Origin of the sequence: Pseudomonas nitroreducens (assembly GCF_014204515.1) — a bacterium.
GTDB classification, from domain to species: Bacteria; Pseudomonadota; Gammaproteobacteria; order Pseudomonadales; family Pseudomonadaceae; genus Pseudomonas; species Pseudomonas nitritireducens_A.
In genome coordinates this window covers 56937-113870 of the sequence record NZ_JACHLI010000002.1, presented here as the reverse complement: position 1 = coordinate 113870, position 56934 = coordinate 56937, and the positions used below count along the sequence as shown (strand labels likewise).

The window sequence follows — 56934 nt, the reverse complement described above, 5'->3', positions numbered from 1 at the left end:
TCGGCGGCTTCTCCACCCACGACGCCAGCATCGACTATTTCGACAGTCCGCTGATCGAGCTGATCTGCATGACCTTCCTGGTGATCTCCGGGATCAACTTCAGCCTGCACTTCCTCGCCTGGCGCCAGCGCAGGCTCAGCCACTACCTGAAGGACCCGGAGTGCCGCGCCTACCTGAGCATCCTGCTGGCGCTGTTCCTGATCACCGTCACCACGCTGGTCCTCAAGCACCACTACGACTCGCCCTGGCAGTCGATCCGCTATGCGGCGTTCATGGTCATCTCGGTGGCCACCACCACCGGCTTCGGCCTCGCCGACTTCAGCACCTGGCCGACGCTGCTGCCCTACCTGCTGCTCTACAGCACCTTCATCGGCGCCTGCGCCGGCTCCACCGGCGGCGGCATGAAGGTGATGCGCATGCTGCTGGTCTACCGCCAGGGCATGCGCGAATTCCTCCGCCTGCTGCACCCCAACGGCGTGTTCCTGGTCAAGCTGGGGCGACGCACCGTGCCGGACCGGGTGGTGGAATCGGTGTGGGCGTTCTTCTCGATCTACCTGCTGACCTTCGTCAGCCTGATGCTGGTGCTGCTGGCGCTGGGCGTGGACCAGCTCACCGCCTTCTCCACCCTCGCTTCCTGCCTGAACAACCTCGGCCCGGCGCTGGGCGAGGCGGCCGTGCACTACGGCAACCTGCCGGCCAGCGCCAAGCTGGTGCTGAGCCTGGCAATGGTGCTGGGGCGGCTGGAGGTGTTCTCCCTGCTGATCCTGCTGACCCCCGCGTTCTGGCGCACTTGAGCCGTCCTTGCGCTTGAAACATCGCTAATGGGGCACAATGGCGACCCGCTGACGGAGACTCGCCATGATCGATTCGCTGGAAAAGATGCTCGCCAAGGGCGTGGACAACTCGCTGCTGCGCTTCGGCCTGGGCAAGGGCTACCTGGACGCCGGCGATGCTGCCAGGGCCGCCGAGCACCTGCGCCGCTGCGTGGAGCAGGACCCGAAGTACTCCGCCGCCTGGAAGCTGCTGGGCAAGGCGCTGCAGACCCAAGGTGACATCGACGGCGCCCGCACCGCCTGGACCGCCGGCCTCACCGCCGCCCAGGCCCATGGCGACAAGCAGGCGGAGAAGGAAATGACGGTGTTCCTGCGCAAGCTGGACAAGACCAAGGGCGCGTAGGCGCTCTCTTTCATCACCGCTTCCGCAGCGGCAAGGTGCGTAGGAGCGGACTTCGTCCGCGATCGACTCCCGGCCGCTCCGAGCTGGCCGGTGGCACATCGCGGATGAATCCGCTCCTACGACAGTCCTTACAAGACCTCGGCCGCCACCGCATCCACCGCCGCCCTGGCGATGCCGACAATCTCGTCCGCCTCGGCGCGGGTCAGCACCAGCGGCGGGGCGAAGCCGAGGATGTCGCCGTGGGGCATGGCGCGGGCGATCATGCCGCGCTCCAGGCACGCCGCCGACACCTTCGGGCCGACTTTCAGCGCCGCATCGAATGGCGTGCGCGCCTCGCGGTCGGCCATGAACTCCAGCGCCGCCAGCATGCCGTCGCCGCGCACCTCGCCCACCAGAGGATGGCCCTCGAAGGTCTGGCGCAGCTGCTGGTTGAGGTAGCTGCCAACTTCCGCCGCATTGGCGGTGATGTTCTCCCGTTCGAGGATGTCCAGGTTGGCCAGCGCCGCCGCTGCGCAGATGGGGTGGCCGGAGTAGGTCCAGCCGTGACCCATGGCGCCCTCGCGGCTCGACGCGCTGTCGATCACATCCCAGACCTTTTCGCCGACGATCACCGCCGACAGCGGCGCGTAAGCGCTGGTCAGGCCCTTGGCGGTGGTGATCAGGTCCGGGCGCATGCCGTAGCGCTGGCTGCCCATCCTGTCGCCCACGCGACCGAAGGCGCAGACCACCTCGTCGGCGATCAGCAGCACGTCGTACTTCGCCAGCACCGCCTGGATCGCCTCCCAGTAGCCCTTGGGCGGGACGATGATGCCGCCGGTGCCCATCACCGGTTCACCGATGAACGCCGCCACGCTGTCCGGCCCTTCGGCGAGGATCAGGTCTTCCAGTTCCTGGGCGCAGTGGCGGACGAAGGTGGCCTCGTCCATGCCGGCCGGGGCCTTGTAGAAGTGCGGGCAAAGCGTGTGCCTGACCCCTTCCACCGGCAGGTCGAAGTGCTGGTGGAAGCTGGCAAGACCCGTGAGGCTGCCGGTGACGATGCCCGAGCCGTGGTAGCCGCGCTGGCGGGAGATGATCTTCTTCTTCTGCGGGCGGCCCAGCACGTTGTTGTAGTAGCGCACCAGCTTGACCTGGGTCTCGTTGGCGTCGGAGCCGGAGAGGCCGTAGTAGACCTTCTTCATGCCCGCCGGCGCCCAGTCGCGGATGATCCGCGCGGACAGCTCGATGATCGCCTCGGAGGCATGCCCCACATAGGTGTGGTAGTAGGCCAGCTGCGTGGCCTGTGCATGGATGGCGTCGGCCACTTCGGTGCGGCCGTAGCCGATGTTCACGCAGTACAAACCGGCGAAGGCATCCAGCAGCTCGCGGCCCTGGTGGTCGCGGATGCGCACGCCGGAGGCGCCGGTGATGATCCGCCCCGGCAACGCGCCGCTGGCGTGATCGTGGGCGTGGGTCGAGGGGTGCATGAAGTGTGCGCGGTCTTCCTCGAACAGCTTGGCGTAGTCGGTCATGGCGATGGTCTCCCGGTCAGATGGCGCCGTGGTGCAAGGCGAAGTACTTGGTTTCGACAAAGGGTTCGAAGCCCTCGCTGCCGCCCTCGCGGCCCAGGCCCGAGGCCTTCATGCCGCCGAAGGGAATGGGGTGGCCGGTGAACCTGGCGCCGTTGATCGCCACCATGGCGAACTCCAGGCGCCGCATCAGCGGCCAGAGGTGATCCAGGCGTTGCCCACAAAGGTAGGCGGCCAGGCCGTACTCGGTGTCGTTGGCCAGCCGGACGGCTTGTTCCAGGTCGTCGTAGGCGCTCACCCCGGCGATGGGCGCGAAGTTTTCCTCGCGCCAGATGCGCATCTGCGGGGTGACGTCAGCCAGCACCGTCGGTTGCTGGAACCAGCCGCCCAGCGCATGCGGCTCGCCACCGGCGAGCAGGCGCGCGCCCTGGGCGATGGCGTCGCGCACGCGCTCGCCGGTGACGTCGAAGGCCCCCTGGTGCATCAGCGGGCCGATCTGACTGCGCGAGTCGCTGGCCGGGCCGACGCGCAGTTCGCGCACGGCGCGGGCGAAGCGCTGCAGGAAGGGTTCGTAGAGTTCACGGGCAACCAGGATGCGGTTGGCCGCGCAGCAGTCCTGCCCGGAGGTCTGGAACTTGGCGTCGATGGCGAACTGCACCGCCTGCTCCAGGTCGGCGTCGGGCAGCACGATGAAGGGCGCGTTGCCGCCCAGCTCCAGGGCGACTTTCTTCACGTCCTGCGCGGCGGCCTGCAGCACCAGCTTTCCTACGCGGGTCGAGCCGGTGAAGCTGACGGCGCGCACGCGGCTGTCGCCCACCAGGGTTTCCATGGCCATCTGCGGCTCGCCCAGCACCACGTTGAACACGCCGGCGGGGAAGCCGGCTTCCTCGGCCAGCTGGGCCAGGGCGAAGGCGGAGTAGGGCGTCTCGTGGGCCGGCTTGACCACCACGCTGCAGCCGGCAGCGAGGGCGGCGGCGGCCTTGCGGGTGATCATCGCCGAGGGGAAGTTCCACGGTGTCAGCAGGGCGGCGACGCCGACCGGCTCGACCAGCGTGCCCAGGTGCGCGTTGGGGATGTGGCTGGGGATGTTGCGGCCGTTCAGCCGGCGCGCTTCCTCGGCGAACCAGGGGATGAAGCTGGCGGCGTAGTCGATCTCGCCCAGGGCTTCGGCCAGCGGCTTGCCCTGTTCCAGGCTGAGGATCTGCGCCAGGTCGTCGCGGTGCTGGCGAATGAGATCGGCCCAGCGCCGCAGCAGCGCGCCGCGCTCATCCAGGGTGCGCGCACGCCAGGCCGGAAAGGCGGCCGCAGCGGCATCCACCGCGGCGATGATCTGCTCGCGATCGAGCAGCGGCACATGGCCGATGGCTTCGCGGGTGGCGGGGTTGTCGACGGCGATGCTGGCGCCGCTGGCGCTGTGCAGCCAGTGGCCGTTCACATAGCAGAGCGACTTGAACAGCAGGGGATGGGCAAAGGACATGGCGGCGGCTCCCGGACGGTTGGCATGCAGACCATGCTAGGGGCCGGGAGCGCGCGGTTTTTTCCTAAGCGGGGGCGGGCGACGGCAGATCTTTTTGCAGTTCTGCCGCCGCGGTTGGGCTTTTTCGGGTGGGCTCAGACGGTCGCGGTCTGGCGCCGCAGGTTACGGGTGATGGCGCTGAGCAGCATGCCGTAGAGCGGCACGAAAAGCATCAGCATGACCGCCAGCTTGACGCCGTAGTCGACCCAGGCGATCTCCACCCAGTGCTCGGCCATGAAGGCGTTGTCGCTGTGCCAGAAAGCGATGGAGAAGAAGGTGAAGGTGTCCAGCAGGTTGCCGAACAGGGTCGAGACCACCGGGGCGATCCACCACTGGCGCATGCGCCGCAGGCGGTCGAAGACCTGGATGTCGAGGATCTGGCCGAACACGTAGGCCAGGAAGCTGGCCAGGGAAATCCGCGCGACGAAGGTGTTGAATTCGCCCAGGGAAGCGAAGCCTCTGAAGGCACCTTCCTGGAAGATCACCGAGATGACGTAGGAAGCCAGCAGCGCCGGGATCATCACCCGCGCAATGACCAGCCGCGCCGGGCGTTTGCCGAGCAGGCGCACGGTGAGGTCGGTGGCCAGGAAGATGAACGGGAAGCTGAACGCGCCCCAGGTGGTGTGCCAGCCGAACAGGGTCATGGGCAGCTGCACCAGGTAGTTGCTGGCGATGATGATCAGGATGTGGAACGCGACCAGACCGGCGAGTGCGCCGCGCCTTGCCGCCGGAAGGGATGCCGACATGCTTGGGGCCTTTTTCGTCGATGGGGTGAGGGAACCCATGCCCGGCACCATGCCGAGCGGCGCGCATTGTATACGATCCGGACCGCGAAGTCAGGTTTATTGAGCAAATTTTGTGCAGCGCCGACGTGTGCAATTTCGTAGGAGCGGACTCCGTCCGCGATCGGCCCCGCATCGCGCCAGACTCCATCGCGGACGGAGTCCGCTCCTACGCAGAGCCCGATTCCAGCGCTTCGGCGGGGATCGCCGCTTCCTGGGTCTTGATCACCTTGGTGACGATGTAGGTGAAGTAGCGCTCGATGCCGACATCTTCCAGCAGCAGCTGGTCGATGAAGCGCTGGTAGTGGTCGATGTCGCGCGCCTGGATCATCGCGATGTAGTCCACACCGCCGCCGGTGGCGTAGCAGAAGCCCACTTCCGGCGCCTGCTGCAGGCGCTGTTCGAAGCGCTTCATGTCCTGCGCGGTGTGCCGCGCCAGGGTGATCTCCACCAGCACCTGCTGCTGCTTGAACAGCGCCGGCCAGTCGATCTGTGCGCGGTACCCCTTGATCAGCCCGGCCTCCTCCAGCTTGCGCACGCGCTCCCAGGCCGGGCTGACCGAGAGGTTGATCGCCTCGGCCAGGCTCGACTTGGTGATGCGCCCGTCGCCGGCGAGGATGCGCAGGATCTTCAGGTCGTAGCGGTCGAGCTTGATCATGGCGGGCTCCGTTCAGTCCAGGACCTCGGCGACCACCGCCAGGGTGTCGCCACTCTGCACCAGGCCGGGGAAATGCCGCGCGGCGAGGATGCCGCTGCGCTTGGCGCGGTACTCCACGGGTGCAGCGCCGGTGCGCAGCACGTCGTGCACCCGCGCCAGCACTTCGCCGCGTTCGACCCGCTCGCCCAGGTCGCGGCACATCTCCAGCAGGCCGGCGTGTTCGCTGGCGACGAAGCAGTCGCCATCGGGCATGTCGAGCATCAGCGACGGCGCCGGCTCGGGTTCGCCGCGCAGGATGCCGGCCTGCACCAGCACATTGCGCACGCCGCGCCGGGCGATGGCCACGGTGCGCGCGCTGCTGCTGCCGCCGCCACCCAGTTCGGTGGTGACGAACAGCTTGCCCTGCTCCTCCGCCGCGGTGTCGTACATGCCCACCGCGTCCAGCTCCAGCATGCGCATCGCGTAGGGCGCGGCGAAGGCCCGCATCAGCGCTTCGCTGGCTTCCTGCTGGGCCTTGTCCGGCAGCACGTGGCAGGCGGCGAAGGGCAGGAAGTCGAGGGTGCGCCCACCGGAGTGGATATCCAGCACCACGTCCGCCAGCGGCAGCAGGGTGCGCTGGAAGTAGTCGGCGATCTTCTGCGTCACCGTGCCGTCCGGGCGGCCGGGGAAGCTGCGGTTGAGGTTGCCGGCGTCGATCGGCGAGGTGCGCTTGCCGGCATGGAAGGCCGGCGTGTTCATGAACGGCACGATGATCACCCGGCCGCGCACGTCTTCGGCGCGCAGTTCCTGGGCCAGGCGGCTGAGCGCCACCGGGCCTTCGTACTCGTCGCCATGGTTACCACCGGTGAGCAGCGCGGTGGGGCCGTCGCCGTTCTTCACCACGCACAGCGGGATCATCACCGCGCCCCAGGCCGAATCGTCCCGCGAGTAGGGCAGCTTGAGGTGGCCGTGCTGCACGCCGTCGCGCTGGAAATCGACGCTGGCGGCGATGGGGTTGTCGCGCAGCGGCTTGTCGAGCGAATGGGTCATCGCCTCACTCCTTCACGAACAGCTGGCGCGGGTAGTCGCAGAAGGTCTCCACGCCGCGCTCGGTGATGAGGATGCTTTCGGTGATCTCCAGGCCCCAGTCGTCCATCCACAGGCCGGGCATGAAGTGGAAGGTCATGCCCGGTTCCAGCACGCTGCTGTCGCTGGGGCGCAGGCTCATGGTGCGCTCGCCCCAGTCCGGCGGGTAGCTGATCCCGATGGGATAGCCGCAGCGGCTGTCCTTGTGGATGCCGAACTTCTCCAGCACGCCGAAGAAGGCGCGGGCGATGTCGCCGGTGGTGTTGCCCGGTTTCGCTGCGTCGAGCCCGGCGGCGATGCCTTCGACCACGGCCTTTTCCGCATCGAGAAAGTGCTTGGGCGGTTTGCCGAGGAACACCGTGCGCGACAGCGGGCAGTGGTAGCGCTTGTAGCAGCCGGCGATCTCGAAGAAGGTGCCGGCGCCGCGCTCGAAGGGCGTGTCGTCCCAGGTCAGGTGCGGCGCGCTGGCGTCGGCGCCGGTGGGCAGCAGCGGGACGATGGCCGGGTAGTCACCGCCGTGGCCATCGGCGCCAAGAATGCCGGTGCTGTAGATATCGGCCACCAGTTCGTTCTTGCGCATGCCCGGTTCGATGCGTTCGACGATCTGCGCGTGCATCTTCTCGACGATCCGCGCGGCGATGCGCATGTACTCGATCTCACGCGGGGATTTCACCGCACGCTGCCAGTTGACCAGGGCGGTGGCATCGACGAACTTCGCGCTCGGCAGGTTGGCCTGCAGCGAGCGGAAGGCGGCGGCGCTGAAGTAGTAGTTGTCCATCTCCACACCGATGGACGCACCGGACCAGCCGCGCGCGGTGATCACCTCGCGGGACAGGTAGTCCATCGGGTGGCGCTCGGTGGACTGCACGTAGTGGTCGGGGTAGCCGACGATGTTGTCCGCCTGCATGAACACCGTGCGCCGCGCGCCGTTGGCGTCCTGGCCGCGACCGAACCAGACCGGCTCGCCGTCCAGCGCAAGCAGCACGCCCTGGTGCACGTAGAAGGACCAGCCGTCATAGCCGGTGAGCCAGGCCATGTTCGACGGATCGGTGACCAGCAGCAGCTCGATGCCGCGCTGTTGCATGCTGGCGCGGACCTTGGCGATCCGCTGGGCATATTCCTCCCGGCTGAAGGGGAGGTTGACGACGATTTCGGACATGCGGAAATCCTCTCTGTGGTGTTTGTGCTGGATCACCAACGCCTGCGGCGCTTTCGTAGGATGGGTGGAGCTTGCGATACCCATCAGCCCGTGCTGCGGGCTATCGATGGGTATCGCTTCGCTCCACGCCATCCTACGAATGGTGTTTTCCTGCGACTCTGGTAGCAGAGGCGAAGAGCGCTTTCAGCTGTGGAACTGGAAGCCCTTGCCCATCCGCTGCGCGCGCTGGAAGGCCAGGCCGGCGATGGCGGTGTCCTGCGCGCCGGTGCCGGTGAGGTCGCAGAGGGTGATGTCTGCGGCCCCTCGGCGGCCTTCGCGCTGCCCGGCAATCACCTGGCCCAGCTCGGCGAAATCGGCCTCGGCGCTCACGCTGCCGGCCGCCAGCGCATGGTGCAGTTCGCCCAGCACGCGGGTCTGGCTGAGGCGGTCGGCGACGTAGCTGTCCACCGCCGCCAGGGCCTCAGCGGCGATCTCGTTCTTGTGCTCGGCGTCCGAGCCCATGGCGGTGATGTGCAGGCCGGGGCGCAGATGCTGCGGGTGGATCAGCGGCTCGCGGCTGGGCGTGGTGGTAATGGCGATGTCGGCACCTTCCAGTGCTTCGTCGATGCTGGCGCAGGCTCTGACCGCAATGCCCAGGCTGACGCTCAACTCCTCGGCACACTGGCGCGCCTTGGCGCTGTCCCGCGCCCAGACGCTGGCGGCTTCGATGGGCCGCACCAGACACAGTGCCTTGAGCTGCAGCCGCGCCTGTTCGCCAGCGCCGATCAGCGCGACCTGGCGCGAGTCCTCGCGGGCCAGCCACTTGGCCGCCACCGCGCCGGCGCAGGCGGTGCGCACGGCGGTGAGGTAACCGTTGTCCAGCAGCAGCGCATCAAGCAAACCGGTGCGCGAGGAGAGCAGCATCATCATGCCGTTGAGGCTGGGCAGGCCGAGTCCGGGGTTGTCGAAGAAGCCGGGGCTGACCTTGATGGCGAAGCGCGGCAGGCCCGGCAGGTAGGCGGTTTTCACGTCCACTTCGCCGTTGTGCTCGGGCACGTCCAGGCGAAGGATCGGTGGCATCGCCACCGGCGCGGTGGCAAGCAGGCGGAAGGCCTGCTCGACGGCGTCGAGGCTCTCCCGATCGATCGCCACGCAGGCGCGCAGGTCGGCTTCGCTGAGCAGGGTGACGTCAGCCATGGAGGGACTCCTCGAGGATTTGCTGGTGTTGTTCGATGGCGATGTTGCGGCCGCTGACGATGAGCACCACCGGACCGACCGGGGCGATCAGGCCGTCCAGCAGCGCGGCGATACCGACCGCGGCAGCGCCTTCCACCACCTGCCGTTCCTCGCGGTAGGCGTGGCGGATGCCGGCGGCGATGGCGGGCTCGTCGAGCAGGTGCAGCTGGTCGCAGTACTGGCGGGCCAGGGCGAAGGTGTAGCGGTTGTCCAGTCCGACGCCGCCGCCGAGGGAGTCGGCCAGGGTCGGCAGTTCTTCCACCTCCACCGGGTGGCCAGCGGCCAGGCTGGCCGCCATGGCGGCGCCACGGCGCATGCTGATGCCGTGGACGCGAATGCTCGGGTCGACGTGCTTGAGCGCCAGCGCCACGCCGCCGAACAGGCCGCCACCGGACAGCGGCACCAGCACCTGGCGCACGTCGGGCAGCTGCTCGAGGATTTCCAGGCCGAGGGTGCCCTGGCCGGCGATGATCTGCGGATGGTCGAAGGGCGGCAGCAGTGCGGCACCGTCTTCGCGAGCGATGCGTTCGGCCTCGGCCTGGGCATCGTCCTGGCAGCGACCGACGATGCGTACTTCGGCGCCCAGCTCGCGGATCGCCTGGACCTTGTTCGCCGGCACCAGCTGCGACAGGCAGACCGTGGCGTGTACGCCGAGCGCGCGGGCGGCGTGGGCCAGCGCGCGACCGTGATTGCCGGTGGAGGCGGCGACCACGCCCCTGGCCTTCTGCTCATCGCTGAGCTGGGCGATGGCGTTGCTGGCGCCGCGCAGCTTGAAGCTGCCGGTGATCTGCTGCGATTCGAGCTTGAGGTACACCGGAGCACCGAGCAGACGCGACAGGCTGGGCGAAAGCTCCAGCGGCGTCTGCCGCACCAGGCCCTGGATGCGCTGGCGTGCGCGGTACAGCTCGACGAGGGGAATCGGCTCCATCTCGGCCTCCGGGAATGCAGTGGGGCCGAGTGTAGGGGCGGGAAATTGTCGCGATGAATGTACTAGGACGATGTAGTTCGCGGAGAGGCTTTTCGTAGGAGCGGACTCCGTCCGCGATGGGATCGCAACGCGCCGGAGACCATCGCGGACAAAGTCCGCTCCTAAGGGAAACAGCGGTGCAGGATCGTAGGTCGGATAACCTGGAACAGGTTATCCGCCGCTCATCTCATGGCGGATAACGCTGACGCGTTATGCGCCCTACGAATGCGGGGCTCGGAGACCACCGGGAACTCTGTTCGCGAGCAAGCTCGCTCCTAGCAGGTTGCGGGGAGACCGGTGCGGGATCTAGAAATCGTGGATCTTCGGGTACTGGCCGAACAGTTCGCGCATGTCTTCCAGTGCAGACACCATGCGTTCATCGCTGCATTCGGCCCCCATGCACAGGCGCACCGCGCGTGGCCGGGGCGTGCCGCGGACCATGAACGGATCGGGTGGCGTGACGGCGATATGCCGGTGACGCAATTCACGCACCAGGCTGTCCAGCTCCCAGTGCTCGGGAATGCCGATCCAGGTGCTGAGCGAGTGCGGATCGCAGCCCCGCAGGTAGTCGCCAAGCCACTCGCGTACCAGCGCCTGGCGCTTCTCCAGCACGCGGCGTTGCAGGCCGATCAGCGCCTGGGCGTTGCCGTTGTGGATCCAGCGCGAGGCGACCTCCGCCAGCAGCGGCGTAGCCATCCAGCTGTTAACCCGCAGGATGCTCTCGGTGCGCAGCGCCAGCCGCCGCGGCATGGCCAGGTAGCCGATGCGCAGGCCGGTGAGCACGCTCTTGGTGAAGCTGGTGCAGTAGAACGACAGGTCCGGCAGGTAGTGGCTGATGGGCGGCGGGCGGCGCTCGCCGAGCAGCGGGCCGTAGACGTCGTCCTCGATCACGTACACGCCATAGCGCTGGGCGATGGCGGCGATCTCGCGGCGGCGCGAGTCGGGCATCAGGCAGGAGGTCGGGTTGTTCAGGTTGGGCGTGCACACCAGCGCGGTGATGCGCTCGTTGGCGCAGAGGTCTTCGAAGTGTTCCGGGTCGATGCCCTGCTTGTCGATTTCCACGCCCTTGAGGGTGAAGCCGAGCACCTGGGAATTGCCGATCACGCCGTGATCGGTGAGCTGTTCGCAGAGCACCACGTCGTCCGGCCCGGCCAGGGAGGCGAGGGCGAGGAAGATGCCGTGGGCCGCGCCGTTGGTGATCAGCACGTCGTCGCGTTCGCGCTGCAGGCCCAGTTGCGCCAGCCACTTCACCCCGGCATCGCGGTGCGCGTCGAAGCCGGCCACCGGGCGACAGGCGCGCATCCACGGCTGGTCGGTTTCCTGCGCCAGTTCGCGGCAGCTGTCCTGCCACAGGCGGTCGTGCTCGCGGGTGTGGACGATGCTGGCGATGGAGAAATCCACCAGCGCGCGCTCGGGGTGATCGACCATGTAGTGGGCCATGCCCTCAGTCATGCGCCGCGAGACGAAACTGCCGCGCCCCACCTCGCAACGCACCAGGCCCTGGCGCTCCAGTTCCTTGTAGGCGTTGGTCACGGTCTGCACGCTGATGCCCAGGCCATCGGCCACGTGGCGCTGCGGCGGCAGACGCTGGCCGTCGCTGAGCAGGCCCTGCTCGATGTCGCCGGCAATGGCCTGCACCAGGGTCTTGTACTTGGATTCGCCGACCCGCAGGTCGGCCAGGGCGCGACGCCAGGCTTCCATCTTCAGCGCTCCGTCTGGTCAGGTGTCCAGAGTGACCGACCAGCACACCGGCAGCAATTGTCCTAGTGCAATGTCAGGTAATCAGTCGCTTGCGTATGCTCGGGAGCAGGACACACGCAGGACATCCAGTGCCACGCCAGAGCGCATTGTCAGGCCCACGCAGAAAAAACCTGCGGATGCGTTCATCGCGACGGTGGCTTTTTCCCGCCGCGGGGTGGTCGATCAGGAACTGCCGCAAGGCTCCCGGTCTTAGTCTGGCGTCGAGCTTTTCACTCTCCACGCGGCAAGACAGCCGAGAGAGCCCAGAGCACTTCGGAAGGCCCCGTCCAGGGCCCGACCTACAAGAACAACAGTCGTACGACATTGCTACCTGCCATCCATCGCCGCGCGCCGCCCGCGTTCGGCAAGAGAAGATCAGGAGATCCGAAGATGAGTACCGCCCCTGTTTTCCTGCGCCGCCTGAGTCTTGCCTGCACCCTGCTGGTCGGCGCCGTCGCCAGCGCCGGCAGCTACGCCGAAACCACCCTGGAGCGCATCCAGAGCACCGGCACGGTGCGCATCGGCTACGCCAACGAGGCGCCCTTCGCCTACACCGAGACCTCCGGCAAGGTCACCGGTGAGTCGCCGGAAATCGCCAAGGCCATCTTCACCCAGATGGGCGTGAAGAAGATCGAGCCGGTGCTGACCGAATGGGGCGCGCTGATCCCCGGACTGCGCGCCGGACGCTTCGATGTGATCGCCGCCGGCATGTACATCACCCCGCCCCGTTGCCAGCAGGTGATCTTCACCGATCCGCACTACCAGATTCCCGACTCGCTGCTGGTGAAGAAGGGCAACCCGAAGAACCTGCACAGCTACGCCGACGTGAAGAACAACCCGGACGTGAAGCTGGCGATCATGTCCGGCACCGCCGAGCTGGGCTATGCCCGTGCCGAGGGCGTGGCCGAGGACCAGATCGTCCAGGTCCCCGACACCACCGCCCAGTTGCAGGCGGTGCGCGCCGGCCGCGCGGACGCCAGCGTCGGCACCGCGCTGACCATGAAGGGCCTGGCGGCCAAGGGCGGCGATTCGGTGGAAGCCATCGCCGACTTCAAGGACGACCCCGCGCACATCGGCTACGGCGCGCTGGCCTTCCGCCCGGACGACAAGGACCTGCGCGACGCGGTGAATGCCCAGCTGAAGAAATGGCTGGGCGGTGACGAGCACCTGGCGACGGTCAAGCCGTTCGGCTTCGACCAGTCCAACGTCACCGACAAGACCGCCGCCGAGCTCTGCAAACAGTGACCGGGCGGGGCGCGTCGCTGGCATAGGGCGCGTCGGCCTGGCCGTTGGGTCGAACCTGTCGCTACGGGATACGTACCATGGGTGAATTGCTTCCACTGCTGCTGGAGGGCGCCTGGATCACCGTCCAGGTGACCGTCTTCGGCTCCCTGCTGGCGGTCGCCGCCGCTATCATCGCCGCGCTGGGCCGGCTCGCGCCGTGGGCCGCGGTGCGCTGGGTGTCCATCGCCTACATCGAGCTGTTCCGCGGCACCTCGCTGCTGGTGCAGCTGTTCTGGCTTTACTTCGTGCTGCCGCTGCCGCCGTTCAACCTGGAGATGAGCGCCTACAGCGTGGCGATCATCGGCCTGGGCCTGCATATCGGCGCCTACGGCGCTGAAGTCATGCGCGGCGCCATCGGCTCGGTGCCCAAGGGGCAATACGAGGCGGCGCTGGCGCTGAACATGACGCCCTTCACGCGCTTTCGCCGGATCATCCTGCCGCAGGCGCTGCTCTGCGCGATCCCGCCGGGCACCAACCTGCTGATCGAGCTGCTGAAGAACACCTCACTGGTGTCGCTGATCACGCTGTCGGACCTGACCTTCCGCGCGCGCCAGCTGGACCAGGCAACCTTCGAAACCATGAAGATATTCGTCCTCACCCTGGTGCTGTACTTCGTCATGGCCCAGGTCATCGTCTTCCTCATGCGGCGCCTGGAGCGCTGGCTGGGGCACGGCCGCATCCACGGAGGCCTGTGATGAAATTCTTCGACTGGGATTTCGCCTGGCAGATCCTGCCGCAACTGCTGCACGCCTCGCTGCGCACCATCGCCATCACCCTGGTGGGCTTCGCCCTGGCGGTGGTGTTCGGCCTGCTCTTCGCCATTGGCCGGCGTAGCCGGCACTTCTGGCTGTCATGGCCGGCGGCCTGGCTGATCGAGTTCATCCGCAGCACGCCGCTGCTGATCCAGGTGTACTTCCTGTTCTATGTGCTGCCGCTCTACGGATTGAGCATGACGGCACTGGTGGCCGGCACCCTGGGCATCGCCCTGCACTACGCCTGCTATACCGCCGAGGTCTATCGGGCGGGGCTGGAGGCCGTGCCGCGCGGGCAATGGGAGGTGGTCACCGCGCTGAACTTCTCGCCGTTCAAGGCCTACCGCGAGGTGATCCTGCCCCAGGCGATCCGCCCGGTGCTGCCGGCGCTGGGCAACTACCTGATTGCCATGTTCAAGGACACCCCGGTGCTCTCCGCGATCACCGTGGTGGAGATCATGCAGCAGGCGAAGAACATCGGTTCCGACAGCTTCCGCTACCTGGAACCGATCACCCTGGTCGGGGTGTTCTTCCTGCTCATCTCCATCGGCCTGGCCAGCGTGGTGCGCCAGGTGGAAAAACGTACGGCGCTGCCATGATGGCTTCTTTCATGATTGAGAGCTCTGGAGGTACCCCGATGACCGTTCTTTCGATGTCCCCCCGCGTGGCCAGCCAGGACGCGCCGGCCGCGCGCGCCGAGACCGCCCAACCGATGGTCAGCTTCCGCAACGTGTGCAAGAGCTACGGCAGCTTCAGCGTGCTCAAGGACCTCAACCTGGAGGTCAAGGCTCACGAGAAGGTCGCCATCATCGGCCCCAGCGGCTCGGGCAAGTCGACGCTGCTGCGCGCACTGATGACCCTGGAAACCATCGACAGCGGGCTGATCGAAGTCGACGGCGAACCACTGACTCACCTCAAGCGTAACGACGCTCTGGTGCGCGCGCCGGAGAGCCACGTGCGCAAGGTGCGCAGCAAGATCGGTATGGTCTTCCAGAGCTTCAACCTGTTCCCGCACATGAGCGCTCTGCGCAACGTGATGGAAGCGCCCGTACAGGTACTGGGCATGCGCCGCGACGAGGCCCGCGAGCGCGCGGTGGAGCTGCTGGAAATGGTCGGCCTGGGCAACAAGCTGGAGCACTATCCGTCACAGCTCTCCGGCGGCCAGCAGCAGCGCGTGGCCATCGCCCGTGCCCTGGCGATGCGGCCCAAGGTGATGCTGTTCGACGAGGTGACCTCGGCGCTGGACCCGGAGCTGTGCGGCGAAGTGCTCAACGTGGTGCGCAAGCTGGGCGCCGAGCACAACCTGACCATGCTCATGGTCACCCACCAGATGGGCTTCGCCCGCGAGTTCGCCGACCGCGTGTGCTTCTTCCACCAGGGCAGCATCCTCGAGCAGGGCAGCCCGCAGCAGTTCTTCGGCAACCCGCAGCACGAGCGCACGCGGGCTTTCCTCAGTGCGGTGAACGAGGCGAATTGAAGCCACACGGCCCATGGCTTCGCTGCACCCGTAGGATGGTGTGGAGCGAAGCGATACCCATCGTTCACCCGTGGACATCGCCGATGGGTATCGCAAGCTCCACCCATCCTACGTCCGTGTTCTTCCAGTAAGACTGATCTCAGGCGTTGCCGACGAAGCGGAAACCCGCGCCCTCGGCGTCGGTACGCATCACTTCCATTTCCAGGATCGGCGCATCGAAGGGCATGTCCTGCACCTGGCCGGTGACCCGCGTGCCGGCGGGCAGGGCGGCGAGCACCTCGTGGCGCACGTAGACGCCGCCATCGGACAGGTCACGGGTATGGCCGAACACGTCACCGAAATCGGGATGGCTGATCTTGATCCGGCACTTCATCGGGGTACGCGGGTGTTGCCGTTGGTTCGACATGAAATGGCATCCGTCCTGAATGTCAGCGCCTTAATGGGCCTCAAACCCATCGGTCAGGTCAAGCCAGCAATTGCACCAGCAGCCAGAGATTGGCCGCGCTGATGACGCAGAACAGGGTCCAGGCCAGCACGCGGGTGAGCAGCGAGTTGGCGAACTCGCCCATCAGCGCGCGATCGCTGGTGAAGCGGATCAGCGGCCACAGCGCGAAGGGCAGCTGCAGGCTGAGCACCACCTGGCTCATCACCAGCAACTTGCCCACCGCCTTGTCGCCCAGCATCAGCACGCCGATCAGCGCCGGGATCAGCGCCAGGGCGCGGGTGATCAGGCGGCGCTGCCAGCAGGGGATCTTCATCTGCAGGAAGCCGTCCATGATCACCTGTCCGGCGATGGTGCCGGTGAAGGTGGAACTCTGCCCGGAGGCGAGCAGGGCGACGCCGAACAGGATCGCCGCCAGCCCGGTGCCCACCAGTGGTTCGAGCAGGCGGTAGGCGTCCTGGATTTCGGTGACGCCGGTGTGGCCGGTGTCGTGGAAGGCCGCGGCGGCGAGGATCAGGATCGCCGCGTTGATCAGCAGCGCGAGGCTCAGCGAGACCACGGTGTCGATGCGCGTCAGGCGGATCGCCGCGGCCTTGCCGTTGCTGCCGCTGACCTGCCGGGTCTGCACGATGGAGGAGTGCAGGTAGAGGTTGTGCGGCATCACCGTGGCGCCGAGGATGCCGATCGCCAGGTACAGCGGCTCGCGCTGGGTGACCGCATCCCAGCTGGGCAGGAAGCCGGCGGCGACGTCGGGCCAATAGGGTTTGATCAGGATCAGCTCGACCAGGTAGCAGCCGCCGATGGTGACGATCAGGCCCAGCATGATCGCTTCCAGGTGGCGGAAGCGCTGGCCCTTGAGGCCGAGCACGATGAGCGTGTCGAACGCGGTGAGGATCACGCCGGTGACCAGGTCGACGCCCAGCAGCAGGTGGAAGGCCAGGGCGCAGCCGAGCACTTCGGCGAGGTCCGTGGCGACGATGGAGAGTTCGGCCAGCAGCCATTGCAGGCGCGCCGCACCGAGGCTGTAGCGGCTGCGCGAGAGCTGCGCCAGGTCCTGGCCGGTGACGATGCCCAGGCGCATCGCCAGGCACTGCAGGACCATCCCCGCGAGGCTGGACAGCAGCACCACGAACAGCAGCTGGTAGCCGAAGCCCGAGCCAGCTTCGATGGCAGTGGCCCAGTTGCCCGGGTCCATGTAGCCGATGGACACCAGCAGGCCGGGGCCGGCGAACTGCAGGATGCGTTTCCACAACGGCGCGCCGGCGGCAACTTGGATGCTGCCTTTGACTTCCGAGGGACAGAACGGCGCGGTGGCGGTGGTCGGCAGGCCGAGCATGGGGGTGATTCCTGGCTTCTGAGTGGGCGTCTTGCCCTCTCCCTAACCCTCTCCCTGAAGGGAGAGGGGATTGTTCGGAGTTCATGGACAGTCCGGCGCTGACCGGTTACCTCCGTTACAGCGCTTCGCGCCGAACGGCTCCCTCTCCCTTCATGGGGGGGACGCCTAGTCAGAGGGCTGGGGAGAGGATCTTCCCGGCAAGCACAGAATCATCCTGCGGCTCAGTACCACTTCGCCTCCCCCTCGGGCCGCTTCTTGAAGCGCTTCATGGTCCACATGTACTGGCTCGGATAGGCGCGCACGTACTTGGCCAGCTCGCGGCTGAGGGCGGCGACCGAGACTTCCATATCCTTGTCGTACATGTCCGCTGGGGCGGCTTCAAGGATCACCTTGTAGCCGCTGCCATCGGGCAGGCGCACGGCATGGAAGAACACCCCGCGGGCCTTGCCGCGCGAGAGCAGCGAGGGCACGAACTTGCTGGTCAGCGCGGTGGTGCCCAGGTAGGGCACGAACAGGCCGGAACCCAGGTCCGGCTCCGGGTCGCAGGGAATGCCGACGCAACCGCCGTTCTTCACTTCCTTGATCACGCTCTTGATGCCCTCGGGAGTGGAGGGCGCCACGCGGTTGCCCAGCTGTACGCGCTGCTTCTTCAGCAGGTCGTCCACCGCCTTGAGCTTGGGCGGGCGGTAGAAAATGATCGGCTTGGCGTAGGAGCAGTAGAAGTGGTTGAGCACTTCCCAGTTGCCCAGGTGGCTGGTGATGCCGACCAGGCCATCGCCGGAGGCCAGCGCCTCTTCCAGCACTTCCATGCCTTCGACTTCGCGGATGTACTGCAGGGATTTCTGCGGCGACCACATCCAGGCGCAGGCGCTCTCGGTGAGCGTGCGGCCGATGTCCATCAGGCTTTGGCCGACCAGTTTTTCCAGCTCGGCTTCGGACAGCTCGGGGAAGCAGTGCGACAGGTTGATCCGCACGATCTCGCGGGAGCGGTTGGGCAACTTCCACATCAGCCAGCCGATGCCGGCGCCCAACGCCCCTACCGCGCGCCACGGCAGCATCGCGAACAAGCGCAGGAAGCCCACCACCAGCGCGCCCTTGAATTTCTCCACGGAAAACTCCTTCAAGCAGATGGCGGCCATTGTAGCCGCTCGCGCCGGCAAATCGGGCGCCTTCGAGACTCCACACAATCTCCACCCCGCGAGCACATTGCGCCCACGGCGCGCGCGCAACCTGCGGCCATCCGAACCCTTGGCCCGGAGGCCCGCGATGCGTACCCCAATATTCCTTGCACGGCTGTGCTGCCTGCTGCTGACGCTGGGCACCAGCCTGGCGGCGCTGGCTGCCGACGACAGTCCACAGAACGACAACACGGCCAGCCCCTACTTCTTCGTCGAGAATGCCGACGCTGCCGTCGACGCGCTGCCGCTCAAGGCCACCCACGTGGACGCCCGCGTGCTGGGCAACATCGCCGAAGTGACGGTGACCCAGGAATACCGCAACCAGGGCACGACACCGCTGGAAGCGCGCTACGTGTTCCCCGCCTCGACCCGCGCCGCCGTGCACGGCATGACCGTGCGCCTGGGCGAGCGGGTGATCCAGGCGCAGATTCGCGAGAAGCAGAAGGCCAAGGCCGAGTACCAGCAGGCCAGGAGCGAGGGCAAGACCGCCGCACTGCTGGAACAGGAGCGCGAGAACGTGTTCCAGATGAACGTCGCCAACATCCTCCCCGGCGACGTGGTGCAGGTGGAGCTGCGCTACAGCGAACTACTGGTGCCCAGCGACGGGCGCTTCCAGTTCGTCTTCCCCACCGTGGTGGGCCCGCGCTACAACGGCAAGGGCGCTTCGGGCAGCGGCAAGCAACCGTGGATCTCGACGCCATACCTGGCACAAGGACAAGCCTCGACGACAAGGTTCACCCTGCAGGTGGAACTGCTCGCCCCGGTGCAGATTGGCGAGATCACATCGCCCTCGCACCCCATCGAAATCCAGCGCGGCGGCCAGCGCGCCGCGATCCGCCTGGCTGGCGACGAAAGCGCCGGCAACAACCGAGACTTCATCCTCGATTACCGCCTGGGCGGTGACGCCGTACAGAGCGGCCTGTTGCTGTCGCGCGGCGAAAAGGAAAATTTCTTCCTCGCCATGGTCACGCCACCGCGTGCCCCGCAAGCCAGGCTCATCGTGCCGCGCGACTATGTGCTCATCGTCGATGTGTCCGGCTCCATGAACGGCTTCCCGCTGGACACCACCAAGGCGCTGCTGCGCGACCTGATCGGCCGCCTGCGCCCCAGCGACACCTTCAACCTGCTGCTGTTCTCCGGCGACAACCGCAAGCTCGCCGAGACCTCCCTGGCGGCCACGCCGGCCAACGTTCGGCGCGCCACCGATATGCTCGATGGCGAGCAGGGCGCCGGCGGTACCGAGCTGATGCCGGCGCTGCGCGAGGCGCTGGCGATGCCCACCGACCCGGAGCGTTCGCGCAGCTTCGTGGTGATCACCGACGGCTTCGTCACGGTGGAAAGCAGCGCCTACCAGCTGGTGCGGGAGAACCTGAGCAAGGCCAACCTGTTCGCCTTCGGCATCGGCACCTCGGTGAACCGCAGCCTGATCGAAGGCCTGGCGCGGGCGGGGCAGGGCGAGCCGTTCATCGTCACCGACCAGCGCTCGGCCGGCGAGCAGGCCGAACGCCTGCGGCGCATGATCGACAGCCCACTGCTGCAGGGTATCCACGCCCGTTTCGAAGGCCTCGACGCCTACGACGTGGAGCCGCAGCAACTGCCCGACCTGTTCGCCAATCGTCCGCTGGTGCTGTTCGGCAAATGGAAGGGCGAGCCGCGCGGTGCCTTGCAGATCGACGCACGTGCGGCTGACGGACCGTTCCAGGCGCGCCTGCCGATCAGTAGTGAAAGCCTCACCGACAAGGGCGATGCACTGGCTCATCTGTGGGCCCGCCAACGGGTCGCCAGCCTGATGGACCAGGAAGCGCTCGACGGCGGCTTCGAGTTCAGCTCGCAGATCCTCGACCTCGGCCTGAAGTACCAGCTGCTCACGCCCTACACCTCGTTCATCGCCGTTGACCAGCAGGTGCGCAATCCCGATCCGCAGGCCAGCAAGACAGTCGACCAACCCCTGCCGCTGCCCCAGGGGGTGAACAACAGCGCCATCGGCAGCAGCGTTCCCGGCACGCCGGAGCCGGGCGTGTGGGCGATGCTGCTGCTCGCCGCAGCGGGAGCCTGCTGGTGGCGGAGGAGAGCGGCATGATCCGCCGCCTGCCCGGCTGGAGCTGGCTGCTGCTCTGCGCGCTGGCAGCCTGGCCGAGCTGGCTGTGGGCGGCGCGGCGTCTCGGCGATGGTTCGGATGATCCGCTGGGCATCATCGCCCTGGCCGTTCTGGGACTGTTGCTCTGGCGTGATCGCTGCAGCCTGCGCGGGCAGCCTCGCTGGCGCTGGCTGGGCGTCGCCGCCGTGCTGCTGATCGCCGCTGCAATCTCCCAGCCGATCCTCCCGCCACTGCTGCGCGGACTGCTCTCGGTGCTGGCGCTGATGCTGGCGGTTCTCGGCCTGCGCTCGCCTGGTCAACCCTGGCTGGCCTGGCTGGGGCTGGGCGTGCTGTCGCTGCCGCTGCTTTCGTCGCTGCAGTTCTTTATCGGTTATCCGCTGCGAGTGGTCACCGCCGAGGTCAGTTCCTGGCTGCTGCGCCTGATTAGCGGGTCGGTGGAACGGCAGGGCAGTGCGCTGCTGGTGGACGGCCAGTGGGTGATGGTCGACGCACCCTGCTCGGGTATCCAGATGGCCTGGGTCGGCTACTTCAGCGCCTGCGCACTGGCGGCCTGGCAGCGTCTGCCGGACCGCCTGCTGCTGCGCCGCCTGCCGCTGGTGGGCGCGCTGGTGCTGGGCGGCAATATCCTGCGCAACACGCTGCTGGTTTGGGGCGAGAGCGGGGCGAGCGGGTTTCCCGGCTGGGCTCACGAGGGCATCGGCTTGCTGGTATTCGCCGGGGTCTGCGGGATGATTTTCCGGGTAATGGGACAACGGACTTTTGCGCTGTCGCCTGCCGAACCGGCTCCGCCGATCACTGCAACGCGCCGGGCGAGCGGCCTTCTCGCTGCGCTGTTGCTGGCGGCGCTGTGGCCACTGCTGGCGCCGGTCTCCGCGCCAACGCTTTCGCGGACAGCCCATGAATGGCCGCTGCAGTTCGAAGGTCGCGCCCTGCGTCCGCTGGCGCTGTCGCCGGTCGAGCAGCGCTTCGCCGAGGACTTCCCCGGCCAGCTCGGCCGCTTTACCGATGGCCAGCGCAGCATCGTGCTGCGCCACGTCCTGCGGCCGACGCGCAAGCTGCACCCGGCGGAGGACTGCTTCCGCGCGCTGGGCTATCGCATCGAGCAGACGCAGCTGCGCCAGCGGGTGGCCGCGCCGGGCCTGCAGCGCTGCTTCGTGGTGAGTCGAGAAGGCGTGCGGCTGCAGGTCTGCGACTACATCGAGGACGCCGCCGGCCAGTCCTTCTCCGATACCTCGGCCTGGTACTGGTCGGCGCTCGCCGGCCGCAGCCAGGGCCCCTGGCAGGCGGTCACCCTGGCCAGCCCGCTGCCTTAGGCGCGGGTGAGCTGGGCGTAGCGGTCGCAGTCGACGGTGTGATCCATCACCATGCCGGTGGCCTGCATGAAGGCGTAGCAGATGGTCGGGCCGACGAAGTTGAAACCGGCCTTGCGCAGGGCCTTGCTCATGGCCTCGGCCTCGGGCGTCACCGCCGGCACGTCGCCGCGTTCGCGGAAGTGATTGACCTTGGGCTGGCCGCCGACGAAGGACCAGAGGAAGGTCACCGGATCCTCCAGCTTCAGCCAGGCCTGGGCGTTCTGCCGCGCCGCCTTGAGCTTGGCGAAGTTGCGGATGATGCCGGGGTCCTGCATGCGCTCCTCGATTTCCTCGTCGGTCATGCGCGCCAGGCGTTCGGGGTCGAAGCCGAACAGCACCTCGCGGTAGCGCTCGCGCTTCTTCAGCACGGTGATCCACGACAGCCCGGCCTGGGCGCCCTCGAGGAGGATCATCTCGAACAGCGCCCGCGCGTCGCGCTGTGGCACGCCCCACTCGTTGTCGTGGTAGTCGATGTACAGCGGGTCGTCGTTACACCAGAAGCAGCGAGGCATGGCGGTCGTCCTGACAGGGAAAATCCGACTATAGACAATTCACTGTATGAAAATACAGTCAATCGATCGGTTTTCCTGCCAATCCGTGAACTCCCGCTGGGCGCCCGGAAAGCGCTGTGAGGCCCAAGCGGCAAGCGTCTTGGGGTATACTGCCGGGTTTTAGTCGCATATCCAGCACAGGTGATTTTCGTGAGCCAGACTACGCCCGCCGTGCCCACCTTCCAGGACCTGATCCTCGCCCTGCAAAAATACTGGGCCGATCAGGGCTGCGTGGTGCTGCAGCCCTACGACATGGAAGTAGGCGCCGGCACCTTCCACACCGCCACCTTCCTCCGCGCCGTGGGCCCGGAAACCTGGAACGCGGCCTACGTGCAACCGAGCCGCCGTCCGACCGACGGCCGCTACGGCGAGAACCCCAACCGCCTGCAGCACTACTACCAGTTCCAGGTGGTCCTCAAGCCCAACCCGGAAAACTTCCAGGAACTGTACCTGGGCTCGCTGCAGGCCATCGGCATCGACCCGCTGGTGCACGACATCCGCTTCGTCGAGGACAACTGGGAATCGCCAACTCTTGGCGCGTGGGGCCTGGGCTGGGAAATCTGGCTGAACGGCATGGAAGTCACCCAGTTCACCTACTTCCAGCAGGTGGGCGGCATCGAGTGCTACCCGGTCACCGGTGAGATCACCTACGGCCTGGAACGCCTGGCCATGTACATCCAGGGCGTCGATTCGGTGTACGACCTGGTGTGGGCCGACGGCCCGTTCGGCAAGGTCACCTATGGCGATGTGTTCCATCAGAACGAGGTGGAGCAGTCGACCTACAACTTCGAACACGCCAACGTCGAGAAGCTGTTTGAGCTGTTCGACTTCTACGAAAGCGAAGCCAACCGCCTGATCGAGCTGCAGCTGCCGCTGCCGACCTACGAGATGGTCCTCAAGGCCTCGCATACCTTCAACCTGCTGGACGCCCGCCGCGCCATCTCGGTGACCGAGCGTCAGCGCTACATCCTGCGCGTGCGCACCCTGGCCCGCGCCGTGGCGCAGAGCTACCTGCAGGCGCGCGCCCGCCTCGGCTTCCCGATGGCCACCCCCGAATTGCGTGACGAAGTACTGGCCAAGCTGAAGGAGGCCGAATAATGAGCGCGAAGGATTTCCTCGTCGAACTGGGCACCGAAGAGCTGCCACCCAAGGCGCTGAAAAGTCTCGGTGAAGCCTTCCTGGCCGGCATCGAGAAGGGCCTCAAGGCCGCCGGCCTGACCTACGCCGCCGCGCGCTGCTACGCCGCGCCGCGCCGCCTGGCCGTGCAGATCGACCAGCTCGCCGTGCAGCAGCCCGATCGCACCGTGAACCTCGACGGCCCGCCGCTGCAGGCCGCCTTCGACGCCAGCGGCAACCCGACCCAGGCCGCCCTGGGCTTCGCCAAGAAGTGCGGCGTGGACCTGGAGCAGATCGACAAGAGCGGCCCGAAGCTCAAGTTCAGCCAGACCATCGCCGGCCAACCCGCCGTGGGCCTGCTGCCGGGCATCGTCGAAGCCTCGCTGAACGACCTGCCGATTCCCAAGCGCATGCGCTGGGCGGCCCGCCGTGAAGAGTTCGTGCGTCCGACCCAGTGGCTGGTGATGCTGTTCGGCGATGATGTCGTCGACTGCGAGATCCTCACCAGAAAGGCCGGTCGCGAATCCCGTGGCCACCGTTTCCACAATCCAGCCAACGTGCGCATTTCGGCGCCGGGCAACTACCTGGAAGACCTGCGCAGCGCCTACGTGCTGGCCTACTTCGCCGAGCGCCGGGCGATCATCTCCAAGCGTGTCGCCGAACTGGCTGCCGAGCAGAAGGGCAGCGCCATTGTTCCGGCCGACCTGCTGGACGAAGTGACCGCGCTGGTCGAGTGGCCCGTGCCGCTGGTGTGCTCCTTCGAGGAGCGCTTCCTCGCCGTGCCGCAGGAAGCCCTGATCACCACCATGCAGGACAACCAGAAGTACTTCTGCCTGCTGGACGCCAACGGCAAGCTGCTGCCGCGCTTCATCACCGTGGCCAACGTCGAGAGCAAGGCGCCGGAGCAGATCATTTCCGGCAACGAGAAGGTCGTGCGTCCGCGCCTGACCGACGCCGAGTTCTTCTTCAAGCAGGACCAGAAGCAGCCGCTGGAAGCCTTCAACGCCCGTCTGAAGAACGTGGTGTTCCAGGCCCAGCTCGGCACCGTCTACGAGAAAGCCGAGCGCGTTTCCAAACTGGCCGCCTACATCGCCGCACGCATCGGCGGTGACGCCACCAATGCTGCCCGCGCCGGCATCCTCTCCAAGTGCGACCTGGCCACCGAGATGGTCGGCGAATTCCCGGAAATGCAGGGCATCGCCGGTTACTACTACGCCACTGCCGGTGGTGAGGCCAAGGACGTCGCCCTGGCGCTGAACGAGCAGTACATGCCACGCGGCGCCGGCGCCGAACTGCCGAGTACCCTGACCGGTGCCGCGGTGGCCGTGGCCGACAAGCTCGACACCCTGGTCGGCATCTTCGGTATCGGCATGCTGCCCACCGGCAGCAAGGACCCGTACGCCCTGCGCCGTGCCGCCCTGGGCGTGCTGCGCATCCTCATCGAGAAGCAGCTGGACCTGGACCTGGTCGACGCCATCTGTGTGGCCGTTGCCCAGTACGGCGACAAGGTGAAGGCTGACGGCCTGTCCGAACAGGTGCAGGACTTCGTCTTCGACCGCCTGCGCGCCCGCTACGAGGACGAAGGCGTCGACGTGGCCGTGTACCAGGCCGTACGTGCGCTCAAGCCGACCGCTCCGCTGGACTTCGACCAACGCGTGCAGGCGGTGCAGGCCTTCCGTCAGCTGCCCGAAGCGGCTGCCCTGGCGGCTGCCAACAAGCGCGTGTCGAACATCCTGGCCAAGGCCGAAGGCGACGTACCTGCCGCCGTCGACGCCGGTCTGTTCACCGAGTCCGCCGAGAAGGCCCTTGGCAGCGCCGTAGCAGCAGCCGAAAGCGAAGTGGCTCCGCTGGCCGCAGCTCGCGACTATCGCGCTGCCCTGGCCCGCCTGGCAGCCCTGCGTGCGCCGGTCGATGCCTTCTTCGAGGAAGTGCTGGTCAACGCCGACGACAACGCCGTGAAGGCCAACCGCTACGCGTTGCTGGCGAAGCTGCGCGGGTTGTTCCTCGGCGTCGCCGACATCTCCCTGTTGGGCTAACCGCCCAACGGCTACAGGCTTCAGGCGGCAAGCTGCAGGCGTGCGCTCCGCCTGCAGCCTGTGGCTTGCAGCCTGAAGCCATCTCATGAAACTACTGATCCTCGACCGCGACGGTGTCATCAACCAGGACTCCGACGCCTACATCAAATCCCTCGACGAGTGGATTCCGATCCCCAGCGCGATCACCGCCATCGCCCGCCTGAGCAAGGCCGGCTGGACCGTGGCCGTGGCCACAAACCAATCGGGCATCGCCCGCGGCTACTACGACCTGGCGACGCTGGAAAGCATGCACCAGCGCCTGCGCGAACTGGTGGCGGAGCAGGGCGGTGAACTCGGCGTGGTGGTCTACTGTCCCCATGGTCCCGACGATGGCTGCGACTGCCGCAAGCCGAAACCCGGTATGCTGCGACAGATTGCCCAGTATTACGGCACAGACCTGCAAGGAGTCTGGTTCGTCGGTGACAGTCGGGGTGACCTGGACGCCGCGCTGGCCGTCGATTGTCAGCCCGTGTTGGTAAAGACCGGCAAGGGCGAACGAACCCTGGCCAAGCCGTTGCCCGAAGGCACGCTGGTATTCGACGATCTGGCGGCCGTTGCCGACCAACTTCTTTCCTGAGGACCCATTCCCCATGTCGATAGTGCAGGCCATCAGAACCGTTCTCTTCTACCTGCTGCTGTCGTCCAGCGCCTTCGTCTGGGGCACCCTCAGCCTGCTCATCGCGCCCTTCCTGCCGTACCGTGCGCGCTACCGTTTCATCGCCCAGGCCTGGTGCAAGTTCGCCGTCTGGCTGGCCTCCTGGATGGTCGGCGTGCGCTACGAACTCAAGGGGGCGGAGAATATCCCCGAGCAGCCCTGCGTGATCCTCGCCAAGCATCAGAGCACCTGGGAGACCTTCTTCCTCACGGGCTACTTCGAGCCGGTTGCCCAGGTGCTCAAGCGCGAGCTGCTGTTCGTTCCCTTCTTCGGCTGGGCAATGGCCCTGCTCAGGCCCATTGCCATCGACAGAAGCCAACCCAAGGCCGCGCTCAAGCAACTGGCCCGGATCGGCGATCAGCGCCTCAAGCAGGGCGCCTGGGTGGTGGTCTTCCCGGAAGGCACGCGCATTCCTACCGGCCAGATGGGCAAGTTCTCCCGCGGCGGCGCCGCCCTGGCGGTGAATGCCCAACTGCCGGTGCTGCCGATTGCCCACAACGCCGGGCACTGCTGGCCGAAGAATGGCTGGGCGAAGTATCCCGGCACCATCCAGGTGGTGATCGGCCCGGTCATGTACGCCGAAGGGGAGGGCCCGCGCGCCATCGCCGAACTCAACCAGCGCGCCGAGAACTGGGTTGCGCAGACTCTGCGCGACATGGGCGAGCTGCCAGCCGATGCGACCCCGCAGACGGTCGCCGAAGCGTCCTGAGGCATTCTCAGGAGCAAAAAGAAAGGGCCCCGAAGGGCCCTTTCTTTTTGCCTGGAACTTCCCGGATCAGACGTCCAGGTTGGACACCGCCAGAGCGTTGCTTTCGATGAAGTCGCGGCGCGGCTCCACGGCATCGCCCATCAGGGTGTTGAACAGCTGGTCGGCAGCGATGGCGTCCTCGATGGTTACCTTGAGCATGCGACGCACGTTCGGGTCCATGGTGGTTTCCCAAAGCTGATCCGGGTTCATCTCGCCCAGACCTTTGTATCGCTGGATGCTGTGGCGCTTGGTGCCTTCGGTCATCAGCCATTCCAGCGCTTCCTTGAAGCTGCTGACGTTCTTCTTGCGCTCGCCCTTCTGCACGTAGGCGCCATCTTCCAGCAGGCTGTTCAGCTTGCTGCCCAGCTCGGTCACTGCGCGGTAATCGTTGCTGGCAAAGAAGTCACGGTTGAAGGTGACGTAGCTCGACAGGCCGTGGGCGACCATCTCGACTTCTGGCAGCCACAGGTGACGCTCACGGTCCTCGCGCAGGCTGACCTTGTAGACCAGGCCGGATTTCTCGGCTGCCTTCAGGCGCGCCGAGTATTGCTCCAGCCAGGCCTGCATGGCGGCCTGGTCGCCCAGTTGGTCAACCTCGATGCGCGGCAGGTAGACGAAGTGCTCGGTGAGATCCTGCGGGTACAGGCGGGACAGACGGGCGAGGGTACGCATGACGCCGCGATACTCGTTGACCAGCCCCTCCAGCGCTTCGCCGGACAGGCCCGGGGCGCTTTCATTGACGTGCACGCTGGCATCTTCGAGGGCCGACTGGGTCATGTATTCCTCCATGGCCACGTCGTCCTTGATGTACTGCTCCTGCTTGCCGCGCTTCACCTTGTACAGCGGCGGCTGGGCGATATAGATGTAGCCGCGCTCGACCAGCTCCGGCAGCTGACGGAAGAAGAAGGTCAGCAGCAGGGTGCGGATGTGCGAACCGTCGACGTCAGCATCGGTCATGATGATGATGTTGTGGTAACGCAGCTTGTCGATGTTGTACTCCTCGCGACCGATACCGCAGCCCAGCGCGGTGATCAGCGTGCCGACCTCCTGGGAGGACAGCATCTTGTCGAAGCGAGCCTTCTCGACGTTGAGGATCTTGCCCTTGAGCGGCAGGATCGCCTGGGTCTTGCGGTTACGGCCCTGCTTCGCAGAACCGCCCGCGGAGTCACCTTCCACGATGTACAGTTCGGAGAGGGCGGGGTCCTTCTCCTGGCAGTCGGCGAGCTTGCCCGGCAGGCCGGCGATATCCAGCGCACCCTTGCGGCGGGTCATCTCACGGGCCTTGCGCGCAGCCTCACGGGCACGGGCGGCGTCGATCATCTTGCCGACCACGGCCTTGGCTTCGTTCGGGTTTTCCAGCAGGAAGTCGGCGAAGTACTTGCCCATCTCCTGTTCCACGGCGGTCTTCACCTCCGAGGAAACCAGCTTGTCCTTGGTCTGCGAGCTGAACTTCGGATCCGGCACCTTCACCGAAATGATCGCGGTCAGACCTTCGCGGGCGTCGTCACCGGTGGTGGCGATCTTGAACTTCTTCGCCAGGCCTTCCTGCTCGATGTAGTTGTTCAGGTGGCGGGTGAGGGCGGAGCGGAAGCCCGCCAGGTGGGTACCGCCGTCACGCTGGGGAATGTTGTTGGTGAAGCAGAGGATGTTCTCGTTGAAGCTGTCGTTCCACTGCAGGGCGACTTCCACGCCGACGCCGTCTTCTTCGCGCTGGCAGTTGAAGTGGAAGACCTGGTTCACCGCGGTCTTGTTGGTATTCAAGTATTCGACGAAGGCGCGCAGGCCACCCTCGTACTTGAACAGCTCTTCCTTGCCGGCACGCTCGTCGCGCAGGACGATGCCGACGCCGGAGTTCAGGAAGGACAGCTCACGGATCCGCTTGGCCAGGATGTCCCAGCTGAAGTGGATGTTGTGGAAGGTTTCCGGAGACGGCTTGAAGTGCACCTCGGTACCCGAACCGTCGGTATCGCCTACCGGGCGCAGCGGGAATTGCGGTACGCCGTGGTGGTAGACCTGCTCCCAGACCTTGCCTTCGCGACGGATGGTCAGGCGTAGCTCGTGGGAGAGAGCGTTCACTACCGACACACCCACACCGTGGAGACCACCGGAGACTTTGTAGCTGTTGTCGTCGAACTTACCGCCGGCGTGAAGGACGGTCATGATGACCTCGGCCGCGGAGACCCCTTCTTCCTTGTGGATATCCACCGGAATGCCGCGACCGTTGTCGCGCACGGTGATGGATTCATCGGTGTGAATGGTGATGCTGATCTCGCTGCAATAGCCTGCCAGCGCTTCGTCGATCGAGTTGTCCACGACCTCGAAGACCATGTGGTGCAGGCCAGTGCCGTCGTCGGTATCACCGATGTACATGCCCGGACGCTTACGTACGGCATCCAGCCCCTTCAGTACCTTGATACTGGAAGAGTCGTAGGTGTTCTCGCTCATTCTTCACTCCCGATGGTAGTGTCCTGAGAGACGCGCCCATGTTCCACGTGGAACATCGACACCGGCGTTTCCGTTTGCCAGCCGTCTTTCAATAAGTGCGGATCGACGCAGGTGATGAATACCTGGCAACCCAGATCTTCGAGAAGTCGGCACAACGACAACCGATGCTTCTCATCCAATTCGGAGGGGAGGTCATCCACCAGGTAAACGCACTGTCCGCGCTTGGCCTGGTTGATCAAGTGCCCCTGGGCGATCCGCAGCGCGCAGACCACCAGTTTCTGTTGACCGCGGGACAGTATCTCCGCGGCATTGTGTCCCCCCAGGCGAATTCTCAGATCCGCCCGTTGCGGTCCTGCCTGGGTGTGTCCCATCTGCTGATCGCGCAGCAGACTGGAAGACAGCACATCGGTCAGGTCGCGCTCCTTGTCCCAACCCCGGTAATAGCTGAGCGTCAGATCATCGATCTGGATCAGCTCGGCCAGAGTCCGCTCGAACTGGGGTTTTAGAGCCTGGATATAGGACCGTCGGTAGGCGTCGATTTCGTCGCTCGCCGAGCACAATTCGCGGTCCCACGCGGCCTGCGAAGCACCGTCCAGTTTACCATGTCGGAGCCACGAGTTCCGCTGCCGCAGGGCCTTCTGCAGTCTTTGCCAGGCGACCATGAAGCGTTGTTCCACGTGGAACACTCCCCAGTCGAGGAACTGCCGGCGAATCTTCGGCGCACCTTCCAGCAGGCGGAAGCTGTCCGGATTGATCAGTTGCAGCGGCAGGGTTTCAGCTAACTGCGCGGCACTGCGGGCATTCTGGCCGTCGATGCGAATCTGGAACTCGCCCTGGCGATCGCGGGAAACCCCCAGGCTGCTATCGAAGCCGTTGCCCAGGCGAACCTGTCCGAACACCGTGCAAGCCGGTTCTTCGTACTGGATGACAGGTTGCAGGCGCATGCTGCGGAAGGAACGGGCGAGGCCGAGCAGGTAAATGGCTTCCAGCACGCTGGTCTTGCCGCTGCCGTTTTCGCCGTAGAGGATGTTGATGCGGGGGGAGGGGGAGAAGGTCACCGGGTGCAGGTTGCGCACCGCGGTGACCGAAAGGCGGGTAAGGGACATCGATACGCGTCAGAGGCGCATCGGCATGACGACGTAGGCGGAGTCGTCGTTGTCCGCTTCCTGCACCAGGGCACTGCTGTTGGAATCGGAGAGGATCATGCGCACCTGCTCGGTACCCATCACACCCAGCACATCCAGCAGGTAGCTGACGTTGAAGCCGATTTCCAGATTGCCACCGTTGTAGTCCACCTGTACTTCTTCTTCCGCTTCTTCCTGTTCCGGGTTGTTCGCCTGGATTTTCAGGAGACCGTTGGAGAGTTGCAGGCGAATGCCGCGGTACTTCTCGTTGGACAGGATCGCGGTACGGCTGAACGCTTCACGCAGCACCTGGCGGTCGCCGATGACCAGCTTGTCGCCACCCTTGGGCAGCACGCGCTCGTAATCGGGGAACTTGCCGTCGACCAGCTTGGAGGTGAAGGTGAACTCGCCGGTGGTTGCACGGATGTGGTGTTGGCCAAGGACGATGGACACTTCGCCGTCCTGCTCGGTGAGCAGGCGCGCCAGTTCGAGGATGCCTTTACGCGGCACGATGACCTGATGGCGATCCTGGGCTTCCGGCACGCCATTGCTCAGCGAGCACATGGCCAGACGGTGACCGTCGGTGGCAACCGCGCGCAGGGTGCCGCCGCCCACTTCCAGCAGCATGCCGTTGAGGTAGTAGCGGACGTCCTGCTGCGCCATGGCGAAGCTGGTGCGATCGATCAGGCGACGCAGCTTGCTCTGCACCAGGCTGAAGGTCAGCGAACCCGGGCCTTCTTCCACGGTGGGGAAGTCGTTGGCCGGCAGGGTGGACAGGGTGAAGCGGCTGCGGCCGGCCTTCACCAGGAGCTTCTGCTCGTCGACGCGGATATCGATCACGGCGTCGCTGGGCAGGCTCTTGCAGATGTCCATCAGCTTGCGCGCCGGCACGGTGATCTCGCCCGGTTCGGCGGCATCTTCCAGGGCGACACGACCCACCAGTTCGACTTCCAGGTCGGTACCGGTGAGCGACAGCTGCTGGCCTTCGACGACCAGCAGGACGTTGGAAAGAACCGGCAGCGTCTGGCGGCGCTCGACAACGCCAGCGACCAGTTGCAGGGGTTTCAACAGAGCTTCGCGTTGAATAGTGAAATGCATGGTCTAGTCCCTTGCCTCGTGAGGCTGCGTCAGGTGGTCAGAGTACGCAGCAGGTTCTTGTAGTCCTCGCGGATATCCGCGTCGGATTCCTTGAGTTGAGCGATCTTACGACAGGCGTGCAGCACCGTGGTGTGATCCCGACCGCCGAAGGCCACGCCGATCTCCGGCAGGCTGTGGTTGGTCAGTTCCTTGGAAAGTGCCATGGCTACCTGGCGCGGACGGGCCACCGAGCGCGAGCGGCGCTTGGACAGCAGGTCGGCGATCTTGATCTTGTAGTACTCGGCGACGGTGCGCTGGATGTTGTCGATGCTGACCAGCTTGTCCTGCAGGGCCAGCAGGTCCTTCAGCGACTCGCGGATCAGCTCGATGGTGATCGGCCGGCCCATGAAGTGGGAGTGGGCGATCACGCGCTTGAGCGCACCTTCCAGTTCACGCACGTTGGAGCGGATGCGCTGGGCGATGAAGAACGCAGCGTCGTGCGGCAGCTCAACCTTGGCCTGCTCGGCCTTCTTCATCAGGATCGCCACGCGGGTTTCCAGCTCCGGCGGCTCGACGGCCACCGTCAGGCCCCAACCGAAGCGCGACTTCAGGCGCTCTTCCAGGCCCTCGATCTCCTTCGGGTAGCGGTCGCTGGTCAGGATGACCTGCTGGCCGCCTTCGAGAAGGGCGTTGAAGGTGTGGAAGAACTCTTCCTGGGAACGCTCCTTGCGGGCGAAGAACTGGATGTCGTCGATCAGCAGCGCGTCCACCGAACGGTAGAAGCGCTTGAATTCGTTGATGGCGTTGAGCTGCAGCGCCTTCACCATGTCCGCGACGAAACGCTCCGAATGCAGGTACACGACCTTGGCATTGGGATTCTTCTTCAGCAGGTGGTTACCCACAGCATGCATCAGGTGGGTCTTGCCCAGGCCGACGCCACCATAAAGGAAGAGCGGGTTGTAACCATGCTTGAGGTTGTCCGCCACCTGCCAGGCTGCCGCGCGGGCCAGCTGGTTGGACTTGCCTTCGACAAAATTCTCGAAGGTAAAGGTGCGGTTGAGATAGCTGGTGTGCTTGAGCGCACCTTCCACCTGCACATTGCGTTCGGTACGCACAGCAGTGGCAGGCATGGCCGCGGCCAGCGGATCGATGCCCGGACTCGACTCGTCGAGATCGGCCATGGTCTGCACCGGTGCCGCCTGAACCGGATGTGGCTCGGGCATCGCCTGGGCAACAACCGGCGCCGGCGCAGCCACGGGAACAGGCGCGACTGCCACCGGGGCGGCCTGCACGGTCACCTGGGGCGTCGGCACCAGGGCAGGGCGCGGAGTACGGCTGCGACGGCTGCCGATCAGCAGCGAAATCGCCGGAATCTGGCCATTGCCGCGCTCGCTCAGCAGCTCGAGCATGCGCCCCATGTACTTCTCGTTGACCCAGTCGAGTACGAAGCGGTTGGGTGCGTAGACGCGCAGCTCCTCAGCCTCGGCCTCGACCTGCAGAGGTCGGATCCAGGTATTGAATTGCTGGGACGGCAGCTCGTCGCGCAGAAGCTCCACGCACTGCTGCCAAAGTTCCACGGACACGGATATCCCCCAAAAGAAGTCGCAAAGCGAAACAGACCGCCATTGTATCCCCGCGAGACCAACTTATCCACAGTTAACAGCGCTGAGATGCAAGCAAAATCAAGGTGTTAATGATTTTACCGGCGGTCGGGTTGTAGCGCCTTGAACCTTGTGGATAACCGCTTGATGGGGCAGGGGAAGACTCGGTTGATGGTTCTGTGGAAAAAATCGCTGTGGAAAAAACTCCATTCCATACCCAGCTTTCCAACCGGCCTCACACAAGCCGCCCACGTCTTCCCGACAGGGTTATCATTGCCCCGGAACCGCCAGCGCAAAGACCCGGACTGAGTTATGCACAGGCAAGTGCCCGCCTAAACATAATCATCGCTTCAATCTTTAAAAAAGAGATTTCCTCCCTTTCTATAGATTTTGTATCCGGGCCTGGTTGGAAATTGACCTGACCGCCCGATTTCACTAGAATCGCCGGTCTCTTTAAACGGGGTCACTGCGACCTCATGTCGTCAAACCCAGGTACCGAATCATGAAACGTACTTTCCAACCCAGCACCCTCAAGCGCGCTCGCGTGCACGGCTTCCGCGCTCGTATGGCCACCAAGAACGGTCGTCAGGTTCTGTCGCGTCGTCGCGCCAAAGGCCGTAAGCGTCTGACCGTCTGATTTGTCTGACACAGGTGGTGAGTCGAGATTTCAGCCGGGATAAACGTCTTCTGACAGCCCGGCAATTCACAGCAGTCTTCGACTCCCCCACCTCCAAGGTTCCCGGCAAGCACATCCTGCTGCTGGCGCGCGAAAACGGTCTCGATCATCCCCGTCTGGGCCTGGTGATCGGCAAGAAGAACGTCAAGCTCGCCGTCGAGCGCAACCGCCTCAAACGCCTTCTCCGTGAGTCCTTCCGGCATAACCAGCAGAAGCTGGCCGGCCTGGATATCGTGGTGATCGCGCGCAAAGGGCTCGGCGATCTGGAGAATGAAGAGCTGCACCAGCAGTTCGGCAAGCTCTGGAAACGTCTGTTGCGCAATCGGCCCAGCCCGGAACCTTCGACAGAATCTCCGGGAGTGGCCGACAGTTCCCATGCGTAGACTGGCGCTGTTACTGATCCAGTTTTACCGCTACGCCATCAGTCCCATGATGGGCAGGCACTGTCGTTTCTACCCCAGCTGTTCCTGCTACGCGCAGGAAGCCATTGAAACCCATGGCTTCCTGCGTGGTGGCTGGCTGGCCGCTCGTCGCCTCGGCCGCTGCCACCCCTGGCATCCCGGTGGCTACGATCCGGTACCGCCAGATCCTTCCAAGCCCGCCCCTTCCTCGACGGCCGAGTAACCATGGACATCAAACGTTCAATCCTATTCGTCGCCCTGGCAATCGTGTCCTATGCGCTGGTTCTCCAGTGGAACAAGGACTACGGCCAGCCCGAACTGCCGGCGCAGACCGCGACCTTCAATCAGACTGAAGGCCTGCCGGACACTTCCGTGCCTGCCGGCAACGCGGCCAATGCCGACGTCCCCACCACGCAGAACGCCCAGGCCAGCCTGCCCACCGAGCAGAAGCCGGCGGCCAGTGACCAGCTGATCCGCGTGAAGACCGATGTCCTGGACCTCGCCATCGACCCGCGCGGCGGCGACGTGGTCAAGCTCGGCCTGACCCAGTACCCGCTGCGCCAGGATCGTCCGGACGTACCGTTCCCGCTGTTCGAGCGTGATCAGCAGCGTACCTACCTGGCCCAGAGCGGCCTGACCGGCGCCAACGGCCCGGATGCCGCTGCCAGCGGTCGCCCGCTTTACGCCACCGCCAAGCCTGTCTACGAACTGGCCGACGGCCAGGACCAGATGGTCGTCGACCTGACTTATGCACAGGCTGGCGTCAGCTACATCAAGCGTTTCACCTTCCATCGCGGTCTGAAGAACGACTGCACCGAGAAGGAAAAGGCGCAGAAGAAGCTCGAGTGCATCAACCCAGATGCCTATCAGGTTGGCGTGAGCTACCTGATCGACAACCAGAGCGACAAACCGTGGAACGCTTCGCTGTTCGCCCAGCTCAAGCGTGACGCCAGCGTCGACCCGTCCTCCACCACCGCTACCGGCGTATCGACCTACCTCGGCGCCGCGGTCTGGACCCCTGAAAAGCCCTACGTGAAAGTGTCCATGAAGGACATGGACAAGGAGCAGTTCAAGGAAACCGTCCAGGGTGGCTGGGTAGCCTGGCTGCAGCACTACTTCGTCACCGCCTGGGTACCCGCCAAGGGCGATACCCACAGCGTGATGACCCGCAAGGATGCCCAGGGCAACTACATCGTCGGCTACACCGGTCCCAACCTGAGCGTTGCGCCGGGAGCCAAGGGCGAAACCAGCATGACCCTGTATGCCGGCCCGAAACTGCAGGCGTACCTGAAGGAACTGTCCCCGGGTCTGGAACTGACCGTCGACTACGGTCCGCTGTGGTTCATCGCCCAGCCGATCTTCTGGCTGCTGCAACATATCCACAACCTGGTGGGTAACTGGGGCTGGTCGATCATCTTCCTGACCATCGTCATCAAACTGGCCTTCTTCCCGCTGTCCGCCGCCAGCTACCGCTCCATGGCCCGCATGCGCGCCGTGTCGCCGAAACTGGCTGCGCTGAAGGAACAGCATGGCGATGATCGCCAGAAGATGTCCCAGGCAATGATGGAGCTGTACAAGAAAGAGAAGATCAACCCGCTGGGCGGCTGCCTGCCGATCCTGGTGCAGATGCCGGTCTTCCTCTCCCTGTACTGGGTACTCCTGGAAAGCGTCGAGATGCGCCAGGCCCCGTGGCTGGGCTGGATCGTCGACCTCTCGGTGAAGGATCCGTTCTTCATCCTGCCGATCATCATGGGCGCCACCATGCTGGTGCAGCAGATGCTCAACCCGACGCCGCCGGACCCCATGCAGGCCAAGGTGATGAAGCTGATGCCGATCATCTTCACCTTCTTCTTCCTGTGGTTCCCGGCCGGTCTGGTGCTGTACTGGGTTGTGAACAACTGCCTGTCCATCGCACAGCAGTGGTACATTACCCGTCGGATCGAAGCGGCGGCGAAGAAGGCTTCTGCCTGATATCGCCCCCCGATGCTGATCGACAAGACGCCCCCTCGTGGGGCGTTTTGCTATGTGGATAACCTTGATTCTTCGAGCGCCACGAGAACAACCGCGAGACCGCCGACATGAATGCAACCCGTGAAACCATCGCCGCCGTCGCCACCGCCCAGGGCCGTGGCGGCGTGGGTATCGTCCGCGTCTCCGGCCCTCGTGCGCGCGCCATGGCCATCACCCTCAGCGGCCGCGAGCCACAACCGCGCTACGCACACTACGGCCCGTTCCACGCCGACGACGGTGACGTCATCGATGAAGGCCTGCTGCTGTACTTCCCCGGCCCGAACTCCTTCACCGGCGAAGATGTGCTCGAGCTGCAAGGCCACGGCGGCCCGGTGGTGATGGACATGCTGCTGCAGCGTTGCCTGGAGCTGGGCGCGCGCCAGGCCCGTCCCGGCGAGTTCAGCGAACGCGCCTTCCTCAACGACAAGCTCGACCTGGCCCAGGCCGAAGCCATTGCCGACCTCATCGAGGCCAGCTCGGCCCAGGCCGCGCGCAACGCCGTGCGCTCGCTGCAGGGCGAGTTCTCCAAGCGTGTGCACAACTTGACCGACCAACTGATCGGCCTGCGCATGTATGTCGAAGCCGCCATCGACTTCCCGGAAGAGGAAATCGATTTCCTCGCTGATGGCCACGTTCTCTCTCAGCTGGACACGGTCCGTGCCGAGCTGGCTGCAGTGCTGCGCGAAGCCGGCCAGGGTGCGCTGCTGCGCGATGGCATGACCGTCGTGATCGCCGGGCGCCCCAATGCCGGCAAATCGAGCCTGCTGAATGCCCTGGCGGGGCGTGAAGCGGCCATCGTCACCGATATCGCCGGCACCACCCGCGACGTGCTGCGCGAACATATCCACATCGACGGCATGCCGCTGCACATCATCGACACCGCCGGCCTGCGCAGCACCGATGACCATGTGGAAAAGATCGGCGTGGAACGCGCGCTGAAGGCCATCAATGAGGCCGATCGCGTGCTGCTGGTGGTCGACTCCACCGCGGCCGAGGCCAGCGATCCCTTCGCGCTGTGGCCGGAGTTTCTCGACAGCCGCCCGGATCCGGCGCACGTGACCCTGATCCGCAACAAGGCGGATTTATCCACAGAAAGCATCGGCCTGGAAGAAAGCGCTGACGGCCACGTCACCATCACCCTGTCCGCCCGCTCCGGCCATGGCCTGGACCTGCTGCGCGAGCACCTGAAGGCCTGCATGGGCTTCGAACAGACTGCCGAGAGCAGCTTCAGCGCCCGCCGCCGCCATCTGGAGGCCCTGCGCCTGGCCGGAGACAGCCTCGAGCACGGCCGCACACAGCTCACCCTGAGCGGCGCAGGCGAACTGCTGGCCGAAGACCTGCGTCAGGCTCAGCAGGCCCTGGGCGAGATTACCGGTGCCTTTACGCCGGACGACCTGCTGGGGCGCATCTTCTCCAGCTTCTGCATCGGCAAGTAATCCACAAAACGACTTATTCCTACCGGTGACGGAGTCCTTCCGTCATCGCGCTTCCGGCTGCTCGCCACTCCGCAAAGCAATCGGCTATCCACAGCTTGAATTTCACTGGAAGCCTCACCATACGGGCTTTTCTGGCATATAAAGCCATCTTCCACAGGCTTCCGTGAACCCTGTGGAAAAGTCACGTACAGCCAGGTTAACAACCCCTGCATCAGACTGTGTGTAAATACGCCTGTTGATAACATGGCAATCCATCCACAGGCTGAACACGGGAGATCCCCTGTCCCCGTACAGCATCGACACAGGGTTGTTAGGCGCTGAAAGCATGGCTGTATCTGGTCTGCAATAGGTTATCCACAGAAAACGGCTTCACCATACATAAACACAAGCTCTAAAAAGATTTAAAAAGATTCCTCTCTTTTATTTTCTATAGAGGCTGACAGTACCCGTTGGCTATTTTTTGTTCAGGTGCCTTCAATCGAAAGCCCTTAACCCCTATACTGTCCGGCTCTCTTCTTTCTCCTTGATCAACAGGCACGAGGTGCGTGGTGGATTTCCCTTCCCGTTTTGACGTGATCGTGATCGGCGGCGGCCATGCCGGCACAGAGGCCGCACTAGCGGCTGCACGCATGGGCGTGAAGACGCTGCTGCTCACCCACAATGTGGAAACCCTTGGCCAGATGAGCTGCAACCCCGCCATCGGTGGGATCGGCAAAAGCCATCTGGTCAAGGAAATCGATGCGCTGGGCGGTGCCATGGCACTGGCCACTGATAAAGGCGGCATCCAGTTCCGCGTGCTGAACAGCCGCAAGGGCCCGGCAGTCCGTGCGACTCGTGCCCAGGCAGACCGTGTTCTCTACAAGGCCGCGGTGCGCGAAATCCTGGAGAACCAGCCGAACCTGTGGATATTCCAGCAGGCCTGCGATGACCTGATCGTCGAACAGGACCAGGTGCGCGGCGTGGTGACCCAGATGGGTCTGAAATTCCATGCGGACAACGTCGTCCTTACCGCCGGCACCTTCCTCGGTGGACTTATCCACATCGGCCTGGAGAACTATTCCGGTGGCCGTGCCGGCGACCCGCCTTCGATCGCGCTGGCGCGCCGCCTGCGTGAACTGCCGCTGCGTGTCGGTCGCCTGAAGACCGGTACACCGCCGCGCATCGATGGCCGCAGCGTCGATTTCAGCGTGATGACCGAACAGCCCGGCGATACCCCGATCCCGGTGATGTCCTTCCTCGGCAACAAGGAAATGCATCCGCGCCAGGTCAGCTGCTGGATCACCCACACCAACTCGCGGACCCACGAGATCATCGCGTCCAACCTCGATCGCTCGCCCATGTATTCCGGCGTGATCGAGGGCGTCGGCCCGCGCTATTGCCCGTCGATCGAAGACAAGATCCATCGCTTCGCCGACAAGGACAGCCATCAGGTCTTCCTCGAGCCCGAAGGCCTGACCACCCATGAGCTGTACCCGAACGGCATCTCCACTTCGCTGCCCTTCGATGTGCAGCTGGATATTGTCCGCTCGATCCGTGGCATGGAAAACGCCCACATCGTTCGCCCTGGCTACGCCATCGAATACGACTACTTCGACCCGCGCGATCTGAAGTACAGCCTGGAGACCAAGGTCATCGGCGGTCTGTTCTTCGCTGGTCAGATCAACGGCACCACCGGATACGAAGAAGCCGGCGCCCAGGGTCTGCTCGCCGGCGCCAACGCCGCGCTGCGTTCGCAGGGCCGCGAAAGCTGGTGCCCGCGTCGTGATGAGGCCTACATCGGCGTGCTGGTCGACGACCTGATCACCCTGGGTACCCAGGAGCCGTACCGCATGTTCACCTCGCGCGCCGAATACCGGCTGATCCTGCGCGAGGACAACGCCGATCTGCGCCTGACCGAGAAAGGTCGCGAGCTGGGCCTGATCGACGATGAGCGCTGGGCAGTCTTCGAAGCCAAGCGCGAAGGCATCGAGCGTGAAGAGCAACGCCTGAAAAGCACCTGGGTTCGACCCAACACGCCCCAGGGCGATGCCATCGCGGAACGCTTCGGCACTCCGCTGGCTCACGAATACAACCTGCTGAACCTGCTGGCCCGTCCGGAAATCGATTACGTCAGCCTGGCCGAAGTGACCGGTGCCGGCGCAGAAGACCCGCAAGTCGCCGAGCAAGTCGAGATCCGCACCAAGTACGCCGGCTACATCGACCGCCAGCAGGAAGAGATCGCTCGCCTGCGGGCCAGCGAAGACACCCGCCTGCCTGTGGATATCGATTACCCGTCCATTTCCGGGCTGTCCAAGGAGATCCAGCTCAAGCTGGGCAACGCCCGACCGGAAACGCTCGGTCAGGCCGGCCGTATCCCGGGTGTCACCCCGGCGGCGATATCCCTGTTGCTGATCCATCTGAAGAAACGCTCCTCCGGTCGTCAGCTGGAGCAGAGCGCCTGATGTCCCTGGTCACTGCCCGCCACGCCGAAGAACTCGCGCGTGGCATCCAGACGCTCGGCCTGGATATCGACACTGCGACCCAGCAGCGCCTGCTGGACTACCTGGCCCTGCTGGCCAAGTGGAACAAGGCCTACAACCTCACCGCCGTGCGCGATGTGGATGAAATGGTCTCCCGCCACCTGCTCGACAGCCTGAGCATCGTGCCGTCGTTCGAAGCCGCCGGCGGCGAACGCTGGCTGGATGTCGGCAGCGGCGGCGGCATGCCCGGCATCCCGCTGGCCATCCTGTTCCCTGGCAAGTCCCTGACCCTGCTGGACAGCAACGGCAAGAAGACCCGCTTCCTCACCCAGGTGAAGCTCGAACTCAAGCTGGGCAACCTGCAGGTTATCCACAGCCGGGTGGAAGCCTTTCAGCCTGAGCAGCCGTTCCACGGCATCGTCTCGCGAGCCTTCAGCAGCCTCGAAGACTTCACCAACTGGACACGCCATCTCGGCGACACCCAGACCAACTGGCTGGCCATGAAAGGCGTGCACCCCAGCGACGAGCTCGCGGCACTCCCGGAAGATTTCCGGGTCGAAGCCGAACGCGCTCTGGCGGTGCCGGGTTGCCAAGGCCAGCGCCATCTGCTGATACTGCGCCGCACTGCATGACGGGGAGTGGGGAAAACCATGGCTAAGGTATTCGCGATCGCCAACCAGAAGGGCGGCGTCGGCAAGACCACGACCTGTATCAACCTCGCGGCATCGCTGGTCGCCACCAAGCGCCGCGTGCTGCTGATCGACCTTGATCCACAGGGCAACGCCACCACCGGCAGCGGTGTGGATAAGTTGTCCCTGGACCATTCCATCTACGACGTGCTCACCGGCGAATGCGACCTGGCCCAGGCCATGCAGTTCTCCGAGCACGGTGGCTACCAGCTGCTGCCCGCCAACCGCGACCTCACCGCGGCGGAAGTGGTGCTGCTGGAGATGGACATGAAGGAACACCGCCTGCGCCATGCGCTGGCGCCGATCCGCGAGAACTACGACTTCATCCTCATCGACTGCCCGCCGTCGCTGTCGATGCTCACGGTCAACGCCCTGTCCGCCGCGGACGGCGTGATCATTCCCATGCAGTGCGAGTACTACGCGCTGGAGGGCCTGACCGACCTGATGAACAGCATCCAGCGCATCGCCGAGCGCCTGAACCCGGCGCTGAAGATCGAAGGCCTGCTGCGCACCATGTATGACCCGCGCATCAGCCTGACCAACGACGTCAGCGCGCAGTTGCAGGAACACTTCGCCGACAAGCTCTACACCACCGTGATCCCGCGTAACGTGCGACTGGCCGAGGCACCCAGCTTCGGCATGCCGGCGCTGGTCTACGACAAGCAATCGCGCGGTGCTCTCGCCTACCTGGCGCTGGCCGGCGAACTGGTGCGCCGCCAGCGCGCCGCTCGCAGCACCGCAACCGCCTAAGAGATTAAGGAACCCGCATGGCCGCCAAGAAACGAGGTCTGGGACGCGGACTGGACGCCCTGCTCAGCGGCTCCAGCGCCGCGACGCTGCAGGAAGAGGCCGTTCAGGTGGACAGCCGGGAGCTGCAGCACCTGCCGCTGGACCTGATCCAGCGCGGCAAGTACCAGCCCCGCCGCGACATGGACCCGCAGGCCCTCGAGGAACTCGCCCAGTCGATCAAGGCCCAGGGCGTGATGCAGCCGATCGTGGTGCGCCCGATCGACAAGGGCCGCTACGAGATCATCGCCGGCGAACGCCGCTGGCGCGCCAGCCAGCAGGCCGGCCTGGACAAGATCCCGGCCATGGTCCGCGAAGTGCCCGACGAAGCCGCCATCGCCATGGCGCTGATCGAGAACATCCAGCGCGAGGACCTCAATCCCATCGAGGAAGCCGCCGCGCTGCAGCGCCTGCAGCAGGAATTCCAGCTGACCCAGCAGCAGGTCGCCGACGCCGTGGGCAAATCCCGCGTAACCGTGGCCAACCTGCTGCGCCTGATTGCCCTGCCGGAAGAGATCAAGACCCTGCTGTCCCACGGCGACCTGGAAATGGGCCATGCCCGCGCCCTGCTCGGACTGCCGGAGAATCGGCAGGTCGAAGGTGCGCGACATGTTGTCGCACGCGGTTTCACCGTGCGTCAGACCGAAGCACTGGTACGCCAGTGGCTGAACGCGCCGGAGGAACCTGTCAAAGCGGTCAGGACCGACCCGGACATCAGCCGCCTGGAACAGCGCCTGGCCGAGCGCCTGGGCGCTCCGGTGCAGATTCGCCACGGACAGAAGGGCAAGGGTCAACTGGTGATCCGCTACAACTCCCTCGACGAGCTGCAGGGCGTGCTGGCCCACATACGCTGATACGAAAGGCTATGTAGGGGGTCGTCGGAAATCACTACCTGACGGTTGAACGGGGGCCCTGCAGCCCCCTATACTCTGCGCGCAATTTTGTCGGCACAAAGTATGCCAAGTTGTTGATTTGTGAAGCCGACGCCAGAGGACTGTGAGCTGAAGATGGAACCCCGCAAGCCCGATCGTTTGCCCTTCCATCACCAACCGGCGTTTCGCCTGTTGCTCGTCCAGCTGGTGGTGCTGCTTATCGGTGCAGCAGCCCTGTGGTTTGCCCGGGGATCGGTCGCAGGTTATTCCGGATTGCTCGGAGGCCTGATTGCGTGGTTGCCGAATCTGTACTTTGCTCGCAAGGCGTTCCGTTACAGCGGAGCGCGTTCTGCCCAGCTGATAGTCCGGTCCTTTTATGCCGGTGAGGCGGGAAAGCTGATACTGACGGCAGTGCTCTTCGCACTGACGTTCGCAGGAGTGAAGCCGCTGGCGCCCCTGGCGCTGTTCGGCATCTACCTGCTGACCCTGGCGGTCAGCTGGTTGGCACCCCTGCTGATGCGAAACACATTTACAAGACCTTAGAGCGATTGAGGCAAACATGGCAGCAGAAAGCGCTTCGGGTTACATCCAGCACCACTTGCAGAACCTGACCCTGGGTCGTCTGCCGGATGGTTCCTGGGGGTTCGCCCACACCGCCGAACAAGCCAAGGAAATGGGCTTCTGGGCATTCCACGTTGATACCCTGGGCTGGTCCGTATTCCTCGGCCTGGTGTTCATCCTTATCTTCCGCATGGCAGCCAAGAAGGCCACCAGCGGTCAACCTGGCGGCCTGCAGAACTTCGTCGAAGTTCTGGTGGAGTTCGTCGACGGCAGCGTGAAGGACACCTTCCACGGCCGTAACCCGCTCATCGCACCGCTGGCGCTGACCGTGTTCGTCTGGATCTTCCTGATGAACCTGATCGACCTGGTGCCCGTGGACTTCCTGCCGCTGGCGGCTCAGGCGGTCACCGGCAACGAGCACCTGTTCTTCCGCGCCGTGGCCACTACCGATCCGAACGCCACCTTCGGCATGTCGATCGCAGTGTTCGCGCTGATCATCTTCTACAGCATCAAGGTCAAGGGCATCGGCGGCTTCCTCGGCGAACTGACCCTGCACCCGTTCCACAGCAAGAACATCGTGGTTCAGATCATCCTGATCCCGGTGAACTTCCTGCTGGAGTTCGTGACCCTGATCGCCAAGCCGGTATCCCTGGCACTGCGTCTGTTCGGCAACATGTACGCCGGCGAGCTGATCTTCATCCTGATCGCCGTGATGTTCGGTTCCGGCATCCTCTGGCTGGGCGGCATGGGCGTCGTGCTGAACTGGGCGTGGGCGGTGTTCCACATCCTGATCATCACCCTGCAGGCCTTCATCTTCATGATGCTGACCATCGTCTACCTGTCGATGGCGCACGAAGACAGCCACTGATCCAAAGATTCTGTACGCCCTCTCCCCTTGCGGGAGGGGGTGAAAGAAGAGCTTCACCACCTTAACTTGCTTCACCTTTAACCAACACGACAAAAAAGTCGGGAGGAAAAATGGAAACTGTAGTTGGACTCACTGCTATCGCCGTTGCTCTGCTGATCGGTCTGGGCGCTCTGGGTACCGCCATCGGCTTCGGCCTGCTGGGCGGCAAGTTCCTGGAAGGCGCTGCTCGTCAGCCGGAAATGGTTCCGATGCTGCAGGTCAAAATGTTCATCGTCGCCGGTCTGCTCGACGCCGTGACCATGATCGGTGTTGGTATCGCTCTGTTCTTCACCTTCGCTAACCCGTTCATTGCTCAGGTTGCCCAGTAATTTCCGCAGTGCGGAAATCTGTGACTGAACAACGAACGAGCGAGGTATTGGCGTGAACATTAATGCAACTCTGATCGGCCAGGCCATCGCGTTCGCCATCTTCGTCCTGTTCTGCATGAAGTTCGTATGGCCTCCGGTCATTGCGGCTCTGCACGAGCGTCAGAAGAAGATCGCCGACGGCCTGGACGCTGCCAACCGCGCGGCTCGTGACCTGGAACTGGCCCACGAGAAAGCGGGTCAGCAACTGCGCGAAGCCAAGGCTCAGGCAGCCGAAATCATCGAGCAGGCGAAGAAGAGCGCTAACCAGATCGTTGACGAAGCCCGTGATCAGGCCCGTGCCGAAGGTGATCGCATGATCGCCCAGGCCAAGGCCCAGATCGAACAGGAGCTCAACAGCGTCAAGGACGCCCTGCGTGCCCAAGTGGGTGCCCTGGCTGTCTCCGGCGCCGAGAAGATCCTGGGTGCTTCGATCGATGCCAACGCGCAAAAGCAGCTGGTTGATCAACTGGCCGCCGAGATCTAAGCAGAGGGCGATATGGCAGAACTGACCACATTGGCTCGTCCATACGCGAAGGCGGCTTTCGAGTACGCCCAGGCTCATCAGCAACTGGCCGATTGGTCCGCTGCTCTGGGTGTGCTGGCTGCAGTGTCGCAGGACGACACCGTGCGCCAGCTGCTCAAAGAGCCCCAGCTGACAGCGGCAGCCAAGGCTGACGCGCTGATCGACGTGTGTGGCGACAAGCTCAATGCTCCGGCCCAGAACTTCGTCCGGACTGTGGCTGAAAACAAGCGGCTCGACCTGCTGCCGACCATCTTCGTGATGTTCGAGCAACTCAAGGCCGAGCAGGAAAAATTGGTCGAGGTCGAGGTCACCAGTGCCTTCGCCCTGGACCAGCAACAGCAGGACAAACTCGCCAAGGCTCTCAGCGCCCGGCTCAGTCGCGAAGTGCGACTTCATGCGTCGGAAGACGCGAGCCTGATCGGCGGCGTGGTCATTCGCGCCGGTGACTTGGTAATCGATGGCTCGGTGCGCGGCAAAATCGCGAAACTGGCCGAAGCGTTGAAATCTTGAGTTTGAAGGGGCAGCGGCATGCAGCAACTCAATCCTTCCGAAATTAGTGAAATCATCAAGGGCCGCATCGAGAAACTCGATGTAGCCTCGCAAGCTCGTAACGAAGGCACCATCGTCAGCGTTTCCGACGGTATCGTGCGCATCTTCGGTCTGGCCGACGTCATGTACGGCGAGATGATCGAATTCCCGGGCGGCGTCTACGGTATGGCGCTGAACCTGGAGCAAGACTCCGTCGGTGCTGTGGTACTGGGTGAATACCAGGACCTCAAAGAAGGCATGAATGCCAAGTGCACCGGCCGCATCCTGGAAGTACCGGTTGGTCCGGAACTGCTGGGTCGCGTGGTCGACGCTCTGGGCAACCCGATCGATGGCAAAGGCCCGATCGATGCCAAGCTGACCGACGCTGTCGAGAAAGTGGCACCGGGCGTGATCTGGCGTAAGTCGGTAGACCAGCCGGTGCAGACCGGTTACAAGTCGGTCGACGCCATGATCCCGGTTGGCCGTGGTCAGCGCGAGCTGGTCATCGGTGACCGTCAGATCGGTAAAACCGCTCTGGCCATCGACGCCATCATCAACCAGAAGAACAGCGGCATCCGCTGCGTCTACGTAGCCATTGGTCAGAAGCAATCGACCATCGCCAACGTCGTTCGCAAGCTGGAAGAAAACGGCGCCCTGGCCAACACCATCGTGGTGGTTGCCAGTGCTTCGGAATCCGCTGCTCTGCAATACCTGGCTCCGTACTCCGGCTGCACCATGGGCGAATACTTCCGCGACCGCGGTGAAGACGCCCTGATCGTGTACGATGACCTGTCCAAGCAGGCCGTAGCCTATCGCCAGATCTCCCTGCTGCTGCGCCGTCCGCCGGGCCGCGAAGCTTATCCGGGCGACGTGTTCTATCTCCACAGCCGTCTGCTGGAGCGCGCTTCCCGCGTTTCCGAGGAGTACGTAGAGAAGTTCACCAATGGCGAAGTGAAAGGCAAGACCGGTTCCCTGACCGCCCTGCCGATCATCGAAACCCAGGCTGGCGACGTTTCCGCCTTCGTTCCGACCAACGTGATCTCGATCACCGACGGTCAGATCTTCCTGGAATCGGCCATGTTCAACTCGGGTATCCGTCCGGCCGTCAACGCCGGTATCTCGGTATCCCGTGTGGGTGGCGCGGCCCAGACCAAGATCATCAAGAAGCTGTCCGGCGGTATCCGTACCGCGCTGGCCCAGTACCGTGAACTGGCGGCCTTCGCCCAGTTCGCCTCGGACCTGGACGACGCGACCCGCAAGCAGCTGGAACATGGTCAGCGCGTTACCGAGCTGATGAAGCAGAAGCAATACGCGCCGATGTCCATCGCCGAGATGTCGCTGTCCCTGTATGCCGCCGAGCGTGGCTTCCTGCAGGACGTCGAGATCGCCAAGGTGGGCGCCTTCGAACAAGCGCTGATCGCCTACTTCCAACGTGAGAACGCCGCTCTGCTGGCGAAGATCAACGAGAAGGGTGACTTCAACGACGAAATCGACGCAGGCATCAAAGCCGGCATCGAGAAGTTCAAGGCCACCCAAACCTGGTAAGCCGCAGCGGGGGCCGGTGACGGCTCCCGCCTGCTAAACCGATAGGTGTGAAATGGCAGGCGCAAAAGAGATTCGCAGCAAGATTGCGAGCATCAAAAGCACGCAAAAAATCACCAATGCCATGGAAAAGGTGGCGGTGAGCAAGATGCGCAAGGCACAAATGCGCATGGCGGCCGGCCGTCCCTACGCGGAGCGCATTCGCCAGGTGATCGGCCATCTGGCCAACGCCAACCCGGAATACCGTCACCCGTTCATGGTCGAGCGTGAAGTAAAGCGCGTCGGCTACATCGTGGTGAGCTCCGACCGTGGCCTGGCTGGCGGCCTGAACATCAACCTGTTCAAGGCGCTCGTCAAGGACATGAGCGGGCAGCGCGATCGTGGCGCGGAGATCGACCTCTGCGTGATCGGCTCCAAAGGTGCATCCTTCTTCAAGAGCTATGGCGGCAACGTGGTTGCAGCTATCAGCCACCTGGGCGAAGAGCCGTCGATCAATGATCTGATCGGCAGCGTCAAGGTCATGCTGGATGCCTACCTGGAAGGTCGTATCGATCGCCTGTACGTGGTTTCCAACAAGTTCGTCAACACCATGACCCAGAAGCCGACCGTGGAACAGCTGATTCCGCTGGTGGCCGAGGACAATGCCGAGCTGAAACACCACTGGGACTACCTCTACGAACCCGACGCCAAGGCCCTCCTCGACGGCCTGCTGGTGCGCTACGTGGAATCCCAGGTGTACCAGTCCGTGGTTGAGAACAACGCCTGCGAGCAGGCGGCCCGGATGATTGCAATGAAGAACGCTACCGACAACGCCGGTGATCTGATCAGTGGTCTGCAACTGATCTACAACAAGGCACGTCAGGCGGCGATCACCCAGGAAATCTCGGAAATCGTCGGCGGCGCTGCCGCGGTGTAAGAACAGGTTCAAAATTCAGAGGAACCAGACATGAGTAGCGGACGTATCGTTCAAATCATCGGCGCCGTGATCGACGTGGAATTCCCGCGCGATGCCGTGCCGAGCATCTACGAGGCCCTGAAAGTTCAGGGCGTCGAAACCACTCTGGAAGTTCAGCAGCAGCTGGGCGACGGCGTGGTTCGTTCCATTGCGATGGGTTCCACCGAAGGCCTCAAGCGTGGCCTGAACGTGGAAAGCACCGGCGCAGCCATCTCCGTCCCGGTCGGCACCAAGACCCTGGGCCGTATCATGGACGTGCTGGGCAACCCGATCGACGAAGCCGGTCCCATCGGCGAAGAAGAGCGCTGGGGTATTCACCGCGACGCTCCGTCCTACGCTGACCAGGCTGGCGGCAACGACCTGCTCGAAACCGGCATCAAGGTTATCGACCTGGTCTGCCCGTTCGCCAAGGGCGGTAAAGTCGGTCTGTTCGGTGGTGCCGGTGTCGGCAAGACCGTCAACATGATGGAACTGATCCGTAACATCGCCATGGAGCACAGCGGTTACTCTGTGTTCGCGGGTGTGGGCGAGCGTACTCGTGAGGGTAACGACTTCTACCACGAGATGAAGGATTCCGGCGTACTGGACAAGGTAGCCCTGGTTTACGGCCAGATGAACGAGCCGCCGGGCAACCGTCTGCGCGTTGCACTGACCGGCCTGACCATGGCCGAGAAGTTCCGTGACGAAGGCCGTGACGTACTGCTGTTCATCGACAACATCTACCGTTACACCCTCGCCGGTACCGAAGTATCCGCACTGCTGGGCCGTATGCCTTCCGCAGTAGGTTACCAGCCGACCCTGGCCGAAGAGATGGGCGTTCTGCAGGAGCGCATCACCTCCACCAAGAAAGGCTCGATCACCTCGATCCAGGCCGTCTACGTTCCCGCGGACGACCTGACCGACCCGAGCCCGGCGACCACCTTCGCCCACCTGGACGCCACCGTCGTACTGTCCCGTGACATCGCCTCGCTGGGTATCTACCCGGCCGTCGATCCGCTGGACTCGACTTCCCGTCAGCTGGACCCGCTGGTCATCGGCCAGGATCACTACGACACCGCTCGTGGCGTGCAGTACGTTCTGCAGCGCTACAAGGAGCTGAAGGACATCATCGCGATCCTGGGCATGGACGAACTGTCCGAGTCCGACAAGCTGCTGGTGGCCCGTGCTCGTAAGATCCAGCGCTTCCTGTCCCAGCCGTTCTTCGTGGCTGAAGTATTCACCGGCTCGCCGGGCAAATACGTCTCCCTGAAGGACACCATCGCTGGCTTCAAAGGCATCCTCAACGGCGACTACGACCACCTGCCCGAGCAGGCGTTCTACATGGTCGGCGGCATCGAAGAAGCCATCGAGAAAGCGAAGAAGCTGTAATCCGTGCGCCCGGCAACGGGCGCTTACGTGAGGCAAGGGTATGGCTATTACTGTCCACTGCGACATCGTCAGCGCCGAAGCGGAGATCTTCTCCGGTCTGGTCGAGCTGGTCGTAGCGCACGGCTCCCTGGGCGATCTGGGTATCGCTCCGGGCCACGCGCCGCTGATCACCGAGCTCAAGCCGGGTCCGATCCGCCTGGTGAAGCAGGGTGGCGAACAGGAGGTGTACTACATCTCCGGTGGCTTCCTCGAAGTCCAGCCGAGCATGGTCAAGGTTCTCGCCGACACCGTGATTCGCGCAGGCGACCTCGACGAAGCGGCTGCCCAGACCGCACTGAAGGAAGCTGAGAAGGCTCTGCAAGGTAAAGGTGCAGAGTTCGACTACAGCTCCGCCGCAGCCCGCCTGGCCGAAGCCGCAGCGCAACTGCGCACGGTCCAGCAGGTTCGCAAGAAGTACGGCGGCTGAGCCGCGTGAAGCCTTCGGGCTTTAGCGAAAAATAGGAAAAGGGTAGCCTTGGCTACCCTTTTTCTTTTTCCATCGCCGGGGTTTCCCCGCTTACCAGGACGGTCCCTCATCCATGTCCCTCGAAATCGTCATCCTCGCCGCTGGCCAGGGCACCCGCATGCGCTCGGCCCTGCCGAAAGTCCTGCACCCGGTCGCTGGCAAACCGATGCTCGCCCATGTGATCGACACCGCCCGCGGTCTCGGCCCTTCGCGTATCCATGTGGTCATCGGCCATGGCGCGGACCTGGTGCGCGAACGCCTGCAGGCGGATGACCTGAATTTCGTGATCCAGGAGCAGCAGCTGGGCACCGGCCACGCCGTGGCGCAGGCGGCTCCGTTCCTCAGCGCCGATACCGTGCTGATCCTCTACGGCGACGTGCCGCTGATCGAGCAGCCGACCCTGGAGCGCCTGATGGCCCAGGCCACGCCGAAGCAACTGGCGCTGCTGACCGTCGAGCTGGATGACCCGACCGGCTACGGCCGCATCATTCGCGATGCTGCCGGCGAAGTGCAGGCCATCGTCGAGCAGAAGGACGCGAGCCCCGAGCAGCGTGCGATTCGCGAAGGCAACACCGGCATCCTCGCCGCGCCGCGCGAGCGCCTGCTGGGCTGGCTGTCGCGCCTGTCGAATTCCAACGCCCAGGGCGAGTACTACCTCACCGATGTCATCGCCATGGCCGTGTCCGATGGCCTGCGCGTGGCCACTGCCCAGCCGCAGGTGGCGATGGAGACCCAGGGCGCCAACGATCGCCTGCAGCTCTCCGAGCTGGAGCGCTTCTTCCAGCTGCGCGTCGGCCGTCGTCTGATGGCCCAGGGCGTGACCCTGATCGATCCGGCGCGTTTCGACGTACGCGGTGAAGTCAGCGTCGGCCGCGATGTCAGCATCGACATCAACGTGATCCTCGAAGGCCAGGTGGAAATCGAGGACGACGTGCAGATCGGCCCGAACTGCTACATCAAGGACAGCACCCTGCGCCGTGGCGCGATCATCAAGGCCAACTCGCACCTGGAAGGCGCCCATGTCGGCCCCGACAGTGACGTCGGCCCGTTCGCCCGCCTGCGTCCGGGCAGCGTGCTGGAGCGCAAGGTGCATGTGGGTAACTTCGTCGAGCTGAAGAATGCCCACCTGCAGGACGGCGTGAAGGTCGGCCACCTGACCTACCTGGGCGACAGTGAAGTCGGGGCGCGCAGCAACATCGGCGCCGGCACCATCACCTGCAACTACGATGGCGCGAACAAGTGGCGCACCAGCATCGGCGAAGACGTCTTCATCGGCTCCAACAATTCGCTGGTGGCGCCTGTGGATATCGGCTCCGGCGCCACGACCGGCGCGGGCTCCACCATCACTGCCGAGGTCCCTGCGGGCACCCTCGGCGTCGGTCGCGCCAAGCAACGGGTGATCGAAGGCTGGAAGCGCCCGGAAAAGCTCAAGAAATCCTGATGTACCGCAGATCGCCCTGTGGGTAAGTGCTTATCCACAGGGCGATCTGCTTTCTGCTTATTCACAGGCCGCTGCGCGGTGCGCAGTCGCCTGTCACCGCTGGAGTTTCCCGGTCATGCTTGGCGTCGCCATCCTGATCTTTCTGATCACCGATCCGTTCGGCAACATCGCGGTGTTCCTCGCCGCCCTCAAATCCGTCCCCGCTGAACGTCGCCTGAAGGTGGCGCTGCGCGAACTGCTGTTCGCCCTCGGCCTGCTGCTGCTGTTCCTCACCCTGGGCGAGCACATCCTCACCGGGCTGGGGCTGAGCAAGGAAGCCACGGGGATCGCCGGCGGCATCATCCTCTTCGTGGTCGCCATGCGCCTGATCTTCCCGACGCCCCAGGGCGTGCTGGGCGATATGCCGGACAACGAGCCGCTGTTCGTACCACTGGCTACGCCCGCCGTAGCCGGCCCCTCGGCACTGGCGATGCTGATCACCCTGCGCAGCACCTACACTGGTCCCTTGTGGGAGCTGTACCTGGCGGTGATCCTGGCCTGGGCGGCGACCGCCTTCATCCTGATGCAGGCGGCGTTCCTCCAGCGCTTCCTCGGCCCGCGCGGATTGATGGCCGTGGAACGGCTGGCTGGCATGCTGCTGATCATGCTCAGCGTGAACATGCTGCTGCAGAACGTGCGCAGCTTCCTGCATATTGCGGCTTGATGCTGTCCGTTCGAGAACTGCCATGATCCTGCGTGTCCTGACCTTCGCGCTCCTCACCACCCTGCTCGCCGGCTGTGCCGACAAGGGCCTGCAGATCGACCGCGAGCATGTGTCGAGGAACCAGGACAGCCGCATCCAGTACGTCATCGTCCACTACACCTCGGCCAACCTGCAGCGCTCCCTGGCGCTGCTGACCCACGGCGAAGTGAGCGCGCACTACCTGATCGGCGACAACCCGGCGACCATCTACCAGCTGGTGGACGAGAACCGCCGCGCCTGGCATGCCGGCGCCAGCGAATGGCAGGGGCGTACCTGGCTGAACTCCACCTCCATCGGCATCGAGCTGGTGAACCCCGGCTACCGCGACACCCCCAGCGGCAAGATCTGGTACCCCTACCCGGACGCGCAGATCGATGCGCTGATCGCCCTGCTCAAGGACATCACTCAGCGCCAGGGCATCACCCCGGAACACATCCTCGGCCACAGCGACATCGCCCCGCAGCGCAAGGTCGATCCGGGCCCGCTGTTCCCCTGGAAGAAGCTCGCCGATGCCGGCCTGATCCCCTGGCCCAAGCCGGGCGAGCTGGCGCGGCGCCTGGCCGAACTGAACGGCCAGTTGCCGGCGCCGGGCTGGTTCCAGCAACAACTGGCGCGGCACGGCTACGCAGTGCCTCTGGATGGGGTGATGGACGAGGAAACCCGCAACGTGATCGCGGCCTTCCAGATGCGCTTCCGCCCGGCGCGCTTCGATGGTGAGCCGGACCTGGAAACCGCCGCGCTGCTGCTGGCGGTGCCGACCTCCTAGACCGGCAGCAGCAGGTAGAAGCGCGAGCCCTTGCCCTGCTGCGAACGCAGGGCGATGCGCCCGCCATGCAGTTGCACGATCTCCCGGCACAGCGCCAGACCCAGGCCGACGCCGCCCTTCTTGCGCCCGACCTGTACGAACGGCTCGAAGATGCGCCCTTGCTGGCTCAGCGGAATGCCGTCACCGCTGTCCTCGACGGCGATGGCGACGCGTTCCTCCTGGCAGCGCGCCTGCAGGCGGATGGTGCCGCCCTGGGGCGTGTGGCGCAGGGCGTTACCGATCAGATTGTCCAGCACGCGGTCGATCTGCAGGCGATCGATAGAGATGTGCGGAAGGCCTTCGGCGAGCTCAAGGTCCAGCTCGACGCCCTTCTCCCGAGCCGGCCCGGCGAAGCGCTGCAGCGCCTGGCCGAGCAGCTCGGGGACGTCGCACAACTGCAATTCCAGTTTCTGCGTGCCGCTCTGGTAGCGGGAGAAATTCAGCAGGTCGTTGATCAGTCGCACCAGGCGGTGCATTTCCTCATCCACCGTGCGCACCAGGTCGCGCTCGCGGGAGTCCTCGGCGAACTTCAGGCGTTCCGCCAGCAGGCCGAAGGCCATGTGCATGCCGGTCATGGGGGTGCGCAGCTCATGGGAAGCGCGCAGGACGAAATCGTTTCGCACCCGCTCGAAGGCGCGCTGCTCGGTGACATCGCGCACCACCATCACCGCGCCGATGTTGCGCCCGTCGTCGTGGCTGACCGGCGACATGCCCCAGGTCAGCAGCCGGCTCTCACCGCCGACTTCCACCACCAGGTCCTGCGGGGTCTCCTCCAGCAGGTTGCCGCTGAGGACGCGTTGCGTCGCCTGGGTCAGTTCCGGGTTGTTCAGCAAGCTGCCCAGTTCCTGGCCCTGGGGGTCGCCCTGGGCGAACAGCTGGCGGGTGGCGACCGGGTTGGCGTGCTCGATGCGCCCGTGGCGGTCGAGGATCACCAGGCCGTCGTCGATGCTGTCGAGCACCGCCAGCAGGCGCTTGCGGCCTGAGCCGAGCGCCTCGGTATTGCTCGCCCGGTACAGGCGCAACGCTTCGGCCATCAGGCCGAAGCGGCGACTCAGCGAGCTCATCTCGGCCACCCCGGACACCGGCAGGGTGACGTCGAAATCGCCCTGGCCGATCTTGTCCGCCGCCTTGGCCAGTGACTCGATGGGCGCGCCGAAGCGCCGCGCGATGCTGTGCGCGGTAATGAAGCCGACCACCAGGATAGCGATGCCGATCAGGCCGAGCAGGCCACTGACCAGCAGCGTGCGGTCGCGGGCGCTGCGTTCCTCGTGGCCGATGTTGTCCATGGCCTGCTGGTGCAGCGCCAGCAGGCGGTTGCGCAGGTCGTCGAGGCTGCGGCTGAGGTCGCTGTCCTCCAGCAATTCCGGGCGTCCGGGGCCGGGACTGTCGGTGCTGTCGACGAACTGCCGGTGGGCGTCGGCGATACCCGCCATGGCCTGGCGCTCTTCACTGTTGCGCGCCAGCTCGCGGCCACGGTCCAGGGCCTTGGCGAAATGCGTGCGGGCCATCTCCAGCTGCGCGGCGCTGGGCTTTGCGCTGAGGACCTGGACCAGCTCGTCGCCCAGCGCCTGGCGCAGGCGCTGGCTGACCTCGATGGTCTGGAAGTTGTGCTGAATCAGCCGGGCCTGTTCACGGCCGCTCAGCATCATGCTGAACAGACCGAGCAGCAGGCCCAGCAGGGCGACCGTGATCAGCGCCGAGATACTCAGGAAGAGTCTCGTGCGCAGCGTCATCGGAATCGGCAGATTCACAGGCTGTACTGCTTGCGCTTGCGATAGAGGGTGGACGCGTCGATCCCCAGGGTCTTGGCCGCCTGGTCGAGGGTGGCACTGGAGGCCATCACGGCGGCGATGTGGGCTTTTTCCAGTTCCTCCAGGCTCAGGGCTTCACCGATGCGCGGAGCGGTATTGGTGGATTGCTCGCCAATCGCCAGCTGTTCGATGCAGATCAGCTCCTGATTGCAGATGATGCTTGCGCGCTCGATCACGTTGCGCAGCTCGCGGACGTTGCCGGGCCAGTTGTAACGGCGCAGCAGTGCCCGGGCCTCGTCGGTGAAGCCGCGGGCAGGACGGCCGTAGTCCTTGACGAAACGGGCGAGGAAACGCTCGGCCAGTCCGATGATGTCCTCGGCGCGCTCCCGCAGCGGCGGCAGATTGAGGACGATAACGTTCAGGCGGTACAGCAGGTCTTCCCGGAAAGTGCCTTGGGCCACCATGCCGGCGAGGTCGCGGTTGGTGGCAGCGAGGATGCGCACGTCGGCATTGCGGGTGACCGGGTCGCCGATGCGCTCATATTCCTTGTCCTGAATGAACCGCAGCAATTTGGGCTGCAGGATGAGGGGAAAATCGCCGATCTCGTCGAGGAACAGCGTGCCGCCATCCGCCTGGCTGATGCGCCCGAGGGTGTTTTCCGTGGCGCCGGTGAAGGCCCCGCGGCTGTGGCCGAACAGCTCGCTTTCCATCAGTTCGGCCGACAGCGACGGGCAGTTGATGGTCACGCAGGATTTCTTCGCCCGCTTGCTCCAGCCGTGGATGGCTCGCGCCAGTTCGCCCTTGCCGGAGCCGGACTCGCCGAGGATGAGGATGTTGGCGTCGGTGGCGGCTACCTGGCGGGCAGTCTCCAGCACGGCGGCCATGGCCGGGCTGTGCGACTCCAGTACATCGCCCTGCTTGCGCATCTCGCCTTCCAGCGCCTCGATGCGCGCGGTGAGCTGGCGCACTTCCAGTTGCTTGGCCGCTGCCAGGCGCAGCTGGTCGGGGCTGCAGGGTTTCACCAGGTAATCGGCGGCGCCGGCCTGCATGGCGTCCACGGCGGTGTCGACGGCCGAATGGGCAGTGACTATCACCACGCGCATCCAGGGCGCCTGCACGCGCATCTGCGCGAGCACGTCGAGGCCGTTGTCTTCGCCCAGGCGCAGGTCGAGGAAGCACAGGTCGAATACCTGGCGTTGCAGCAGGTTCTCGGCCTGCTGCGCGCTGTTGGCAGTGGCCACGCTGTAACCCTCGTCCTCCAGGCAGTAGCGGAAGGAGCGCAGGATGGCGGACTCGTCGTCGATCAGAAGGATGCGGCCCTGCTGTTCAGGCGTTGCGTCCATTCAGGAGATTCCTCGTTGTTGAAAATCGTTGTTGTGAAGTAAGGATTTTCCTTAGTCCAGGGTTTTTCGTGCAAGTTGCAAGAATCTTTCTGACGCTTCGGGCAGGGTGCACAGTCCGTTGCCTTTCTGATCATGCAACGCTTTGAAATATATGAATTATTTCCATTAATGGCACTGGCATGGGGCTTGCGGATCCAAGGAAGGAACATCCCTGATCGGAGAATGCCATGTCTCACCCGAAGATCCTTGCCCTGGCACTGGGTTCCGCGCTCCTCGCCCTGCAGCCGCTTTCCAGCCACGCCGCCGAGAGTGGACTGGCGGCGCAACTGGCCGAAGCCCGCCAGGAAGGTTCGATCTGGACGGCGATCAACCTCAATCGCGAACTCAAGCCCTATTCGATCAAGGTCGATGTGGAAAGCGGCCGCGCACAGCTGACCGGTGCAGTCGCCAGCGAGGAGCAGAAGGCCCTGGCCGGGCAGATCGCCGGCAGTATCGAAGGCATCAGCGCCGTGGATAACCAGCTGGCGGTCGATGCATCCCTGGCCTCCGCGCCGAAAGGCGAGTCGCCGAAGGCTGAAGGCGCCCAGGGTGATGGTGTCGTGCAGCAGTGGGACGACGCCACCCTGGCGGCCAGGGTGAAATCCAAACTGCTGCTGGAGAAACGCGGTGCCGGCCTGGATATCAAGGTCAGCAGCCGCGCCGGTGCGGTAACCCTGGAGGGCACCGCCGCCAGTGAAGAGGCCAGCCAGGAGGCTGCGCACCTGGCGGCCCAGACCGAAGGCGTCGCCTCTGTGGATAACCGCCTGAAGGTCGACCCCGACGCCGCTTCCACGCAGAAGCTGGAGAAGTCCGTGGGCGACGCCCAGGCCGCCGTCAGCGATGCCTGGATCACCAGTCAGATCAAGGCCGGCATTCTCGCCGAACATGCCCTGCAGGGCCTGTCCATCGGTGTTTCCACCCGCGATGGGGTGGTCACGCTCAGCGGCCAGGTGCCCAGTGCGGACGAGCGCCAGCAACTCATCGATGCGGCGCGCAAGACCCGTGGTGTGCGTGAGGTGGACGCCGCTGCGTTGAAGGTGGCCGGTCAGGCCGCCGAGCTCTTCCACCCTTCGCAACAGGAGATCCAGTCATGAATCGTACGACCAGCCAGCTCAACGAACTCATCGAGATCA

Annotated in this window: 53 protein-coding genes and 1 pseudogene (2 of these 54 running past the window's edge); 35 read left to right on the top strand and 19 right to left on the bottom strand. The window is 64.7% G+C overall.

What is annotated here, in order from left to right; genetic code table 11:
- Window positions 1-794 carry the 3' portion of a TrkH family potassium uptake protein gene (locus HNP46_RS03270; protein ID WP_184586081.1) on the top strand. The gene continues 658 nt to the left of window position 1, outside the view, so the window shows 794 of its 1452 coding nt (coding positions 659-1452); the start codon falls outside the window, past its left edge; its stop codon occupies window positions 792-794.
- 64 nt (window positions 795-858) lie between these two features.
- Entirely contained in the window at window positions 859-1176 is a 318-nt protein-coding gene (locus HNP46_RS03265) for a tetratricopeptide repeat protein (RefSeq protein WP_184586080.1), read from the top strand.
- Between the two features lie 128 nt (window positions 1177-1304).
- Here HNP46_RS03265 and HNP46_RS03260 read toward each other — a convergent pair whose 3' ends face one another.
- From HNP46_RS03260 to HNP46_RS03220, 9 genes are all read right to left on the bottom strand, one after another.
- The gene (locus HNP46_RS03260; RefSeq protein WP_184586079.1) at window positions 1305-2684 is read right to left on the bottom strand and encodes an aspartate aminotransferase family protein; all 1380 of its coding nucleotides are present in this window, start codon (window positions 2682-2684) and stop codon (window positions 1305-1307) included.
- A gap of 16 nt (window positions 2685-2700) precedes the next feature.
- On the bottom strand, window positions 2701-4158 hold the full coding sequence (locus tag HNP46_RS03255; protein WP_184586078.1) for an NAD-dependent succinate-semialdehyde dehydrogenase: 1458 nt from the start codon (window positions 4156-4158) through the stop codon (window positions 2701-2703).
- Window positions 4159-4292: 134 nt separating this feature from the next.
- Window positions 4293-4943 carry a 7-cyano-7-deazaguanine/7-aminomethyl-7-deazaguanine transporter gene (locus HNP46_RS03250; protein WP_184586077.1) on the bottom strand — a complete coding sequence of 217 codons (651 nt, stop codon included), beginning with the start codon at window positions 4941-4943 and terminating at the stop codon, window positions 4293-4295.
- Between the two features lie 205 nt (window positions 4944-5148).
- Window positions 5149-5637 (bottom strand): Lrp/AsnC family transcriptional regulator, encoded by a 489-nt coding sequence (locus HNP46_RS03245; protein WP_184586076.1) that lies wholly within the window; start codon window positions 5635-5637, stop codon window positions 5149-5151.
- Window positions 5638-5649: 12 nt separating this feature from the next.
- The gene (gene doeB, locus HNP46_RS03240) at window positions 5650-6666 is read right to left on the bottom strand and encodes a N(2)-acetyl-L-2,4-diaminobutanoate deacetylase DoeB (RefSeq protein ID WP_184586075.1); all 1017 of its coding nucleotides are present in this window, start codon (window positions 6664-6666) and stop codon (window positions 5650-5652) included.
- A 4-nt stretch (window positions 6667-6670) separates the two neighbouring features.
- On the bottom strand, window positions 6671-7861 hold the full coding sequence (doeA, locus tag HNP46_RS03235; RefSeq protein WP_184586074.1) for an ectoine hydrolase DoeA: 1191 nt from the start codon (window positions 7859-7861) through the stop codon (window positions 6671-6673).
- A 183-nt stretch (window positions 7862-8044) separates the two neighbouring features.
- On the bottom strand, window positions 8045-9037 hold the full coding sequence (locus HNP46_RS03230; protein ID WP_184586073.1) for a cyclodeaminase: 993 nt from the start codon (window positions 9035-9037) through the stop codon (window positions 8045-8047).
- Window positions 9030-10004 carry a hydroxyectoine utilization dehydratase EutB gene (eutB, locus tag HNP46_RS03225; RefSeq protein ID WP_184586072.1) on the bottom strand — a complete coding sequence of 325 codons (975 nt, stop codon included), beginning with the start codon at window positions 10002-10004 and terminating at the stop codon, window positions 9030-9032. Before eutB ends, HNP46_RS03230 begins: the two co-directional genes overlap by 8 nt.
- A 345-nt stretch (window positions 10005-10349) precedes the next feature.
- The gene (locus HNP46_RS03220) at window positions 10350-11744 is read right to left on the bottom strand and encodes a PLP-dependent aminotransferase family protein (protein WP_184586071.1); all 1395 of its coding nucleotides are present in this window, start codon (window positions 11742-11744) and stop codon (window positions 10350-10352) included.
- A 429-nt stretch (window positions 11745-12173) separates the two neighbouring features.
- Here HNP46_RS03220 and ehuB point away from each other — a divergent pair, with 429 nt between their 5' ends.
- The 4 genes from ehuB (at window position 12174) to ehuA (ending at window position 15296) form a co-directional block, all read left to right on the top strand.
- Window positions 12174-13028, top strand: coding sequence for an ectoine/hydroxyectoine ABC transporter substrate-binding protein EhuB (gene ehuB / locus HNP46_RS03215; RefSeq protein ID WP_184586070.1), 855 nt, complete (start codon window positions 12174-12176; stop codon window positions 13026-13028).
- Between the two features lie 77 nt (window positions 13029-13105).
- Window positions 13106-13762 carry an ectoine/hydroxyectoine ABC transporter permease subunit EhuC gene (gene ehuC / locus HNP46_RS03210; protein ID WP_184586069.1) on the top strand — a complete coding sequence of 219 codons (657 nt, stop codon included), beginning with the start codon at window positions 13106-13108 and terminating at the stop codon, window positions 13760-13762.
- Window positions 13762-14418: an ectoine/hydroxyectoine ABC transporter permease subunit EhuD gene (ehuD, locus tag HNP46_RS03205; protein WP_184586068.1), complete on the top strand. Its 657-nt coding sequence runs from the start codon at window positions 13762-13764 to the stop codon at window positions 14416-14418. Before ehuC ends, ehuD begins: the two co-directional genes overlap by 1 nt.
- Window positions 14419-14471: 53 nt before the next feature.
- On the top strand, window positions 14472-15296 hold the full coding sequence (gene ehuA / locus HNP46_RS03200; RefSeq protein WP_311771794.1) for an ectoine/hydroxyectoine ABC transporter ATP-binding protein EhuA: 825 nt from the start codon (window positions 14472-14474) through the stop codon (window positions 15294-15296).
- A gap of 139 nt (window positions 15297-15435) precedes the next feature.
- On the opposite strand, the gene HNP46_RS03195 is transcribed toward ehuA, so the two are convergent.
- The 3 genes from HNP46_RS03195 to HNP46_RS03185 form a co-directional block, all read right to left on the bottom strand.
- The gene (locus HNP46_RS03195; RefSeq protein WP_184586067.1) at window positions 15436-15702 is read right to left on the bottom strand and encodes a PilZ domain-containing protein; all 267 of its coding nucleotides are present in this window, start codon (window positions 15700-15702) and stop codon (window positions 15436-15438) included.
- A gap of 58 nt (window positions 15703-15760) precedes the next feature.
- Window positions 15761-17074 (bottom strand): Nramp family divalent metal transporter, encoded by a 1314-nt coding sequence (locus HNP46_RS03190; RefSeq protein ID WP_184586066.1) that lies wholly within the window; start codon window positions 17072-17074, stop codon window positions 15761-15763.
- Between the two features lie 221 nt (window positions 17075-17295).
- Complete coding sequence (locus HNP46_RS03185) at window positions 17296-18183, bottom strand: lysophospholipid acyltransferase (RefSeq protein WP_184586065.1); 888 nt, start codon at window positions 18181-18183, stop codon at window positions 17296-17298.
- Between the two features lie 157 nt (window positions 18184-18340).
- Here HNP46_RS03185 and HNP46_RS03180 point away from each other — a divergent pair, with 157 nt between their 5' ends.
- On the top strand, window positions 18341-20332 hold the full coding sequence (locus tag HNP46_RS03180; RefSeq protein WP_184586064.1) for a VIT domain-containing protein: 1992 nt from the start codon (window positions 18341-18343) through the stop codon (window positions 20330-20332).
- Window positions 20329-21663 (top strand): exosortase Q, encoded by a 1335-nt coding sequence (xrtQ, locus tag HNP46_RS03175; protein ID WP_184586063.1) that lies wholly within the window; start codon window positions 20329-20331, stop codon window positions 21661-21663. Before HNP46_RS03180 ends, xrtQ begins: the two co-directional genes overlap by 4 nt.
- Here the strand turns inward: xrtQ and HNP46_RS03170 are convergent.
- Window positions 21660-22214 (bottom strand): DNA-3-methyladenine glycosylase I, encoded by a 555-nt coding sequence (locus tag HNP46_RS03170; RefSeq protein WP_184586062.1) that lies wholly within the window; start codon window positions 22212-22214, stop codon window positions 21660-21662. The genes xrtQ and HNP46_RS03170 overlap by 4 nt on opposite strands.
- Before the next feature lie 189 nt (window positions 22215-22403).
- On the opposite strand from HNP46_RS03170, the gene glyQ reads away from it, so the two are divergent.
- The 4 genes from glyQ to HNP46_RS03150 all read left to right on the top strand — a co-directional run bounded on the left by glyQ (window position 22404) and on the right by HNP46_RS03150 (window position 26808).
- The gene (glyQ, locus tag HNP46_RS03165) at window positions 22404-23351 is read left to right on the top strand and encodes a glycine--tRNA ligase subunit alpha (RefSeq protein WP_015474809.1); all 948 of its coding nucleotides are present in this window, start codon (window positions 22404-22406) and stop codon (window positions 23349-23351) included.
- Window positions 23351-25405 carry a glycine--tRNA ligase subunit beta gene (gene glyS / locus HNP46_RS03160; RefSeq protein WP_184586061.1) on the top strand — a complete coding sequence of 685 codons (2055 nt, stop codon included), beginning with the start codon at window positions 23351-23353 and terminating at the stop codon, window positions 25403-25405. The genes glyQ and glyS overlap by 1 nt, the downstream gene beginning before the upstream one ends.
- A gap of 85 nt (window positions 25406-25490) precedes the next feature.
- Window positions 25491-26021: a D-glycero-beta-D-manno-heptose 1,7-bisphosphate 7-phosphatase gene (gene gmhB, locus HNP46_RS03155; RefSeq protein ID WP_184586060.1), complete on the top strand. Its 531-nt coding sequence runs from the start codon at window positions 25491-25493 to the stop codon at window positions 26019-26021.
- Between the two features lie 13 nt (window positions 26022-26034).
- On the top strand, window positions 26035-26808 hold the full coding sequence (locus HNP46_RS03150) for a lysophospholipid acyltransferase family protein (RefSeq protein WP_184586059.1): 774 nt from the start codon (window positions 26035-26037) through the stop codon (window positions 26806-26808).
- A 66-nt stretch (window positions 26809-26874) separates the two neighbouring features.
- On the opposite strand, the gene gyrB is transcribed toward HNP46_RS03150, so the two are convergent.
- The 4 genes and pseudogenes from gyrB to dnaA form a co-directional block, all read right to left on the bottom strand.
- Window positions 26875-29292, bottom strand: coding sequence for a DNA topoisomerase (ATP-hydrolyzing) subunit B (gene gyrB, locus HNP46_RS03145; protein ID WP_184586058.1), 2418 nt, complete (start codon window positions 29290-29292; stop codon window positions 26875-26877).
- A 3-nt stretch (window positions 29293-29295) separates the two neighbouring features.
- Window positions 29296-30398 (bottom strand): annotated as a pseudogene (gene recF, locus HNP46_RS03140) (DNA replication/repair protein RecF).
- 9 nt (window positions 30399-30407) lie between these two features.
- Window positions 30408-31514 (bottom strand): DNA polymerase III subunit beta, encoded by a 1107-nt coding sequence (gene dnaN, locus HNP46_RS03135; protein WP_184586056.1) that lies wholly within the window; start codon window positions 31512-31514, stop codon window positions 30408-30410.
- A 29-nt stretch (window positions 31515-31543) separates the two neighbouring features.
- Window positions 31544-33076: a chromosomal replication initiator protein DnaA gene (gene dnaA, locus HNP46_RS03130; protein WP_184586055.1), complete on the bottom strand. Its 1533-nt coding sequence runs from the start codon at window positions 33074-33076 to the stop codon at window positions 31544-31546.
- Window positions 33077-33596: 520 nt separating this feature from the next.
- Between dnaA and rpmH the strand changes: the two genes are divergently transcribed.
- From rpmH to HNP46_RS03025, 21 genes are all read left to right on the top strand, one after another.
- Window positions 33597-33731: a 50S ribosomal protein L34 gene (gene rpmH, locus HNP46_RS03125; protein WP_003100258.1), complete on the top strand. Its 135-nt coding sequence runs from the start codon at window positions 33597-33599 to the stop codon at window positions 33729-33731.
- Window positions 33732-33745: 14 nt separating this feature from the next.
- The gene (rnpA, locus tag HNP46_RS03120) at window positions 33746-34153 is read left to right on the top strand and encodes a ribonuclease P protein component (protein ID WP_026079029.1); all 408 of its coding nucleotides are present in this window, start codon (window positions 33746-33748) and stop codon (window positions 34151-34153) included.
- Window positions 34146-34394, top strand: a complete 249-nt coding sequence (gene yidD / locus HNP46_RS03115; RefSeq protein ID WP_015479779.1) for a membrane protein insertion efficiency factor YidD — start codon at window positions 34146-34148, stop codon at window positions 34392-34394. Before rnpA ends, yidD begins: the two co-directional genes overlap by 8 nt.
- Before the next feature lie 2 nt (window positions 34395-34396).
- Entirely contained in the window at window positions 34397-36142 is a 1746-nt protein-coding gene (gene yidC / locus HNP46_RS03110) for a membrane protein insertase YidC (protein ID WP_184586054.1), read from the top strand.
- A gap of 107 nt (window positions 36143-36249) precedes the next feature.
- A complete protein-coding gene (mnmE, locus tag HNP46_RS03105) occupies window positions 36250-37617 on the top strand; it encodes a tRNA uridine-5-carboxymethylaminomethyl(34) synthesis GTPase MnmE (protein WP_184586053.1) in 1368 nt (455 codons plus the stop codon).
- Window positions 37618-38165: 548 nt separating this feature from the next.
- The gene (mnmG, locus tag HNP46_RS03100) at window positions 38166-40058 is read left to right on the top strand and encodes a tRNA uridine-5-carboxymethylaminomethyl(34) synthesis enzyme MnmG (RefSeq protein WP_184586052.1); all 1893 of its coding nucleotides are present in this window, start codon (window positions 38166-38168) and stop codon (window positions 40056-40058) included.
- Window positions 40058-40708, top strand: coding sequence for a 16S rRNA (guanine(527)-N(7))-methyltransferase RsmG (rsmG, locus tag HNP46_RS03095; RefSeq protein WP_184586051.1), 651 nt, complete (start codon window positions 40058-40060; stop codon window positions 40706-40708). The genes mnmG and rsmG overlap by 1 nt, the downstream gene beginning before the upstream one ends.
- An 18-nt stretch (window positions 40709-40726) precedes the next feature.
- Window positions 40727-41515 carry a ParA family protein gene (locus HNP46_RS03090; RefSeq protein ID WP_184586050.1) on the top strand — a complete coding sequence of 263 codons (789 nt, stop codon included), beginning with the start codon at window positions 40727-40729 and terminating at the stop codon, window positions 41513-41515.
- Window positions 41516-41532: 17 nt separating this feature from the next.
- Entirely contained in the window at window positions 41533-42405 is an 873-nt protein-coding gene (locus tag HNP46_RS03085) for a ParB/RepB/Spo0J family partition protein (RefSeq protein ID WP_184586049.1), read from the top strand.
- A 153-nt stretch (window positions 42406-42558) separates the two neighbouring features.
- Window positions 42559-42966: a F0F1 ATP synthase subunit I gene (locus HNP46_RS03080; RefSeq protein WP_184586048.1), complete on the top strand. Its 408-nt coding sequence runs from the start codon at window positions 42559-42561 to the stop codon at window positions 42964-42966.
- Between the two features lie 16 nt (window positions 42967-42982).
- Complete coding sequence (gene atpB / locus HNP46_RS03075; RefSeq protein ID WP_184586047.1) at window positions 42983-43852, top strand: F0F1 ATP synthase subunit A; 870 nt, start codon at window positions 42983-42985, stop codon at window positions 43850-43852.
- A gap of 110 nt (window positions 43853-43962) precedes the next feature.
- Window positions 43963-44220, top strand: a complete 258-nt coding sequence (gene atpE / locus HNP46_RS03070) for a F0F1 ATP synthase subunit C (protein ID WP_003457994.1) — start codon at window positions 43963-43965, stop codon at window positions 44218-44220.
- Window positions 44221-44272: 52 nt separating this feature from the next.
- Window positions 44273-44743, top strand: a complete 471-nt coding sequence (locus HNP46_RS03065; protein ID WP_017518842.1) for a F0F1 ATP synthase subunit B — start codon at window positions 44273-44275, stop codon at window positions 44741-44743.
- Window positions 44744-44755: 12 nt separating this feature from the next.
- The gene (locus HNP46_RS03060; RefSeq protein ID WP_024765001.1) at window positions 44756-45292 is read left to right on the top strand and encodes a F0F1 ATP synthase subunit delta; all 537 of its coding nucleotides are present in this window, start codon (window positions 44756-44758) and stop codon (window positions 45290-45292) included.
- A gap of 18 nt (window positions 45293-45310) precedes the next feature.
- The gene (atpA, locus tag HNP46_RS03055; RefSeq protein ID WP_184586046.1) at window positions 45311-46855 is read left to right on the top strand and encodes a F0F1 ATP synthase subunit alpha; all 1545 of its coding nucleotides are present in this window, start codon (window positions 45311-45313) and stop codon (window positions 46853-46855) included.
- Window positions 46856-46907: 52 nt separating this feature from the next.
- Window positions 46908-47768, top strand: a complete 861-nt coding sequence (atpG, locus tag HNP46_RS03050; protein ID WP_184586045.1) for a F0F1 ATP synthase subunit gamma — start codon at window positions 46908-46910, stop codon at window positions 47766-47768.
- Between the two features lie 30 nt (window positions 47769-47798).
- Window positions 47799-49175, top strand: a complete 1377-nt coding sequence (gene atpD, locus HNP46_RS03045; RefSeq protein ID WP_045213787.1) for a F0F1 ATP synthase subunit beta — start codon at window positions 47799-47801, stop codon at window positions 49173-49175.
- A gap of 40 nt (window positions 49176-49215) precedes the next feature.
- The gene (locus HNP46_RS03040) at window positions 49216-49641 is read left to right on the top strand and encodes a F0F1 ATP synthase subunit epsilon (protein WP_045213789.1); all 426 of its coding nucleotides are present in this window, start codon (window positions 49216-49218) and stop codon (window positions 49639-49641) included.
- A 112-nt stretch (window positions 49642-49753) separates the two neighbouring features.
- Complete coding sequence (gene glmU, locus HNP46_RS03035; protein WP_184586044.1) at window positions 49754-51121, top strand: bifunctional UDP-N-acetylglucosamine diphosphorylase/glucosamine-1-phosphate N-acetyltransferase GlmU; 1368 nt, start codon at window positions 49754-49756, stop codon at window positions 51119-51121.
- Window positions 51122-51236: 115 nt separating this feature from the next.
- Window positions 51237-51824 (top strand): MarC family protein, encoded by a 588-nt coding sequence (locus HNP46_RS03030; protein WP_017518835.1) that lies wholly within the window; start codon window positions 51237-51239, stop codon window positions 51822-51824.
- A gap of 22 nt (window positions 51825-51846) precedes the next feature.
- Window positions 51847-52629, top strand: coding sequence for an N-acetylmuramoyl-L-alanine amidase (locus HNP46_RS03025; RefSeq protein ID WP_184586043.1), 783 nt, complete (start codon window positions 51847-51849; stop codon window positions 52627-52629).
- On the opposite strand, the gene HNP46_RS03020 is transcribed toward HNP46_RS03025, so the two are convergent.
- Both HNP46_RS03020 and algB read right to left on the bottom strand, forming a co-directional pair.
- Complete coding sequence (locus HNP46_RS03020) at window positions 52626-54419, bottom strand: KinB sensor domain-containing domain (protein WP_184586042.1); 1794 nt, start codon at window positions 54417-54419, stop codon at window positions 52626-52628. The two genes, HNP46_RS03025 and HNP46_RS03020, sit on opposite strands and share 4 nt — an antisense overlap.
- A complete protein-coding gene (algB, locus tag HNP46_RS03015) occupies window positions 54416-55762 on the bottom strand; it encodes a sigma-54-dependent response regulator transcription factor AlgB (protein ID WP_184586041.1) in 1347 nt (448 codons plus the stop codon). The genes HNP46_RS03020 and algB overlap by 4 nt, the downstream gene beginning before the upstream one ends.
- A 227-nt stretch (window positions 55763-55989) precedes the next feature.
- Here algB and HNP46_RS03010 point away from each other — a divergent pair, with 227 nt between their 5' ends.
- Window positions 55990-56895, top strand: coding sequence for a BON domain-containing protein (locus HNP46_RS03010; RefSeq protein ID WP_184586040.1), 906 nt, complete (start codon window positions 55990-55992; stop codon window positions 56893-56895).
- Window positions 56892-56934: the 5' end (the start) of a ferritin-like domain-containing protein gene (locus tag HNP46_RS03005; protein ID WP_184586039.1), read on the top strand. 392 nt of this gene lie beyond the right edge of the window; only the first 43 of its 435 coding nucleotides appear in the window; it begins with the start codon at window positions 56892-56894; its stop codon lies beyond the right edge, outside the window. The genes HNP46_RS03010 and HNP46_RS03005 overlap by 4 nt, the downstream gene beginning before the upstream one ends.

Coding starts and splice junctions, on each gene's coding strand:
- ehuA (WP_311771794.1), top strand. CDS start 14,472: ATGTCCCCCCGCGTGGCCAGCCAGGACGCGCCGGCCGCGCGCGCCGAG.
- rsmG (WP_184586051.1), top strand. CDS start 40,058: ATGTCCCTGGTCACTGCCCGCCACGCCGAAGAACTCGCGCGTGGCATC.
- HNP46_RS03060 (WP_024765001.1), top strand. CDS start 44,756: ATGGCAGAACTGACCACATTGGCTCGTCCATACGCGAAGGCGGCTTTC.
- HNP46_RS03245 (WP_184586076.1), bottom strand. CDS start 5,637: ATGATCAAGCTCGACCGCTACGACCTGAAGATCCTGCGCATCCTCGCC.
- atpE (WP_003457994.1), top strand. CDS start 43,963: ATGGAAACTGTAGTTGGACTCACTGCTATCGCCGTTGCTCTGCTGATC.
- mnmE (WP_184586053.1), top strand. CDS start 36,250: ATGAATGCAACCCGTGAAACCATCGCCGCCGTCGCCACCGCCCAGGGC.
- HNP46_RS03010 (WP_184586040.1), top strand. CDS start 55,990: ATGTCTCACCCGAAGATCCTTGCCCTGGCACTGGGTTCCGCGCTCCTC.
- ehuC (WP_184586069.1), top strand. CDS start 13,106: ATGGGTGAATTGCTTCCACTGCTGCTGGAGGGCGCCTGGATCACCGTC.
- HNP46_RS03250 (WP_184586077.1), bottom strand. CDS start 4,943: ATGTCGGCATCCCTTCCGGCGGCAAGGCGCGGCGCACTCGCCGGTCTG.
- doeB (WP_184586075.1), bottom strand. CDS start 6,666: ATGACCCATTCGCTCGACAAGCCGCTGCGCGACAACCCCATCGCCGCC.
- HNP46_RS03040 (WP_045213789.1), top strand. CDS start 49,216: ATGGCTATTACTGTCCACTGCGACATCGTCAGCGCCGAAGCGGAGATC.
- eutB (WP_184586072.1), bottom strand. CDS start 10,004: ATGGAGCCGATTCCCCTCGTCGAGCTGTACCGCGCACGCCAGCGCATC.
- HNP46_RS03195 (WP_184586067.1), bottom strand. CDS start 15,702: ATGTCGAACCAACGGCAACACCCGCGTACCCCGATGAAGTGCCGGATC.
- HNP46_RS03220 (WP_184586071.1), bottom strand. CDS start 11,744: ATGGAAGCCTGGCGTCGCGCCCTGGCCGACCTGCGGGTCGGCGAATCC.
- atpG (WP_184586045.1), top strand. CDS start 46,908: ATGGCAGGCGCAAAAGAGATTCGCAGCAAGATTGCGAGCATCAAAAGC.
- atpD (WP_045213787.1), top strand. CDS start 47,799: ATGAGTAGCGGACGTATCGTTCAAATCATCGGCGCCGTGATCGACGTG.
- glyS (WP_184586061.1), top strand. CDS start 23,351: ATGAGCGCGAAGGATTTCCTCGTCGAACTGGGCACCGAAGAGCTGCCA.
- HNP46_RS03190 (WP_184586066.1), bottom strand. CDS start 17,074: ATGCTCGGCCTGCCGACCACCGCCACCGCGCCGTTCTGTCCCTCGGAA.
- HNP46_RS03255 (WP_184586078.1), bottom strand. CDS start 4,158: ATGTCCTTTGCCCATCCCCTGCTGTTCAAGTCGCTCTGCTATGTGAAC.
- HNP46_RS03025 (WP_184586043.1), top strand. CDS start 51,847: ATGATCCTGCGTGTCCTGACCTTCGCGCTCCTCACCACCCTGCTCGCC.
- HNP46_RS03090 (WP_184586050.1), top strand. CDS start 40,727: ATGGCTAAGGTATTCGCGATCGCCAACCAGAAGGGCGGCGTCGGCAAG.
- HNP46_RS03170 (WP_184586062.1), bottom strand. CDS start 22,214: ATGCCTCGCTGCTTCTGGTGTAACGACGACCCGCTGTACATCGACTAC.
- HNP46_RS03180 (WP_184586064.1), top strand. CDS start 18,341: ATGCGTACCCCAATATTCCTTGCACGGCTGTGCTGCCTGCTGCTGACG.
- atpB (WP_184586047.1), top strand. CDS start 42,983: ATGGCAGCAGAAAGCGCTTCGGGTTACATCCAGCACCACTTGCAGAAC.
- yidD (WP_015479779.1), top strand. CDS start 34,146: ATGCGTAGACTGGCGCTGTTACTGATCCAGTTTTACCGCTACGCCATC.
- gyrB (WP_184586058.1), bottom strand. CDS start 29,292: ATGAGCGAGAACACCTACGACTCTTCCAGTATCAAGGTACTGAAGGGG.
- ehuD (WP_184586068.1), top strand. CDS start 13,762: ATGAAATTCTTCGACTGGGATTTCGCCTGGCAGATCCTGCCGCAACTG.
- rpmH (WP_003100258.1), top strand. CDS start 33,597: ATGAAACGTACTTTCCAACCCAGCACCCTCAAGCGCGCTCGCGTGCAC.
- gmhB (WP_184586060.1), top strand. CDS start 25,491: ATGAAACTACTGATCCTCGACCGCGACGGTGTCATCAACCAGGACTCC.
- doeA (WP_184586074.1), bottom strand. CDS start 7,861: ATGTCCGAAATCGTCGTCAACCTCCCCTTCAGCCGGGAGGAATATGCC.
- HNP46_RS03260 (WP_184586079.1), bottom strand. CDS start 2,684: ATGACCGACTACGCCAAGCTGTTCGAGGAAGACCGCGCACACTTCATG.
- xrtQ (WP_184586063.1), top strand. CDS start 20,329: ATGATCCGCCGCCTGCCCGGCTGGAGCTGGCTGCTGCTCTGCGCGCTG.
- HNP46_RS03085 (WP_184586049.1), top strand. CDS start 41,533: ATGGCCGCCAAGAAACGAGGTCTGGGACGCGGACTGGACGCCCTGCTC.
- HNP46_RS03080 (WP_184586048.1), top strand. CDS start 42,559: ATGGAACCCCGCAAGCCCGATCGTTTGCCCTTCCATCACCAACCGGCG.
- algB (WP_184586041.1), bottom strand. CDS start 55,762: ATGGACGCAACGCCTGAACAGCAGGGCCGCATCCTTCTGATCGACGAC.
- dnaN (WP_184586056.1), bottom strand. CDS start 31,514: ATGCATTTCACTATTCAACGCGAAGCTCTGTTGAAACCCCTGCAACTG.
- yidC (WP_184586054.1), top strand. CDS start 34,397: ATGGACATCAAACGTTCAATCCTATTCGTCGCCCTGGCAATCGTGTCC.
- HNP46_RS03030 (WP_017518835.1), top strand. CDS start 51,237: ATGCTTGGCGTCGCCATCCTGATCTTTCTGATCACCGATCCGTTCGGC.
- HNP46_RS03230 (WP_184586073.1), bottom strand. CDS start 9,037: ATGGCTGACGTCACCCTGCTCAGCGAAGCCGACCTGCGCGCCTGCGTG.
- glmU (WP_184586044.1), top strand. CDS start 49,754: ATGTCCCTCGAAATCGTCATCCTCGCCGCTGGCCAGGGCACCCGCATG.
- HNP46_RS03150 (WP_184586059.1), top strand. CDS start 26,035: ATGTCGATAGTGCAGGCCATCAGAACCGTTCTCTTCTACCTGCTGCTG.
- atpA (WP_184586046.1), top strand. CDS start 45,311: ATGCAGCAACTCAATCCTTCCGAAATTAGTGAAATCATCAAGGGCCGC.
- HNP46_RS03265 (WP_184586080.1), top strand. CDS start 859: ATGATCGATTCGCTGGAAAAGATGCTCGCCAAGGGCGTGGACAACTCG.
- ehuB (WP_184586070.1), top strand. CDS start 12,174: ATGAGTACCGCCCCTGTTTTCCTGCGCCGCCTGAGTCTTGCCTGCACC.